46 protein-coding genes, 1 other RNA gene, 3 pseudogenes and 1 riboswitch (1 of these 51 running past the window's edge) are annotated in these 57,671 nt (G+C 30.5%); of the genes and pseudogenes, 26 read left to right on the top strand and 24 right to left on the bottom strand.

What is annotated here, in order from left to right; translation table 11 throughout:
• From ychF to Q0714_RS03930, 3 genes are all read left to right on the top strand, one after another.
• A protein-coding gene (gene ychF / locus Q0714_RS03940; protein ID WP_298263007.1) for a redox-regulated ATPase YchF crosses the window boundary here: on the top strand, positions 1–937 show its 3' portion. 158 nt of this gene lie to the left of the window's left edge; the window shows 937 of its 1,095 coding nt (coding positions 159–1,095); its start codon lies beyond the left edge, outside the window; it ends in the stop codon at positions 935–937.
• Between the two features lie 120 nt (positions 938–1,057).
• Positions 1,058–2,914 carry a DNA topoisomerase IV subunit B gene (locus Q0714_RS03935; RefSeq protein WP_298263006.1) on the top strand — a complete coding sequence of 619 codons (1,857 nt, stop codon included), beginning with the start codon at positions 1,058–1,060 and terminating at the stop codon, positions 2,912–2,914.
• 1 nt (position 2,915) lies between these two features.
• A complete protein-coding gene (locus Q0714_RS03930) occupies positions 2,916–5,513 on the top strand; it encodes a DNA gyrase/topoisomerase IV subunit A (protein WP_298263005.1) in 2,598 nt (865 codons plus the stop codon).
• A gap of 12 nt (positions 5,514–5,525) precedes the next feature.
• On the opposite strand, the gene Q0714_RS03925 is transcribed toward Q0714_RS03930, so the two are convergent.
• Both Q0714_RS03925 and Q0714_RS03920 read right to left on the bottom strand, forming a co-directional pair.
• Positions 5,526–6,086, bottom strand: a complete 561-nt coding sequence (locus tag Q0714_RS03925; protein ID WP_298263004.1) for a hypothetical protein — start codon at positions 6,084–6,086, stop codon at positions 5,526–5,528.
• 19 nt (positions 6,087–6,105) lie between these two features.
• Positions 6,106–7,221, bottom strand: a complete 1,116-nt coding sequence (locus Q0714_RS03920) for an ABC transporter substrate-binding protein (protein WP_298263003.1) — start codon at positions 7,219–7,221, stop codon at positions 6,106–6,108.
• A gap of 398 nt (positions 7,222–7,619) precedes the next feature.
• Positions 7,620–7,835: riboswitch (cobalamin riboswitch) on the top strand.
• A 26-nt stretch (positions 7,836–7,861) separates the two neighbouring features.
• Between Q0714_RS03920 and Q0714_RS03915 the strand changes: the two genes are divergently transcribed.
• Together Q0714_RS03915 and Q0714_RS03910 are read left to right on the top strand one after the other, a co-directional pair.
• On the top strand, positions 7,862–9,724 hold the full coding sequence (locus Q0714_RS03915; RefSeq protein ID WP_298263002.1) for a TonB-dependent receptor: 1,863 nt from the start codon (positions 7,862–7,864) through the stop codon (positions 9,722–9,724).
• Between the two features lie 4 nt (positions 9,725–9,728).
• Positions 9,729–10,805, top strand: a complete 1,077-nt coding sequence (locus Q0714_RS03910) for a YncE family protein (protein ID WP_298263001.1) — start codon at positions 9,729–9,731, stop codon at positions 10,803–10,805.
• Between the two features lie 50 nt (positions 10,806–10,855).
• On the opposite strand, the gene Q0714_RS03905 is transcribed toward Q0714_RS03910, so the two are convergent.
• Positions 10,856–11,374, bottom strand: a complete 519-nt coding sequence (locus Q0714_RS03905; protein WP_367181316.1) for a hypothetical protein — start codon at positions 11,372–11,374, stop codon at positions 10,856–10,858.
• A gap of 269 nt (positions 11,375–11,643) precedes the next feature.
• Here Q0714_RS03905 and Q0714_RS03900 point away from each other — a divergent pair, with 269 nt between their 5' ends.
• The 19 genes from Q0714_RS03900 (at position 11,644) to Q0714_RS03810 (ending at position 40,622) form a co-directional block, all read left to right on the top strand.
• Complete coding sequence (locus Q0714_RS03900; protein WP_298262999.1) at positions 11,644–13,005, top strand: OmpP1/FadL family transporter; 1,362 nt, start codon at positions 11,644–11,646, stop codon at positions 13,003–13,005.
• A gap of 105 nt (positions 13,006–13,110) precedes the next feature.
• Positions 13,111–14,334, top strand: a complete 1,224-nt coding sequence (locus Q0714_RS03895; RefSeq protein WP_298262998.1) for a hypothetical protein — start codon at positions 13,111–13,113, stop codon at positions 14,332–14,334.
• Between the two features lie 67 nt (positions 14,335–14,401).
• A complete protein-coding gene (locus Q0714_RS03890) occupies positions 14,402–16,729 on the top strand; it encodes an ATP-dependent helicase (protein ID WP_298262997.1) in 2,328 nt (775 codons plus the stop codon).
• Between the two features lie 63 nt (positions 16,730–16,792).
• On the top strand, positions 16,793–17,407 hold the full coding sequence (locus Q0714_RS03885) for a DUF4290 domain-containing protein (protein ID WP_298262996.1): 615 nt from the start codon (positions 16,793–16,795) through the stop codon (positions 17,405–17,407).
• A gap of 18 nt (positions 17,408–17,425) precedes the next feature.
• Positions 17,426–18,733, top strand: a complete 1,308-nt coding sequence (gene murA, locus Q0714_RS03880) for a UDP-N-acetylglucosamine 1-carboxyvinyltransferase (protein ID WP_298262995.1) — start codon at positions 17,426–17,428, stop codon at positions 18,731–18,733.
• Positions 18,734–18,913: 180 nt separating this feature from the next.
• A complete protein-coding gene (locus Q0714_RS03875; protein WP_298262994.1) occupies positions 18,914–19,441 on the top strand; it encodes a nucleotide exchange factor GrpE in 528 nt (175 codons plus the stop codon).
• A gap of 11 nt (positions 19,442–19,452) precedes the next feature.
• Complete coding sequence (gene dnaJ, locus Q0714_RS03870; RefSeq protein WP_298262993.1) at positions 19,453–20,583, top strand: molecular chaperone DnaJ; 1,131 nt, start codon at positions 19,453–19,455, stop codon at positions 20,581–20,583.
• A 158-nt stretch (positions 20,584–20,741) separates the two neighbouring features.
• Positions 20,742–21,042, top strand: an RNA gene (gene rnpB / locus Q0714_RS03865) — RNase P RNA component class A.
• Positions 21,043–21,219: 177 nt separating this feature from the next.
• The gene (locus tag Q0714_RS03860) at positions 21,220–23,484 is read left to right on the top strand and encodes an aconitate hydratase (protein ID WP_298262992.1); all 2,265 of its coding nucleotides are present in this window, start codon (positions 21,220–21,222) and stop codon (positions 23,482–23,484) included.
• 178 nt (positions 23,485–23,662) lie between these two features.
• A complete protein-coding gene (locus tag Q0714_RS03855) occupies positions 23,663–25,072 on the top strand; it encodes a glycogen synthase (protein ID WP_298262991.1) in 1,410 nt (469 codons plus the stop codon).
• Positions 25,073–25,075: 3 nt separating this feature from the next.
• Positions 25,076–26,341: a glucose-1-phosphate adenylyltransferase gene (locus tag Q0714_RS03850; RefSeq protein ID WP_298262990.1), complete on the top strand. Its 1,266-nt coding sequence runs from the start codon at positions 25,076–25,078 to the stop codon at positions 26,339–26,341.
• A gap of 3 nt (positions 26,342–26,344) precedes the next feature.
• Positions 26,345–28,252 carry a 1,4-alpha-glucan branching protein GlgB gene (gene glgB, locus Q0714_RS03845; RefSeq protein WP_298262989.1) on the top strand — a complete coding sequence of 636 codons (1,908 nt, stop codon included), beginning with the start codon at positions 26,345–26,347 and terminating at the stop codon, positions 28,250–28,252.
• A 137-nt stretch (positions 28,253–28,389) separates the two neighbouring features.
• On the top strand, positions 28,390–30,792 hold the full coding sequence (locus Q0714_RS03840) for a glycoside hydrolase family 31 protein (RefSeq protein WP_298262988.1): 2,403 nt from the start codon (positions 28,390–28,392) through the stop codon (positions 30,790–30,792).
• A 56-nt stretch (positions 30,793–30,848) separates the two neighbouring features.
• The gene (fabG, locus tag Q0714_RS03835; protein ID WP_298262987.1) at positions 30,849–31,595 is read left to right on the top strand and encodes a 3-oxoacyl-[acyl-carrier-protein] reductase; all 747 of its coding nucleotides are present in this window, start codon (positions 30,849–30,851) and stop codon (positions 31,593–31,595) included.
• Positions 31,596–31,606: 11 nt separating this feature from the next.
• Positions 31,607–33,634: a VWA domain-containing protein gene (locus Q0714_RS03830; protein WP_298262986.1), complete on the top strand. Its 2,028-nt coding sequence runs from the start codon at positions 31,607–31,609 to the stop codon at positions 33,632–33,634.
• Between the two features lie 133 nt (positions 33,635–33,767).
• Positions 33,768–34,151, top strand: a complete 384-nt coding sequence (locus tag Q0714_RS03825) for a hypothetical protein (RefSeq protein WP_298262985.1) — start codon at positions 33,768–33,770, stop codon at positions 34,149–34,151.
• Between the two features lie 72 nt (positions 34,152–34,223).
• The gene (locus tag Q0714_RS03820) at positions 34,224–38,552 is read left to right on the top strand and encodes a CusA/CzcA family heavy metal efflux RND transporter (protein ID WP_298262984.1); all 4,329 of its coding nucleotides are present in this window, start codon (positions 34,224–34,226) and stop codon (positions 38,550–38,552) included.
• A 4-nt stretch (positions 38,553–38,556) separates the two neighbouring features.
• Complete coding sequence (locus tag Q0714_RS03815) at positions 38,557–39,723, top strand: efflux RND transporter periplasmic adaptor subunit (protein WP_298262983.1); 1,167 nt, start codon at positions 38,557–38,559, stop codon at positions 39,721–39,723.
• Between the two features lie 71 nt (positions 39,724–39,794).
• Positions 39,795–40,622 (top strand): prohibitin family protein, encoded by an 828-nt coding sequence (locus tag Q0714_RS03810; RefSeq protein WP_298262982.1) that lies wholly within the window; start codon positions 39,795–39,797, stop codon positions 40,620–40,622.
• A gap of 44 nt (positions 40,623–40,666) precedes the next feature.
• Here the strand turns inward: Q0714_RS03810 and Q0714_RS03805 are convergent, their stop codons facing one another.
• From Q0714_RS03805 to Q0714_RS03775, 7 genes are all read right to left on the bottom strand, one after another.
• Positions 40,667–41,488, bottom strand: coding sequence for a carboxypeptidase-like regulatory domain-containing protein (locus Q0714_RS03805; RefSeq protein ID WP_298262981.1), 822 nt, complete (start codon positions 41,486–41,488; stop codon positions 40,667–40,669).
• 99 nt (positions 41,489–41,587) lie between these two features.
• Positions 41,588–42,118, bottom strand: a complete 531-nt coding sequence (locus Q0714_RS03800) for a hypothetical protein (RefSeq protein ID WP_298262980.1) — start codon at positions 42,116–42,118, stop codon at positions 41,588–41,590.
• Positions 42,119–42,240: 122 nt separating this feature from the next.
• Complete coding sequence (locus Q0714_RS03795) at positions 42,241–43,257, bottom strand: hypothetical protein (protein WP_298262979.1); 1,017 nt, start codon at positions 43,255–43,257, stop codon at positions 42,241–42,243.
• 328 nt (positions 43,258–43,585) lie between these two features.
• Entirely contained in the window at positions 43,586–44,461 is an 876-nt protein-coding gene (locus tag Q0714_RS03790) for a TraB/GumN family protein (RefSeq protein ID WP_298262978.1), read from the bottom strand.
• 168 nt (positions 44,462–44,629) lie between these two features.
• Entirely contained in the window at positions 44,630–45,820 is a 1,191-nt protein-coding gene (locus Q0714_RS03785) for an aspartyl protease family protein (protein WP_298262977.1), read from the bottom strand.
• Between the two features lie 107 nt (positions 45,821–45,927).
• A complete protein-coding gene (locus Q0714_RS03780; protein WP_298262976.1) occupies positions 45,928–46,644 on the bottom strand; it encodes a CPBP family intramembrane glutamic endopeptidase in 717 nt (238 codons plus the stop codon).
• 399 nt (positions 46,645–47,043) lie between these two features.
• Entirely contained in the window at positions 47,044–47,973 is a 930-nt protein-coding gene (locus Q0714_RS03775) for a ClpXP adapter SpxH family protein (RefSeq protein WP_298262975.1), read from the bottom strand.
• 161 nt (positions 47,974–48,134) lie between these two features.
• Here Q0714_RS03775 and Q0714_RS03770 point away from each other — a divergent pair, with 161 nt between their 5' ends.
• Both Q0714_RS03770 and Q0714_RS03765 read left to right on the top strand, forming a co-directional pair.
• Entirely contained in the window at positions 48,135–48,446 is a 312-nt protein-coding gene (locus tag Q0714_RS03770) for a helix-turn-helix domain-containing protein (RefSeq protein ID WP_298262974.1), read from the top strand.
• 192 nt (positions 48,447–48,638) lie between these two features.
• A pseudogene (locus Q0714_RS03765) lies at positions 48,639–48,851 on the top strand (IS110 family transposase); the annotation flags it as partial.
• A 13-nt stretch (positions 48,852–48,864) separates the two neighbouring features.
• On the opposite strand, the gene Q0714_RS03760 reads toward Q0714_RS03765, so the two are convergent.
• The 14 genes and pseudogenes from Q0714_RS03760 to Q0714_RS03695 form a co-directional block, all read right to left on the bottom strand.
• Positions 48,865–49,317: an RDD family protein gene (locus Q0714_RS03760; protein WP_298262973.1), complete on the bottom strand. Its 453-nt coding sequence runs from the start codon at positions 49,315–49,317 to the stop codon at positions 48,865–48,867.
• 140 nt (positions 49,318–49,457) lie between these two features.
• Positions 49,458–49,685, bottom strand: a pseudogene (locus Q0714_RS03755) (integrase core domain-containing protein); the annotation flags it as partial.
• Complete coding sequence (locus Q0714_RS03750) at positions 49,660–49,866, bottom strand: hypothetical protein (protein ID WP_298263384.1); 207 nt, start codon at positions 49,864–49,866, stop codon at positions 49,660–49,662. The pseudogene Q0714_RS03755 and the gene Q0714_RS03750, both read right to left, overlap by 26 nt.
• 188 nt (positions 49,867–50,054) lie before the next feature.
• Entirely contained in the window at positions 50,055–50,942 is an 888-nt protein-coding gene (ygiD, locus tag Q0714_RS03745) for a 4,5-DOPA dioxygenase extradiol (protein WP_298263371.1), read from the bottom strand.
• Between the two features lie 30 nt (positions 50,943–50,972).
• Positions 50,973–51,404: a DoxX family protein gene (locus tag Q0714_RS03740; protein WP_298262972.1), complete on the bottom strand. Its 432-nt coding sequence runs from the start codon at positions 51,402–51,404 to the stop codon at positions 50,973–50,975.
• Positions 51,405–51,408: 4 nt separating this feature from the next.
• A complete protein-coding gene (locus tag Q0714_RS03735) occupies positions 51,409–51,933 on the bottom strand; it encodes a YceI family protein (protein ID WP_298262971.1) in 525 nt (174 codons plus the stop codon).
• A gap of 43 nt (positions 51,934–51,976) precedes the next feature.
• Positions 51,977–52,546 carry a YceI family protein gene (locus Q0714_RS03730; protein WP_298262970.1) on the bottom strand — a complete coding sequence of 190 codons (570 nt, stop codon included), beginning with the start codon at positions 52,544–52,546 and terminating at the stop codon, positions 51,977–51,979.
• Positions 52,547–52,642: 96 nt separating this feature from the next.
• Positions 52,643–53,476: an AraC family transcriptional regulator gene (locus Q0714_RS03725; protein ID WP_298262969.1), complete on the bottom strand. Its 834-nt coding sequence runs from the start codon at positions 53,474–53,476 to the stop codon at positions 52,643–52,645.
• A gap of 236 nt (positions 53,477–53,712) precedes the next feature.
• The gene (locus tag Q0714_RS03720; protein ID WP_298263369.1) at positions 53,713–54,672 is read right to left on the bottom strand and encodes an alpha/beta hydrolase; all 960 of its coding nucleotides are present in this window, start codon (positions 54,670–54,672) and stop codon (positions 53,713–53,715) included.
• Positions 54,673–54,796: 124 nt separating this feature from the next.
• Entirely contained in the window at positions 54,797–55,300 is a 504-nt protein-coding gene (locus Q0714_RS03715) for a cupin domain-containing protein (RefSeq protein ID WP_298262968.1), read from the bottom strand.
• A gap of 17 nt (positions 55,301–55,317) precedes the next feature.
• Positions 55,318–55,767, bottom strand: coding sequence for a cyclophilin-like fold protein (locus Q0714_RS03710; protein WP_298262967.1), 450 nt, complete (start codon positions 55,765–55,767; stop codon positions 55,318–55,320).
• Positions 55,764–56,333, bottom strand: coding sequence for a sugar O-acetyltransferase (locus Q0714_RS03705; protein ID WP_298262966.1), 570 nt, complete (start codon positions 56,331–56,333; stop codon positions 55,764–55,766). The genes Q0714_RS03710 and Q0714_RS03705 overlap by 4 nt, the downstream gene beginning before the upstream one ends.
• Before the next feature lie 79 nt (positions 56,334–56,412).
• Complete coding sequence (locus Q0714_RS03700) at positions 56,413–57,279, bottom strand: AraC family transcriptional regulator (RefSeq protein ID WP_298262965.1); 867 nt, start codon at positions 57,277–57,279, stop codon at positions 56,413–56,415.
• Between the two features lie 206 nt (positions 57,280–57,485).
• Positions 57,486–57,671: pseudogene (locus tag Q0714_RS03695) on the bottom strand (hypothetical protein); the annotation flags it as partial.

Below are 57,671 nucleotides of genomic sequence, written 5' to 3'. Positions count from 1 at the left end.
AGAATTAGTAAATCCAGAACGTGTTTTACCAGCAACTGTTGATATTGTTGATATTGCAGGTTTAGTAAGAGGAGCAAGTAAAGGAGAAGGACTTGGAAATCAGTTTTTAGCAAATATTAGAGAAACCGATGCTATTATTCATGTGTTGCGTTGTTTTGATAATGATAATATAGTACATGTAGATACCACAGTAAATCCTGTAAGAGATAAAGAAACAATTGATATTGAGCTACAATTAAAAGATTTTGAAACTTTAGAGAAAAGATTAGAACGCGTAAAAAAAACAGCACGTACTGGTAATAAAGAAGCTCAAAAAGAATTAGAAGTTTTAGAAAAAGTAAAAGCTGGTTTAGAAGCTGCAGTATCTGTTAGAGCTATTGATTTAACGGAAAAAGAACGTGAAGAATACATCAAACCACTTCAATTTATAACTGACAAACCAGTGTTATATGTTTGTAATGTTGATGAAAGTTCTGCTGTTACAGGCAATGCTTATGTTGAGGCTGTTAAAGAAGCAGTTAAAAATGAAAATGCTGAAGTAATTGTTTTAGCGGTTGGTACAGAAGCCGATATTACAGAGCTGGAAACTTTTGAAGAAAGACAATTGTTTTTAGAAGATTTGGGCTTGGAAGAACCAGGGTCTTCTGTATTAATTAGAGCTGCCTATAAATTACTTAACCTTCAAACCTACTTTACGGCTGGTGTAAAAGAAGTAAGAGCTTGGACAATCCATATTGGAGATACTGCACCACAAGCTGCAGGAGTAATTCATACCGATTTTGAAAAAGGATTTATTAGAGCAGAGGTAATTGCATACGAAGATTTTGTAAATTATGGTAGCGAGGCTAAAGTAAAAGAAGCAGGAAAAATGAGAGTAGAAGGAAAAGAATACATTGTAAAAGATGGCGATGTAATGCATTTCAGATTTAACGTTTAGCTATAAAAAAAATAAAAATATTTTTTAAAAACTCTGTTAATAATTATTTTAACAGAGTTTTTTTTATTTCTACTTTCAAAATAGTACTTTAGCAAATCTTCAAGAATATCACTTTAATAAATGACAGAACAAACATCGTATACAGAGGATAATATTCGTTCACTAGATTGGAAAGAACATATTAGAATGCGCCCCGGTATGTACATTGGTAAACTAGGTGATGGTTCTTCACCTGACGATGGTATTTATATTTTAATCAAAGAAGTTCTAGACAACTCTATTGATGAATATGTAATGGGAGCAGGAAAAACTATAGAAGTTTCTGTAAAAGAGGAAACGGTTACTATTAGAGATTATGGTCGTGGAATTCCTTTAGGAAAAGTAGTGGATGTTGTTTCTAAAATGAATACTGGTGGAAAATACGATTCAAGAGCATTTAAGAAGTCGGTTGGGCTTAATGGAGTTGGTACTAAAGCGGTAAATGCGTTGTCTTCTTATTTTAAAGTGCAATCTTATAGAGATGGACAAACCGTTTTTGCTGAATTTGAACAAGGAAATATTACACTCGAAGAGAAGCCTCAAAATACTACCAGTAGAAAAGGTACCAAAGTAACTTTTGTACCTGACAAATCCATTTTTACTAAGTTCAAATTTAGAAATGAATACATTGTAAAAATGATTAAAAACTATGTATATCTAAATACAGGGTTGACAATTATTTTTAATGGAGAAAAGTATTTTTCTGAAAAAGGATTAAAGGATTTATTAGAAGAAAATATTGCGGATGAATTTATGTTATTTCCTATCATTCATTTAAAAGATGAAGATATAGAAGTCGCTTTAACCTATAGCAAAGCACAATATAGCGAAGAATACCATTCATTTGTTAATGGTCAACATACAACACAGGGAGGAACGCATCAAAATGCATTTAGAGAGGCTATAGTTAAAACCGTTAGGGAGTTTTTTGGTAAAAATTATGATGCGTCCGATATTCGGAAATCTATTGTTTCAGCAATTAGCGTAAAAGTAATGGAACCTGTTTTTGAAAGTCAAACAAAAACTAAATTAGGTTCTACAGAAATGGGAGGAGGGCTTCCTACAGTTAGAACATTTATTACAGACTTTGTTAAAACAAACCTAGATAATTATCTACATAAAAACCCTGATACTGCTGAAAAAATTCAGAAAAAGATTTTACAAGCTGAAAAAGAAAGAAAAGACCTCTCCGGTATTCGGAAATTAGCTCGTGAACGTGCCAAAAAAGCGAGTTTACATAATAAAAAATTACGCGATTGTAGAATTCATTTAAATGACTTAAAAAAAGACAATCGCTTAGAAAGTACTTTATTTATTACAGAGGGAGATTCGGCGAGTGGCTCCATAACAAAATCAAGAAATGTCAACACACAAGCTGTATTTAGCTTACGTGGAAAACCCTTAAATTCATACAATATGAGTAAAAAAATAGTGTATGAAAATGAAGAATTTAATTTATTACAAGCAGCTTTAGATATTGAGGATGGTTTAGAAAATTTAAGGTACAATAATATTGTAATTGCTACCGATGCAGATGTTGATGGAATGCATATAAGACTGTTATTAATTACGTTTTTTTTACAATTTTTTCCTGAGTTAATTAAAGAAGGTCATTTATATATTTTAGATACACCTTTATTTAGAGTTCGTGATAAAAAACAAACGTTTTATTGCTACTCAGAAGAAGAACGAAAGAATGCAATTAATAGTTTAAAGGGAAAACCAGAAATAACAAGGTTTAAAGGTTTGGGGGAAATTTCTCCTGATGAATTTGTACATTTTATTGGGGATGATATTCGTTTAGACCCCGTAATGTTAGATAAAGAAACATCAATAGATAAGCTATTGGAATTTTATATGGGAAAAAATACTCCTGATAGACAAAAATTCATTATAAATAATTTAAAAGTTGAACTTGATATTGTAGAAGAATTGTAATATGCTAGAAGAAAATAATGAGTCAATAAACGAAGAATTCGGTAATCAAGAAACCATTACCAAAGTTACAGGAATGTACAAGGACTGGTTTTTAGATTATGCTTCATATGTAATTTTAGAAAGAGCAGTTCCAGCAATTAAAGACGGTTTTAAACCTGTGCAGCGTAGAATTATGCACTCAATGAAAGACCTAGATGATGGACGTTACAATAAAGTAGCAAACATTGTAGGGCACACGATGCAATATCATCCCCATGGAGATGCATCCATAGCAGATGCTATGGTGCAGATTGGTCAAAAAGAGTTGCTCATTGATATGCAAGGAAACTGGGGAAATATTCTTACAGGTGACCGAGCAGCCGCTTCACGTTATATCGAGGCTCGTTTATCAAAATTTGCTTTAGATGTTGTTTTTAACCCTAAAACTACAGAATGGCAAGCCTCTTATGATGGTAGAAAAAAAGAACCTATAGATTTACCAGTTAAATTTCCAATGCTTTTAGCACAAGGAGCTGAAGGGATAGCAGTAGGACTTTCAACAAAAATTTTGCCTCATAATTTTAATGAATTAATTGATGCTTCAATCAAGCATCTTAAAGGTAAAAGTTTTAAGCTTGTTCCTGATTTTTTAACAGGAGGTATAGCAGATGTTTCTAATTATAATGATGGCAAAAGAGGAGGGAAAGTTAGAGTAAGAGCAAAAATTTCTCAATTAGATAAAAAAACACTTATTATTAATGAAATTCCTTTTGGAACAACAACTTCTTCATTAATTGATTCTATTTTAAAAGCCAATGATAAAGGGACAATTAAAATAAAACAAATTGAAGATAATACAGCTGCTAATGTTGAAATATTAGTGCATTTGCCTAACGGAATTTCACCAGATAAAACGATTGATGCACTTTACGCATTTACTAACTGTGAAAATTCAATTTCACCATTATGTTGTGTAATTGATGAAAATAAACCTGTTTTTATAGGAGTTTCTGAAGTCTTAAGAAGATCCACAGATCATACAGTTGAATTGTTAAAATTAGAACTTGAAATTCAGTTAAATGAATTAGAAGAGCAATGGCATTTTGCATCATTAGAACGCATATTTATAGAAAATAGAATCTATAGAGATATTGAAGAGGAAGAAACTTGGGAAGGCGTTATTAAGGCAATAGACAAAGGCTTAAAGCCTTATATAAAACATTTAAAAAGGGCTGTAACTGAAGAAGATATTATTCGTTTAACAGAAATTAGAATTAAAAAAATATCAAAATTTGATATAGACAAAGCCAAGCAATTTATTGAAAGTTTAGAAGATAAAATTGCTACAGTAAAACATCATTTAGCCCACCTTACCGATTTTGCAATAGATTATTTTAAAAATTTAAAAATCAAATACGGAAAAGGAAAAGAGCGTAAAACAGAACTTAGATTATTTGATGATATAGTTGCTACCAAAGTGGTAATGCGCAATACAAAACTATATGTTAATAGAGAAGAAGGTTTTGTTGGAACTTCATTAAAACGTGATGAGTATGTTGATGATTGTGCAGATATAGACGATGTTATTATTTTTAGAAAAGATGGTGTTATGATGGTCACAAAAGTAGATGCTAAAACTTTTGTTGGTAAAGATATTATTCATGTAGCTGTATTTAAAAAGAATGATAAACGAACGGTTTATAACATGATTTATCGCGATGGTAGAAGTGGACCAAGCTATATGAAACGTTTTAATGTTACAGGAGTAACTCGTGATAAAGAATATAATTTAACAGCAGGAAGTAAAGCTTCAATTGTTCAATACTTTACTGCAAATCCTAATGGTGAAGCCGAAATAATAACTATAAATTTAAGAGCTGTCGGCAGTATTAAAAAATTAAAATGGGATATAGATTTTTCTGAATTAGCCATAAAAGGAAGAAGTGTAAAAGGAAATACTGTAACCAAATATGCAATTAAAAAAATAGAACTTAAATCTGAAGGAGTTTCAACTTTAAAGCCTAGAAAAATTTGGTTTGACGATGTTGTTCAACGCTTAAATGTTGATGAAAGAGGCGAACTTTTAGGCGAGTTTAAGGCCGAAGATAGACTGTTAATTATCAATCAAAAAGGTGTTGTTAAAACCATCAAGCCTGAATTAACTACTCACTTTGATAATGATATGATTGTACTAGAAAAATGGATACCTCAAAAACCAATTTCTGCAATTTACTTTGATGGTGAAAAAGAACGCTACTTTGTAAAACGTTTTATGATTGACAACCCTAATAAAGAGGAAATTTTTATATCAGAGCATCCTAAATCTCAATTAGAAATTGTAGCTACGGATTACAGACCTATGGTTGAGATAGCATTTTCTAAGCGAAGTTTAGAAAATATGGAGGTTAATTTAGAAGAGTTTATAGCTGTAAAAGGAATTAAAGCTCTTGGAAATCAATTAACTATAGAAAAAATTAAACAAGTAAATTTACTAGAACCATTACCTTATGAAGCACCAGAGGTTGATGATGTTGAAGTAACAGATGAAGAAATAGTAAACTCAAATGAAAATCAGTCAGATTCTAAAAAAGAAGATGAAGGACAAACCAAGTTATTCTAAAACCATGTTCTATTAGTAGCTTTTGCTTTTAAAAGGTATTTCTTTAAATCCAGTTTCTTGATTGATTAAAATTGTTGCGACAAAAAAATAATTACACAACACATTGGCAAATTTGGGTAATATATGAGGAACTTCCTTTGCTTCCTCATTGTTAATTTTAACCATTAAACGTATGGCTTTTTTGGATAATGAGGAACATTGATTTAAAATTCCAACGGGTGAACAACCTCCTGGTAAAACAAAACTTGAAATAGATTCTTTAGTAACCGTTTTAATTCTAGTATAAATTTTAAGTAATTGTTGATGGTCACTTTCTTCAATAGCTAGTTTTCCTCTTATAGATCCGTTAAGATGGTAGCATAGAGGTAATATCCAATTTAATTCAGTTTCTAAAGTTTTTAATTCATAACTTTTGTCGTATCGAAGTCTTAAATTACCTAATTCGTCTATTGCCCAACCCACCATACGAGTTAATTCATCGGTTAAAATTTCATAGTCACATTTATAAGAATCTTCATAAATAAAAGGATAACAAAGTTCATCTAAAGTTGATTTAGGATGTAATTTTTTCATAGTGTTGGAATGTTGTTATTTAATTTAATTTTTCAAAAAAAGTAAGCTCATAATCAGTTAATAACTCAGGGTGTGTAATTTTAATAATATCTTTTAAAACAAGATCAGGCCTAGTTGGTGAAAGTTCAAAATACATGATACCTCCTGTTTCACCAATGTTATTTGAGTAAGAATAAATTTGCTGATTTTGATATGCTTTAAAGCTAGAATAGATGCTATTTCCTTCTTCAAGTTCTTTTATGTTTTTATAAAATCCAGGAGAAAGCCAAATATCAGCATCTTTTCCTTTTTCAAAAACACTTTCAATATTTAACGCTAAACTTCCTTTTCCTTTAGAGTTTTGCCATAAATAGTTGGTGTTTGCATCTTTTAAAAAGGAGGCTTCAAAACTTTCTCCTGCAGGTAAATACCAAACATCTTTATACAAACCACCGGAAAGTACTATGGGTTTATTTTTAGATTTTAAAGCTATGCTTTTTGCTGTTAAATAATTTTTTTCAATTTGATTAAAAATACTGTCGGCTTGTTTACTTTTATCGAATAAAAGTCCAAAAAATTTAATCCATTCAGCTCTGCCTAAAGGGGTTTCTTCAAGCCAATCTCCATTAAAAATAACAGGAATTCCCATTCTTTCAATATTGGCATACATTTTATTATTACTATTTAATGTAAAACCTACAACAACTTCAGGTTTGATATCTATAAGTAATTCAGTATTGATGTTTTCAGAATTACCTAATTCAACAATTTGCCCATTATTAATTAATCTCCTTGTTTTTTCTGAAGAAACAAAATCTGTATTAGGGAAACCAATCAACTTATTTTCAGCATTTAATAATTCAAGCATTGGAATATGGGTTGTACTTGTTACCACAATTTTTTTTAGGGGTATTTGCAACTCATTATCATTTTTAGGTTGTTTGGTTAAAATAAATTCAAAAGTGTCATTTGAGTTTTGATATGGAGTTTTTATAATAAGTTTTGAATAGGATTCAAAATGTTGAATGTCAAATCCTTTTGCATATTTAATGGTAGATGTTTGTAGTTTTTTTTGAGACTTTTCATTTTTGGAATTACAAGCAGCTAGAAGAAGGCTTATGATTGCCATGGAAGCTATTTTTAAGATAAATTTCATAAGTTAGTTTTAAAGTACTTTAAAAGTATTGTTTTGTTTTTTAAATTTAAATAGTTGTTTAATTTTAAGACTATTGACGAAGGATATTTGCTATTTTTCTGATGAACTTAATAAAATAAAGGGTTTGTTTCTAAAATTTATTTTATGAGTTATTTCTTTTCTATTTTTTTGATGACTGGATAATGTTAAATAATTTTCTAAGTATCATTACGATCAAATTGATGTCTCTCAACTTTTTTAAAACCTTCATCCCAAATTTTGGAATTTCGAAAATTTAAACGTGTAATTACTTTTCCTTGAGTGCCCACCACCAGTGATATAATAAATCACTGCGTAAAAAATTTTGACAAATGTAATATTTTAAGAATTTAAATGATACTAATTAATCTTATTTAATTACATTTGCACCAGATTATGGTTCTTAATTATACAACGGTATAATTAAAGTTAAAATGGGAATTCGGTTAAAATCCGAAGCTGTACCCGCAACTGTAAGCTTAGTCAAATTAAATTTGATGATTGTTATTAAACTTTTACCACTGTTCTAAATTTTGAATGGGAAGGTGAATAACAATACGCAAGCCAGGAGACCTGCCAAATCTAAATTAATTAATGCTTTCGGGACAAAAGTAAATTAACAATGAAACTATATAACAAAGTATTATTTTTTGGATTTTTTTTAAGTAGTTTATGTGTATATTCACAAAAAGATACTATTGTAACTCTGAAGGTGGTGAATTTACAAAGTGTAAAACTTTACAAACACTCAAAGGGACTTAAAGTTCTTGATTTAACAGATTCTATAATTGCAAAAAATGCAACTTCATTTACATCTTTATTGCGATTTAACACACCAATTTATATTAAAGAATATGGAGCTGGCGGAACAAGTTCTGCAAGTTTTAGAGGAACTAGTGCATCCAATACAGCTGTGATTTGGAATGGAATTAATATCAATTCAATTAATAATGGACAAACAGAATTTAACTCGTTGAATATTAGTTTATTTGATAATATAAATGTAAGAAGTGGTGGTGGTAGTATTGAGTTTGGGTCTGGTGCTGTTGGTGGAACAATTCATTTAAATAATGAACTTGGTTTTGGAGCTTATAGTAAACATCAAGTAATTTCAACGGTAGGTAGTTATCAAACATTTCATAATTTATATAAATACTCTTTTGGTAGTGAAACAACTGCTATTAAATTAGGTGCAGCGTATAATACCTCAAAAAATAATTACAAATGGTTAGATTATAATTTAGAAAATGAAAATGGTGCTTATCAACAAAGAGATTTTAATTTTAGCATAGCTCAAAAAATTAATGATTTTACAAAAATTAGTTTTTTTAGTTCCAAGTATAACGGGGTTCGACATTTTTCAGGGCAATTACCAAACCCATCTGCTGCTAAAGAAAAATATAAAGACTTTAGTTTTAGAAATTTAGTAAATTTTAATTATCATAAAAAAACAGCTACACACAACTTAAAGTTAGCTTACTTAACTCAAGAATATCGTTATTTTGCTGACAAAAATAAAGAGGATTATAATTTTGGAAAATCTAAAAGATACTTAATTAATTATGATTTTAGTTATAAAATTTCATCAAATTCAAGCATTGAATCATTTTCCGAATTTGAATCTGTTGATGGTAAAACAGATCAAATAGCTACTAAAAACCGAGCTCAATTTTCTCAATCACTTATTTACAATCAACGGTATAAAAATTTAGCTTCCTTAAATGCTAAAGTTAGAAAAGACTTCAATTCAGAATACAATGTTCCTTTTGTTTTTGCTTTAGGTATTGAAATAAAACCTTTAAGAAATACATTTGTAAGAACAAATGGTTCAAAAAATTACAGAGTACCAAGTTATAACGATTTGTATTGGCCAGCACTGGGAAACAAAAACTTAATTCCCGAATCTTCTTTACAAGGTGAAATAGGTGTAGGGTATAAAAATAATCAGTTTAAAATTGATTTAGGTGCATTTTATATTGATGCTAAAGATAAAATTGTATGGACTCCTGGTGGTGACCCTGATAGGCCAGGGGTATGGACTCCAATAAATATTGATAAAGTTGTAAATAAAGGATTAGAAATCAGTACAACTTATTCCATAAATTTTGTGAAACACTATATTGATTTGAATACAAATTATAGCTATACAATTGCTAAGGATAAAAAAACGAATGATTTTATACCTTATGTGCCTAAACATTTGTTGAACAGTAGTATTAGTTATTCATTTAAAAGAATAAATTTTTACTACCAGCATTTATTCAATGGTAAAGTATATACTACTAAGGACATTATAGATTCTTACGCTATGCCTTCATTTAATATTGGAAATTTTGGAGGTAGTTATAACTTAATTAAAAACCTAAAAAAAGAATTACAATTTGGGTTTAAAATAAACAATGTATTTAATAAAACTTACCAAGTTTTGCCAGGTAGACCTATGCCAAACAGAAATATAAACTTTAATATAAACTATAAATTTTAAAAGAATGAAAATCAGTAATTTTTTGCTTAGTATATTTTTATTAAGCGTCATCTTTGTATCGTGTACTAATGATGATGACGATGTTCAAGAACCTAAAGGAGCTTATGAAAATGGGATACTTATATCAGGTGAAGGTGGACCTTCAGGATCCATTTACTATGTGTCTAATGATTTTTCTACAACCGAAAGTCTAATCTATAAAAAAGTAAATAATAATGATTTAGGAGTTTATTTACAATCTATGGCTTTTGATAATGAAAATGCTTACATAGTTGTAGATAACCAAAATACAATAACTGTAGTTAACAGATATACTTTTGAAAAAGTTGGAGAAATTACAACGGATTTAAAAAAACCTAGATATATGGCTATAGCTGGTGATAAAGGTTATGTAACAAATTGGGCTGAAGGTGCTTATGGAGCAGATGTTGATGATGATTATATTGCTGTTGTAGATTTAAATACTTTTGAAGTAACAAAAACTATCTCGGTTGGAAATGGTCCAGAACGTATAGTTGCAAATAATGGTAAGCTTTATGTTTCTCATAAAGGAGCTTATACAACTAATAATATAATTACTGTTATTGATATTGCATCTGAAACAACTACTGAAATTACAGTAAAAGATAACCCTGATGAATTATTTTTTGACAATGCAGGTAATTTAGTAGTCCTTTGTGAAGGTCTTACGTTATCTTACAATCCAGACTGGACTGCAAATGAAAAAACGCCAGTTTCTATAACTAAAATTAGTACCGTTTCTAATAATATTATTTCTGAATTAATATTTGAAAATGGACAATTTCCAAGTTTATTAACATTTGATGGAAGTTATTTCTATTATAATTTAGGAAGCAAGATATATAAAGTTGCATCTGACGCATCTACATTACCTACAACAGAATTTTTAGATGCAGCAGCTACAAATTTATATGGGATTGAGGTGAATGATAGTTATTTGTTTTTATTAGATGCAAGTTTTACTGCTCAAAGTAAGCTAGACGTTTACAGTTCAAATACAAAGGAAAAAATAAATTCTTTTGCGGCACCAATAGGAGCTTCTAAAGTTTATTTTAATTAATATTATTAATTAGTATATCAACTAAAAAAAGGAGGTAAACCCTCCTTTTTTTAGTTGATATACTTCCTAACTTCATCTTTAATAAATGCCAAAGCAGTTGTAGATGGAGGAGGAGTTTCTAACATCCTTTTTAAAATGGCTTCTCTTAATTCTTGAGCATTGCTAACAGTATTTAACTCAGCTGTTTTTTTAAAGATATGTACGGTTGCATTTTTTGAAGTAATAATAACACTCCAACACTTCTCTGAAATATAAATTTGTTGTGCTAAATTATGTTCAAATTCAAGTTCAATGGTATTTATTAAACTTTGTAAATAGGCTTCTTTATCATTATTTACAGAATTAATTCTTAAAATTAATTTTGAAGGATTAATTCGTTCCAAGTACAACGTCATTCTTTCATAGGCTTGAAGTTTTATAGGTAACGCTTGTTTTTGATTTGCTTTTAAAATGGAGAGCTGTATTTTATTTTCTTCTGTTTTTGTGTAAGTTTTAAAAAAATAATAGGCTACAAAACCAGTTACAATTGTTGGTATTGTATAGCTTAATAATTCTATAAATTTAGTCATTTCCATAAATTGTATATATAAATATCAAAAGTATTATTTGTATTTAAATAATCACAATTTTTAGATTATTTATATTCTTAAAAAGCATATTTTGTTATTTTTTTGCTTTGTAACAGTTGTTACAAAGCAAATGGTATTTAATGATAATTGTCAGTATCTAAAAAAGGCAAACCCTGTAGCTTTGATGTATTAAAATAAGCAAAGGACAATAATTGACTTTACAAATATTGTTTCAAAAAATGAAAACGTCATTAATAAACATCACAATTATGAAAAAATTATTAAAATTAGCAGTAGTACTTTTTACCACAGCTTCTTTTGCACAAGCAGGTCACATTATGCAAGGTGTTGGAGCTGTAAATATGTCTATGGGTGGAGCTTCTACAGCGCAGCCATTAGACATTAGTGGGGCATTACAATGGAATCCCGCTACAATTTCAGTATTCGATAATAAAATCTTAAATTTTGATATTGGAGCTTTCTTTTCATCTCCTGAATTAAGTTCTAGTCTTCCTGCAAATATGATGTGGCAAGGATCACCAGCAGTTTCAGGTGTAACAAAAGACGATAGAGGAGTATCACCTATGCCAGCATTAGCAATGGTTTGGGGTAAAGAAGATAGTAAACATACTTTTGGAGTTTCAGCATTTGGTATTAGTGGTTTTGGTGTTACTTTTCCGCAAGAAACTAGTTTGCCAGCTGACATAAATGGAAATCCAAATCCGAGTTGGAATCCTAATGATTCAAACCCAATAAACTTTCCTCAAAATATGAACGGTTTTGGACATGTAGAATCTGATTATATGTTATTACAAGTGGGCTTAGCTTGGGCTTACGAAATTTCTGATAATTTTTCAATTGGTATTCAGCCAACTATTAATTATGCAGCATTGGAATTAGCTCCGAACCCAATTTCTTCTCCTAGTCCAACAAAAGGTTATCCAGTAAGTGATAAAGCGAGTGCAATAGGTTATGGTGCACAATTTGGAATGTTTTATAATTCAGCTAGTGGATTTAAATTAGGAGCTTCGTATAAAACAGCTCAAACTTTTGATGATTTTGAGTTTAAAAACACCTATTTAGATGGTTCTTCAGCACCAGATGCGATTTTCCAAATGGATTATCCTGCAATACTTTCTTTTGGTGCAGGTTATTCTAATGAAACCATTGATTTTGCTATAGATTATAGAATGGTAGATTATGAAAATACGGAAGGTTTTGAAGCTAAAGGCTGGACTCAAACAGGTTCTGTACAAGGTTTTGGTTGGAAAAATATTGATATTGTCTCTGTTGGTTTTCAATACAAAGGGATTGAAAAACTACCTTTAAGAATTGGTTATACTTATAGTAGTAATCCAATTGATGAAGAATTAGCATTTTATTCTATTCCAGCAACAGCAGTTATAGCTAATGCATTTCAATTAGGTTTTGGTTATCACTTTAATGATAATTTTACCTTGAATGGAGTTTACCACCATGGTGCTAGTGATGGTAAAACCGAAGGACAGTTGATGAATCCAATGATGGCTTCTGCTTCTAATCCTTATGGAGCAATACCAGGAACTAAAGTTGGTTATGAAATGACAACTGATATGATTATGCTAGGATTAACCTATACATTTAGCAAATAAATATCAAATAAACTTTAAAGCGGCTTTTAAAAAGCCGCTTTTTTTTGCTTTAAATTTAAAGGATAATTAAAAATCTTGTTTATTTGTAAAAAAAAGATTTTATAAATGATTCTTAAACTAAATTCTAAATTTATTTTTTTATATGCATTTGCATTATTCATAATTGCTGCAGTATATGGGTTTTTAATTCGATGGAATTTTACATTTCCAGTAGGTTCATTTCCATACAAAAACATATTGCAAAGTCATTCACATGTTGCTTTTTTAGGTTGGGGTTATTTAGCGGTAATTGGTGTAATTTTAAAATTATTTACTTCTGTTAAGCTTCAAAAGCATCAATTGTATAAAATTTGTTTTCTAATAATTTTCACTACTGCTACAGGAATGTTAATTAGTTTTCCTATAGGAGGTTATAAGGTTTTTTCTATAGTATTACTTTCAGTTTTTGGAATAGCAACTTATGTGGTGTCATTTAAAATATTAAAAGATATTAAAGAACAATCAGTAGCAACTAAATTAGTAAAATTTGGAATTTATTATTACTTGCTTTCTAGTTTGGCTACATGGTTTATTGCTGTAGTAATGGTTGCTCAAGGTAAAACCGATTTGTATTACAATACCATTTATTTTTATTTACATTTTTTATACAACGGCTTTTTTGTTTTTGCCTTGTTTGGAATATTATTTAAATTGATTGAAAATGAGGGTATTCAAATATCAAAAAAAACACAAAATGCTTTTTTTGTTTACTTAAATAGTGCTTGCATACCAGCTTATGCTTTATCTATTTTATGGAGTGATGTGCATGTGATTTTTTATGTTATTGGTTTTGCAGCTTCAATACTACAATTAATTTCTTTACTTTATTTGTTAAACATACTTAAACTAATATTTAAAAATAATAGATGGAATTTTATTTTAAGAATACTATTAAAATTTAGCGTAATTGCTTATGCATTAAAAATAATTATTCAAGTTTTTTCCTCATTTCCATATTTTGTTGAAAAGTCATTAGCTTTAAAGCCTTACTTTATCATAGGATACCTTCATTTATTTACTTTAGCATTTATGAGTGCTTTATTGTTTTTTATATTAAATCAATTAAAAATTTTCAATTTTTATAAATTCTCAAAAGTTGGTATTTACGTTTTTTTATGCACTGTGTTTTGTACGGAACTCTTGTTTTTTATACAGGGTTTTTTACTTCTTTTAAAATTAAATCCTTTACCTCATTATAATTTATGGGTGTTATTTTTTAGTGGTTTATTGGTAATGAGTTTAGTTGTTATTTTTATTCAACAATTTAAAAGAAGTAAACTAGAAAATTAATATTGTCAATAACTTTTATTGTCTAACTTAATTTGGAATAGTACTTTTGAATTTTTAAAGAATTCCTGTGTCTACTTACTTAAAAAACTTAAATGAATCTCAAAAAGCGGCTGTTTTACACAAAAACGGACCAATGATAATTATAGCTGGAGCTGGCTCCGGAAAAACCCGTGTGCTTACGTATAGAATAGCACATTTGATGAATCAAAAAATAGATCCATTTAATATTTTAGCATTAACTTTTACAAATAAAGCAGCTCGTGAAATGAAAAATCGAATTGCAGAAGTGGTTGGTTCATCTGAAGCTAAAAATTTATGGATGGGTACGTTTCACTCGGTATTTGCTAGAATATTACGATCTGAAGGTCATCATTTAGGATATCCTTCAAATTTTACCATATACGACACACAAGATGCTGTTAGATTGCTTTCTTCTATTATTAAAGAAATGCAATTGGATAAAGATAAGTACAAACCAAAACAAGTGTTAAGTAGAATTTCATCTTTTAAAAATAGCTTGATTACGGTAAAAGCTTATTTTAATGATCCTGAATTGATTGAAGCTGATAAAATGGCTCACCGACCAAAAATGGGTGAAATTTATCATCAATATGTTGAACGGTGTTTTAAAGCTGGAGCGATGGATTTTGATGACTTATTATTAAGAACTAATGAATTACTTACCCGTTTTCCTGCAGTTTTAGCAAAATATCAAGACCGTTTTAAGTATATTTTAGTAGATGAGTACCAAGATACCAATCATTCTCAATATTTAATTGTAAGAGCACTTGCCGACAGATTCCAAAATATTTGTGTTGTGGGAGATGATTCGCAGAGTATTTATGCATTTAGAGGAGCCAATATTCAAAATATTTTAAATTTTCAAAGAGATTATGAAAATGTAGATATTTTTAAATTAGAACAAAACTATCGATCTACCAATAATATTGTTCAAGCAGCAAATAGTGTTATTGAAAAAAATAAAACCAAGTTAGATAAAGAAGTTTGGACAGAAAATAGTGCAGGTCCAAAAGTAAAGGTGATGAGAACCTATACAGAAGCGGAAGAAGGCAGATTTGTAGCAAGTTCTATTTTTGAAAACAAAATGAATTTACAACTTAAAAATTCAGACTTTGCTATTTTATATAGAACCAATGCTCAATCTAGAGCAATTGAAGATGCACTTCGAAAAAAAGATATCAAATATAAAATATACGGTGGGTTATCCTTTTACCAACGTAAAGAAATTAAAGATACCCTTGCATATTTGCGTTTGCTAATAAATCCAAATGATGAAGAAGCTTTAAAGCGTGTTATTAATTACCCAGCAAGAGGTATTGGAACTACTACCATAGATAAACTCTCCGTAGCTGCAAACCATTATAAAAAGTCGATTTTTGAATTGTTAACCAATTTAAATAATTACGATATTAATATCAACGGAGGAACCAAAACTAAGCTGAATAATTTTGTAACTATGATTCAGCATTTTCAAATTGAAGCTCAATCTAAAAATGCATTTGAAGTTGCAGATTTAGTGGTAAAACAAACTCGACTCATTCGTGATTTAGAAAGTGATGGAACTCCAGAAGGAGTGAGTAAAGTGGAGAATGTTCAGGAATTGTTAAATGGAATTAAAGACTTTATTGAAGAACAGAAACAAAAAGAAGAAGATGATTCTTTGACGTTTTTCTTAGAAGATGTTGCTCTAGCAACCGACTTTGATAGTGAAAAGAAAGACGATACACCAAGAATTTCATTAATGACGATTCATTTAGCAAAAGGGCTAGAGTTTCCTTATGTTTATATTGTTGGTTTAGAAGAAAATTTATTTCCTTCAGCAATGAGTATGAATACGAGAAGTGAACTAGAAGAAGAACGCCGCTTGTTTTATGTAGCCCTTACAAGAGCCGAACAACAAGCTTATTTAAGCTATGCACAAACACGTTATCGTTGGGGAAAATTGGTGGATTGTGAGCCAAGTAGGTTTTTGGAAGAAATAGATGATAAATATTTAGAGTATTTAACTGAAAAAAGGCAAGAACCTGTTCAAAATAAATACATAAATGAAGATATTTTTGGAAGTGTTCCTCAAAATAAAATTCGTTTTAAAAAACCAATCCAACGAACACCAATAAAAAAAGCTGCTACAGCAAAAGTCGAATTTAGGCCTCCTAAAAAATTAAAAAAAATTACCAAAACAAAAGTTTCAAATTCAAATTTATTTGACAACAATATAACTGTAGGTAATATCGTTGAACATACAAAGTTTGGCAAAGGCGAGGTTTTAAGTATAGAAGGTACTGGAGCCAATCAAAAAGCAGAAATAAGATTTGCATCTGTAGGTGTTAAAAAGTTGCTATTGCAATTCGCAAAACTCACAATTATAAGCTAAAATAACATTGTAAAACCAATATTTATATTGTAATTTGCATAAATAAAATAGAAGAATAGATACATGGAATTTGATTTAGAATACAATGGGGAAAGACCACATTTAATTATCCCAGAATATGGTCGTCATATCCAAAAATTAGTGGATCACTGCGTAGCATTAGAAGAAGTTGAAGAACGCAACAAAATGGCAAAAGCTATTGTTGATGTGATGGGGAATTTACAACCTCATTTAAGAGATGTACCAGACTTTAAGCACAAACTTTGGGATCAATTATTCATCATGTCAGATTTTAAGCTAGAAGTAGAATCTCCATATGAAAAACCTTCAAAAGAAGAGTTGCAAGCAAAGCCTGAACCTTTGGCTTATCCAAAAGCAGCTTCCAAATATCGGTTTTATGGAAAAAATATTCAAACTATGATTGATACGGCTTTAACTTGGGAAGAAGGTGAAGCTCGTGAAGCCCTATATTTTGCCATTGCTAATCATATGAAAAAGTGTTATTTAAATTGGAATAAAGATACTGTAGAGGATAAAGTTATTTTCAAGCATCTAAAGGAGTTATCCAATAATAAAATTGATTTGTTTGATAGTAATGAAGCATTATCAGAAGTGAAAGATTTAATGCGAAAAAGAAAATCAGCTGCTGGAAAATCAAGACAGAAGAAAAAAAATTAATCTAAAAATATTATCAAAATGTCAACATTTGTTATTGAAGGAGGTCATAAATTAAGTGGAGAAATCACTCCACAAGGAGCAAAAAATGAAGCGCTTCAAGTAATTTGTGCTGTTTTATTAACTGCTGAAAAAGTTATAATTAGCAATGTTCCAGATATAAGAGATGTAAATAAATTAATTTTTATTTTAAGTGAACTTGGAGTAAAAGTTGAAAAAATTAATCAAGATACTTATTCATTTCAAGCGGATGAATTAGATTTAGATTATTTAGAATCTGAAAAATTTAAAAAAGACGGAAGTTCATTACGTGGATCTATTATGATAGTTGGGCCATTATTAGCTCGTTTTGGTAAAGGATATATTCCACGCCCAGGAGGAGATAAAATTGGACGCAGAAGATTAGATACCCATTTTGAAGGATTCATTAAACTTGGAGCCACTTTTAGATATAATAAAGACGAAAAATTTTATGGTGTTGAAGCTACTCAACTCATAGGAACAAATATGTTGTTAGATGAAGCTTCAGTTACTGGTACTGCAAATATTGTAATGGCAGCTGTAATGGCAAAAGGAATAACAACCATTTATAATGCTGCTTGTGAGCCTTATTTGCAGCAACTATGTAAAATGCTCAATAGTATGGGAGCCAAAATAAGAGGAGTTGGCTCAAACTTATTGATTATTGAAGGTGTAGAAAAATTAGATGGATGTACGCATGTTATTTTACCTGATATGATAGAAATTGGTAGTTGGATTGGGATGGCAGCAATGACCAAATCTTCATTAACCATTAAAAATGTAAGTTGGGATGATTTAGGAGTAATTCCGCGTGTATTTAAAAAAATGGGGATTAACTTAGAATTAAGAGGAGATGATATTTTTATTCCGGAACAAGAAAGTTATGAAATTCAAAACTTTATTGATGGGTCAATTTTAACAATTTCTGATGCTCCTTGGCCTGGTTTTACTCCAGATTTGTTAAGTATTATTTTAGTAGTGGCCACACAAGCTAAAGGAAGCGTATTAATTCATCAAAAAATGTTTGAAAGTCGTTTGTTTTTTGTAGATAAACTAATTGATATGGGAGCAAAAGTTATACTTTGCGATCCACATAGAGCTACAGTTATAGGAATGAATCATGAATCTAGCTTAAAAGCAACTACAATGACCTCACCTGATATCAGAGCAGGAATTTCCTTGTTAATTGCAGCTCTTTCTGCTAAAGGAACGAGTACAATTCATAATATTGAACAAATAGATCGTGGTTACCAAAATATTGATAAACGTTTACAAGCCATTGGAGCAAAAATTACTAGAGTAGATTAAATATTCAATAGTAATAACGTTACTCAATTCAAAATATATTGAAGTATTTACACCTTCAAAAAATCAATAAATTTTAATAACATTTAAGTTTAAAATAATTTTAAATGTCATATTGGCATAAATTAAAAAATGGCAATACTTTTGCTGCTTATAAAGTTGAAATTTTTTTAAAAGAAAATTATGAATAAAAAGAAAGACACCTCCGAAGAAAAGGATGTAAAGAATAAAAATCTTAAACAAGAAGAAACACAGGAAATTAGTGTTGAAGAGCAATTAAAAAATGAAGTTTCCCAAGAAAAAGAAAAATTTTTACGTTTGTTCGCAGAATTTGAAAATTACAAAAAACGCACTTCTAGAGAACGTATAGAATTATTTAAAACTGCCAACGAGGAACTTATGACAGTTTTATTGCCAATTTTAGATGATTTTGATAGAGGTTTAGCCGAAATTAAGAAAGCAAAAGATAAAGAGTTATTAAAAGGGATGGAACTGATTAATAACAAACTTAAAAATTCTTTAACTCAGAAGGGATTAAATGCTATTAAAGTGGAACAAGGAGAAGCTTTTGATGTTGAATTGCATGAGGCAATAACTCAAATACCAGCTCCTTCCGATGATTTAAAAGGAAAAATTATTGATGTAATTGAACAAGGCTATAAATTAGGTGATAAAGTTATAAGATACCCTAAAGTGGTTGTTGGACAATAATAAGACAAAGAATGAAGCAAGATTATTACGAAATATTAGGAATTTCTAAAAATGCTACACCTGCTGAGATTAAAAAGGCTTATCGCAAGATGGCTATTAAATATCATCCAGATAAAAATCCTGGAGATAAAGCAGCTGAAGAAAATTTTAAAAAAGCAGCTGAAGCTTATGAAGTTTTAAGTGATGAAAATAAAAAAGCGAGATATGATCAATATGGTCATGCAGCTTTTGAAGGAGGTCACGGAGCTGGTGGATTCGGTGGAGGTGGTATGAATATGGAAGATATATTTAGCCAATTCGGAGATATTTTTGGAGGAGCATTTGGTGGTGGAGGCTTTGGAGGCTTTGGAGGAGGTTCTAGAGGAAGAGCACGAGTAAAGGGTAGTAATTTGCGAATTAGGGTAAAACTAAATTTAGAAGAAATAGCCAAAGGAGTTGAGAAAAAAGTAAAGGTTAGGAGAAAGGTTAAGGCCGCTGGTGCTACTTTTAAAACATGTACTACCTGTAATGGAACTGGTCAGGTTATGCGTGTTACCAATACAATTTTGGGACGTATGCAGTCAGCTTCAACTTGTCCATCTTGTCACGGAGCAGGAGAAATGCTAGATAAACAGCCTAAAGGGGCAGATTCTAGTGGGTTAGAATTTAAAGAAGAAACAGTTTCTATAAAAATTCCAGCTGGTGTAACCGAAGGAGTTCAATTAAAAGTTAATGGAAAGGGGAATGCTGCGCCAGGAAATAACTCTGTTGATGGAGATTTAATTGTTGTTATTGAAGAAACTGCTCATGAAACTTTAAAACGTGAAGGAACTAACCTTCATTATGATTTATATATTAATTTTTCTGAAGCAGTTTTAGGTGTTAGTAAAAATATAGATACCGTTTCAGGGAAGGTGAAAATTAAAATTGAACCAGGAACTCAATCTGGAAAAATTTTAAGGTTAAGAGGTAAAGGATTACCAAGTATAGATCATTATGGAAATGGAGATTTATTAGTCCATGTAAATGTTTGGACTCCGCAGAGTCTTTCAAAAGATCAAAAAAAGTTTTTTGAAAGCTCAATAGATGACGATCATTTTAAACCAAACCCTTCAAAATTTGATAAATCATTTTTTGAAAAAGTGAAGGATATGTTTTCATAAAAAAATGAAAAAAAAATATTTTTTTTATAAAAAATAATATATCTTTGAAACGTTGTTAGTGAAATATCTAACAACACTTTTTCTTTTTCATAGCAATTTTCCCACTCAAATTTTGAGTGGGTTTTTTTATCGCAATATTTAACGTAATTTTGCAAAATTAAGTAGGTCGTCTTATCGCTTCGTGTATTCGAAGAGGAAAGTCCGGACAACACAGAGTAGCATAGCGGATAACATCCGTCCAGCGTAAGTTGAGGACAAGTGCAACAGAAAGCAAGTACAGTTTGGCTGTAGTGAAACCAGGTAAACTCTATGCGGTGAAATGCCATGTATATTGAAATTTTAGAGTTACTCGCTCTATTTCAAGGGGTAGGCAGATAGAACTATAGAGTAATTTATAGTCTAGATAAATGATAAGAACTTTTTAAAGTACAAAATCCGGCTTATAGACCTACTTAATTTTTATCATATTCTTAATATTTATAACGTTTTCGTAAGTCTTTTTTATAGTTTTCAAAAAAAAAGATATTTTAAGTATTTATATCTTTAAAAATTGGTTTGATGTACTGAATTTTTTAATTCAAAGCTGCATTTTTTGTAACTTCGCGAGCATAAATAACTAAATAAAATTAAATAGATATGGCTTTTGATATTGAAATGATTAAAGGTGTTTACAATAGAATGACTGAGAGAGTTGATGCTGCTAGAAATATAGTAGGAAAACCGTTAACGTTGGCTGAAAAAATATTATACAATCATTTATGGGATGGAAAGGCAACATCTTCTTTTGTTAGAGGAAAAGATTATGTAGATTTTGCTCCAGACAGAATTGCTTGCCAAGATGCTACTGCTCAAATGGCATTACTCCAATTTATGCAAGCTGGAAAAAGTAAAGTAGCCGTTCCAACTACAGTACATTGTGATCATTTAATTCAAGCTAAAATTGGAGCCGATAAAGATTTGCAAAATGCTTTAAACAATAGTAGTGAAGTTTTTAATTTTTTAGCATCAGTATCAAATAAATATGGAATTGGTTTTTGGAAACCTGGAGCAGGTATTATTCATCAAGTCGTTTTGGAAAACTATGCATTTCCAGGTGGAATGATGATTGGAACAGATTCTCATACAGTAAATGCTGGTGGATTAGGAATGGTTGCTATTGGTGTTGGTGGCGCTGATGCTGTAGATGTGATGGCTGGGATGCCTTGGGAGTTGAAATTCCCCAAATTAATTGGAGTTAAATTAACTGGAAAGCTTTCAGGATGGACTGCTCCGAAAGATGTTATTTTAAAAGTGGCAGGTATTTTAACGGTAAAAGGAGGTACAGGATGTATTGTAGAGTATTTTGGAGAAGGAGCAAAATCAATGTCAGCTACTGGTAAAGGTACCATCTGTAATATGGGTGCTGAAATTGGTGCTACAACTTCCACATTTGGTTATGATGACTCAATGGAAAGATACTTAAGAGCAACTGGACGTGATGAGGTTGCTGATGAAGCAAATAAAATAGCATCGTATTTAACTGGTGATGATGAAGTTTATGCTAATCCAGAACAATATTTTGATGAGGTTATTGAAATTAACTTATCCGAATTAAAACCACATTTAAATGGTCCTTTTACACCAGATTTGGCTACTCCTGTTGGTGAAATGACTGAAAAAGCAATAAAAAATGATTGGCCTTTAAAAGTGGATTGGGGATTGATAGGTTCTTGTACTAATTCTTCTTACGAAGATTTATCTAGAGCAGCTTCTGTAGCCAAGCAAGCCGTTGATAAAGGAATTGTAGCAAAGGCTGAATTTGGAATTAACCCAGGTTCTGAGCAAGTTAGATTTACAGCAGAAAGAGATGGCTTATTAGATATTTTTGAAGATTTAAATGCAAAAATATTTACCAATGCTTGCGGACCTTGTATTGGGCAATGGTCTAGAGAAGGTGCAGAGAAGCAAGAGAAAAACACCATTATTCACTCTTTTAATAGAAACTTCTCTAAAAGAGCAGATGGAAATCCAAATACACATGCTTTTGTAGCTTCGCCAGAAATGGTTGCAGCCATAGCAATTTCTGGAAAATTAGATTTCAACCCTGTTACGGATACTTTAATCAATAAAAATGGAGAAGAAGTTAAATTTGAGGAGCCAACAGGTTTTGAATTACCACCAAAAGGTTTTGATGTTGAAGATGCAGGTTTTGTAGCACCAATGGCTGATGGTTCTGGAATTGAAGTTAAAGTAAGTCCTACGTCTGAAAGACTTCAATTACTAACTCCTTTTAAACCTATTGGAAATGAGGTTAAAGATGCAAAATTATTAATTAAAGCTCATGGTAAATGTACAACTGATCATATTTCTATGGCAGGACCTTGGTTAAGATTTAGAGGTCATTTAGACAATATTTCTAATAACTGTCTAATTGGAGCTGTAAATGCCTTTAACATGAAAACCAACAAAGTTAAAAACCAGTTGACAGATGAGTTTGGAGCTGTTCCAGACACGGCTAGAGCCTACAAAGCAGCTGGAGTTTATTCTGTAGTTGTGGGTGATCATAATTATGGAGAGGGATCTTCAAGAGAGCATGCCGCAATGGAACCGCGTCATTTAGGAGTTGCCGCAGTCATTGTAAAATCTTTTGCTCGTATACATGAAACAAACCTTAAAAAGCAAGGAATGTTAGGTTTAACTTTTGCAAATGAAACGGATTATGATTTAATTCAAGAAGACGATACTTTCAATTTTTTAGATTTAAATGAATTTGCTCCTGGAAAACAATTGACTTTAGAATTAGTACATTCTGATGGTTCAAAAGATGTTATTTATTTAAATCATACCTATAATCAAGGTCAAATAGATTGGTTTAAAGAAGGATCAGCTTTAAATTTAATAAAAAAAGAAAATGCAAATTAATAATGATTTTAGGTTCTAAATAAATTTAAAAAGAGAAGGTTTAACCTTCTCTTTTTTTTTACAGAATTTAAGAAGTATTATTTTAAAGTTAAATTTGAATTGTAGCGCTAACGTTTTCGTAAAAAAAGAAATATTTTTGAGTTAAATTTTGTAACTTTTTAGACTAAAATTTTAGCTAGTGAAAATACTTCATATCAGTGCCGAATCTTATCCTGTGGCCAAAGTAGGAGGCTTAGCAGATGTAGTTGGAGCCTTACCAAAATATCAAAATTCATCAAAAATTGTAGCTCAGGTTGTAATGCCTTTCTACAATAATAATTTTACTAAAAACAATGAGTTTTCATCTGTTTTTGATGCTGAAATGCTTTTTGATGATGTCATTTATACCTATAAAATTTTAAAACTTAAAAATAATAAATTGGGATTCGAATTATTTTTTGTTGATATTCCAAAGTTATTATTTACAGACTATGTGTATTCGAATGATGACACCAATCGATTTTTAGCATTTCAAATAGCTACTTTAAATTGGGTGTTAACTTTAAAACAAAAACCTACAATTGTACATTGTCACGATCACCATACAGGATTAGTTCCTTTTATGATGTCGCAATCTTATGTATATCATAAGCTTTCTATGATTCCTACGGTTTTCACCATTCATAATGCGCAATACCAAGGATGGTTTTCTCATGATAAAGTTGGGTTAGTACCTGCTTTTAATTTTAATAATGTTGGTTTGTTAGATTGGGGAGGTTCTATAAATCCACTTGCTGCAGCCATAAAATGTGCTTGGAGAGTTACTACTGTTTCGCCAAGTTATATGGAAGAATTAAAAATTTCAGCAAATGGTTTGGAAAGTTTATTAAGTCATGAAAGTGCTAAATGTATTGGTATTTTAAATGGAATTGATTGGGAGGTTTGGAATCCTGAAACCGATGCCTATTTAATTAAAAATTATAAAAAAACTACAGTACAATCTGGTAGAAAAGAGAATAAAAAGTGGTTATGTAATCAATTTAACTTAGATATTGAAAAACCTTTATTTGCATTTATAGGTAGATTAGTGGGAGAAAAAGGAGCAGATTTATTTCCTGACGTTTTTAAAAAATCACTTCAAAAAACAACTAAAACAATATTATTATTAGGGTCGGGGATGCAATCTGTAGAATATCAATTAAATGAATTAAAAAAAGATTATATTGGTAGTTACAATGCATTTATTGGTTACGATGAAAAATTATCACATATAATTTATGCCGGAGCAGATTTTTTATTAATGCCTTCAAGAGTTGAACCTTGTGGATTAAATCAATTATATGCTTTAAGGTATGGAACCATTCCAATTGTTAGAAGTATAGGTGGTTTAAAAGATACAGTTATCGATATTTCTAAAGAAAATGGGTTTGGTATTTGTCATAATGAAGTTACTGTAGAAGAAATAACAAATGCAGTTGATAGAGGAGTAGAACTATACAAAGACCAAACAAAATTTAAACAACTAAGAAAACAAATGATGGAAATAGACCATTCTTGGAATGCGTCAGCAACATCATATATAAAATTATATAGAACATTAAATTTATAAATTATGTCATTAAGTAGCAAAGTATTAGCAATTATATTAGGTGGAGGGCAAGGTTCAAGATTACACCCTTTAACTCAAGCACGTTCAAAACCTGCCGTACCTATAGCTGGGAAGTACAGATTGGTAGATATTCCAATTTCAAATTGTATAAATTCTGAAATAAAAAGAATGTTTGTACTTACCCAATTTAATTCAGCATCGTTAAATCGACATATAAAAAACACGTATCATTTTAGTTTTTTTAGTTCTGCTTTTGTAGATGTATTAGCAGCCGAACAAACTCCACATAATAAAGGATGGTTTCAAGGAACCGCTGATGCTGTACGTCAAAGTATGCATCATTTTAAAAAATTAGAATACGATTATATGTTAATCTTATCAGGAGATCAATTGTATCAAATGGATTTCAATGATATGATAAAAAAACATGTTAAAAATAAAGCTCAAATTTCGATTGCTACCATACCTGTAAATGCTAAAGATGCTACTTCTTTTGGGATTTTAAAAACAAATGAAAAAGATGAAATTACCTCCTTTATAGAAAAACCAGATGCTTCTTTATTACCAGATTGGACTTCACCTGTGAGTGAAGAAATGAAAAACGAAGGTAGAAATTACTTAGCTTCAATGGGAATTTATGTATTTAATAGAAAGCTAATTGAAACATTAATGGATGATGAAACTACCATAGATTTTGGAAAAGAAATTATTCCTCAAAATATCGACAAACATAAAGTAATAAGTCATCAGTACGAAGGATATTGGACAGATATTGGGAATATTGATTCATTTTTTGAAGCAAATTTAGGTTTGACAGATGATTTTCCAAAGTTTAACTTATATAGCAGAGAAAAACGAATTTATACAAGAGCACGTATGTTGCCTACAACTAAAGTTTCAGGTACTAATTTAGATAAAACAGTAATTGCTGAAGGTTGTATTATAAATGCTGGTAAAATTGAACATTCAGTAATAGGAATTAGGTCTAGAATTGATAAAGAATCTACAGTAATTAATACCTATATGATGGGTAGTGATTTTTATCAACCGCTAGAAGATATTATTGATAGCTCAAAGCCATCTATGGGAATTGGAGCACGTTGTTTTATAAAAAATGCGATTTTAGATAAAAACTGTTGTATTGGTGATGATGTTCGTATTAAAGGAGGCAGACATTTAGATGATGTTGAAACAGATAGCTATGCTGTAAGAGATGGTATTGTAGTTGTAAAAAAAGGAGCCATTATACCTAACGGATTTACCATATAATATATGACAAACGTAACAGTATGCAGTCTATTTACAGATTTTGATATTAGTTTATTTAAAGCAGGAAAGCATTATAGATTGTATGAAAAATTTGGATCCCATTTAACAACGGTTAATGGAATTGAAGGAGTTTATTTTGCTGTTTGGGCACCAAGCGCTAAACAAGTTTCTGTAATTGGAGATTTTAATCATTGGCAAGATGGTGAGCATCCATTAAATGTTCGGTGGGATTCTTCGGGCATTTGGGAAGGATTTATTCCTTTTGTTGAAAAAGGAATGGCTTATAAATATAAAATTCACTCCAACAATAATGGATATATTTCAGAAAAAGCTGATCCTTATGCACGCAGGTTCGAGCATCCACCAAAAACGGCATCTATAGTTTGGGAAGATAATTATCAATGGAAAGATAAAAGCTGGATGAAAACCAGAAAAAAACACAATGCACTAAATGCGCCTTACTCTGTTTATGAAGTTCATTTAGGATCTTGGAAAAGACATTTAGAAGAAGATCGTTTTTTATCTTATTTTGAGTTGGCAGATGAGTTGGTAAACTACGTGAAAGAGATGAATTTTACCCACGTTGAGTTGATGCCAATTATGGAATATCCTTATGAGCCCTCTTGGGGATATCAATTAACAGGTTATTTTGCTCCAACATCTCGTTTTGGTTATCCTGATGAATTTAAATATTTGGTTGATAAACTACATGAAAACGGCATTGGAATTATCTTAGATTGGGTGCCTTCACATTTTCCTGAAGATGCTCACGGATTAGGCTTTTTTGACGGCTCTCATTTATATGAACATCCCGATAAAAGAAAAGGATATCATCAAGATTGGAAAAGTTTAATTTTTAATTATGAACGAAACGAAGTTCGTTCGTTTTTAATAAGCAATGCAATTTTTTGGTTAGATCAATATCATGCAGATGGATTGCGTGTTGATGCAGTTGCATCAATGCTATTTTTAGATTATTCTAGAGAAGAGGGTGAGTGGGAACCTAACGAGTATGGAACCAATGAAAATTTAGCTGCAATTTCATTTTTAAAAGAATTAAACGAAGAGGTTTATAAATCTTTCCCAGATGTTCAAACCATTGCTGAAGAATCAACAGCATTTCCAATGGTTTCTAAGCCTACTTTTATGGGAGGTTTAGGATTTGGAATGAAATGGATGATGGGCTGGATGCATGATACCCTTCAATATTTTTCTAAAGATCCAATTTATAGAAAATACCATCAAAATGAGATTACTTTTAGTTTGGCTTATGCTTTTACAGAAAATTTTATGTTACCATTATCTCATGATGAAGTAGTGTATGGCAAAAAATCAATTTTAAGTAGGTTACCTGGCGATGAGTGGCAACGTTTTGCAAATTTAAGGTTACTTTATGGATATATGTTTACACATCCAGGAACAAAATTGTTGTTTATGGGTGGTGAATTTGGGCAATATGAAGAATGGAATTTTCAACAAAGTTTAGATTGGAACTTATTAGGATTTGAGCCTCATAAAAAATTACAGAACTATTTTAAAGAATTAAATAAGTTTTACAAAACAACACCTGAATTATTTGAAAAATCTTTTGATAATGATGGGTTTGAATGGATTAGTTTTGATGATACTGAGAATGCCGTAATTTCTTATATAAGAAAAGGTCAAAATATTGAAAATGAGATTATTGTTGTTTGTAATTTTACCCCCATATTACATCAAAAATATAAAATTGGAGTACCAAAAAAAGGAAAATTAAAAGAAATATTTAATAGTGATGCTAAAAAATTTGGAGGTAGTGGTGTTATTAATTCTAAGCAAATTACTATAAAAAAAGAAGTTTGGAATGGAAAAAAATATGCTGCTGAAATAACGCTTCCTCCTTTAGGAATTGCCATTTTCAAAATTAAATAATAACAATTTTAATTTATAAAATATAACACCTATAATTTTAACAATTCATTAAAATTATAGGTGTATTTTTAATAAAAAGAGTTCAAATAAAGTGCTAAATTTTAGTAGGTTTGCACTTTGATTTAATTATATAATCTATGATTTTAAATACAGAATTAGAATACAAAGGAAATTTATTTCCATCAAAAATAATAGCCTATAAAAAAGATGTTGATACACTTTATTTCACTAGTGAAAATAATGTTGTTTTACAATTAACAATTGAAAGAGATAGTGTACTGCGATTTAGATATACTACAACCAGTATTTTTGAAAATGATTTTTCATACGCCATCACTAAATATGCAAGTAAAGGATTTAATCATCTAGAAATTGAGGAAGATGATAAAAATTATATTATTACAACTTCCAAATTAATTTGTCATATTTCTAAGTTAGATATGAGAACTTCCATTTTTGATGTTAAAGATAAAAGTCTTATTTGTGAAGATGAGTTAGGTTTTCATTGGGAAGAGAGTTATGAATATGGAGGAGATATCGTAAAAATGTCAAAAGTAGCTCAAGATGGAGAAAGTTATTTTGGATTAGGTGATAAACCTGTGCAAAATAATTTAAAAGGTAAGCGTTTTGAAAATTGGGTAACAGATTCTTACGCATTTGGTAGAACAACAGATCCTATTTATAAAACCATACCTTTTTATACAGGTTTGCATCATAAGAAAGCTTATGGGATATTTTTTGACAATACGTTTCGTTCCTTTTTTGATTTTTGTCAAGAGCGAAGAAATATTACAAGTTTTTGGGCTCAAGGAGGTGAAATGAATTACTACTTTATTTATGGGCCAGATATGGCTGATGTAGTATCTAATTATACCGATTTAACAGGAAAGCCACATGAACTTCCCCCATTATGGGCGCTAGGATATCATCAATGTAAGTGGAGTTATTATCCTGAAGCTAAAGTAAAAGAAATTACAAGCACATTTAGAAAGCTTAAAATTCCTTGTGATGCTATTTATTTAGATATTGATTATATGGATGGTTTTAGATGCTTTACGTGGAATAAAGACTACTTTCCTGATCCAAAACGAATGGTAAAAGAGTTAGCTGATGATGGATTTAAAACCATTGCAATTATAGATCCTGGAATTAAAATAGATAATGAATATAGTGTTTTTAAAGAAGGTTTAGCAAACGATTACTTTTGTAAAAGGGCAGATGGCCCCTATATGAAAGGAAAAGTATGGCCAGGCGAGTGTTATTTTCCAGATTTTACAAACCCTGAAGTAAGAGAATGGTGGTCAAACTTATTTAAAGAATTAATTGAGGACATTGGTGTAAAAGGTGTTTGGAATGATATGAATGAACCAGCAGTGATGGATGTGCCTGGAAAAACATTTCCAGACGATGTACGTCATAATTATGATGGAAACCATTGTAGTCATAGAAAAGCTCACAATGTATATGGAATGCAAATGGCAAGAGCTACGTACCATGGCCTAAAAAAATTCTCTTATCCAAAAAGACCTTTTGCAATTACCAGAGCTGCATATTCAGGAACTCAGCGGTATTGTTCAACTTGGACAGGTGATAATGTGGCTTCTTGGGATCATTTGTCTATAGCCAATGCTCAAGCACAACGTATGTGTATGTCTGGTTTTTCATTTGTAGGTTCAGATATTGGTGGCTTTGCAGAACAACCAAATGGAGAATTATACACTCGATGGATTCAATTAGGTATTTTTCACCCATTTTGTAGAACTCATTCTTCTGGTGATCACGGTGATCAAGAGCCTTATGCTTTTGATAATAATGTAACAAATATTGTTAGAAAATTTATTGAGCTACGTTACCAATTACTGCCGTATTTATATACAGCTTTTTGGAGGTATGCAAATGAAGGAATTCCTATTTTAAAATCATTGGTCTTATTCGATCAAGAAGATCCACATACACATTATAGAAATGATGAATTTATTTTTGGAGAAAAAATACTAGTTTGTCCAATTTTAGAACCAAATGCAAGAGGAAGAAGAATGTATTTTCCAAAAGGTGATTGGTATAATCATTGGAATAATGAACAGGTAAAAGGAGGAAAAGAAAATTGGGTGGATGCTGATATTGATAGCATGCCTATTTTTATAAAAGCAGGTGCGGTTATACCAAAATATCCAGTTCAACAATATGTGGGTGAAATTGAAATTAAAGAGCTAAAGTTAGATGTTTACTTTAAATTAGGGAAAGAAAAATCTCAAGTTTATGAAGATGCTCACGATGGATATGATTATAAAAAAGGAAGATTTAGCTTAAGAAACTTTACGCTAGTTGGTAAAAAAGATTCTTTAACAATTCAACAATTTAAGTCTGGAAAATTTACAACCTCGTACGAGACTTTTGAACTAAATTTACATGGACTACCTTTTAATATTTCAAAAGTTGTTGTGGATAATGAAGAAATTGATTTTTCCAAAATAATAACCAATACTAATAGTTTAATTATTTCAAAAGAGTTTACAGACTTATATATTTTAGGAGAATAGTAAGTAGTTTTATACAAATGTGTATATTTGATTTTTAAAATGAATAAAATAAAAAAATGAAACTTTTAGAAAATAAAACCGCGTTAATTACTGGTGCAACTAGAGGAATAGGTAAAGGTATTGCAGAAATATTTGCCAAACAAGGAGCTAATGTTGCATTTACATTTAACTCATCAGTAGAAGCTGCACAACAATTAGAAAAAGAATTAGAAAGTTATGGTGTAAAAGCAAAAGGATACCAGTCTAATGCTGCAAATTTCGATGCAGCACAAGAACTAGCTGCAGAAGTGTTAAAGGAATTTGGAACTATTGATGTTTTAATTAATAATGCAGGAATTACAAAAGATAATTTATTAATGCGTATTTCTGAAGAGGACTTTGATAAAGTAATTGAAGTAAATCTAAAATCTGTATTTAATTTAACTAAAGCTGTTATTAGACCAATGATGAAACAACGAGCGGGGTCAATAATTAATATGAGTTCAGTAGTTGGATTAAAAGGGAACGCTGGTCAAACTAACTATGCTGCCTCAAAAGCGGGTATTTTAGGGTTTTCTAAATCTGTAGCTTTAGAATTGGGTTCAAGAAATATAAGATGCAACGTAATTGCACCTGGATTTATTGAAACTGAAATGACGGCTAGTTTACCTGAAGACACTGTAAAAGAATGGAGAAATTCAATCCCACTAAAAAGAGGTGGAACTCCAGAAGATATTGCAAATGCCTGTGTGTTTTTAGCATCAGATATGAGTTCTTACATTACAGGTCAAACATTAAGTGTTGATGGTGGAATGTTAACCTAATAAATTAAATTTTGGAAACAGCAACCTTGTTATACTTGCTTTTAGCAATACTCATTGCTTTTTTGTTAGCTGTTTTTCAATATTTGTATAAAAATTCAGAAAAGAGCCAATTAAAATATTGGCTTTTTTGTTTGAGGTTTTTAAGTGTTTTTTTAATTCTTCTTCTTTTTATCAATCCATCAACTAAAAAACAAATCATTAACATTGTTAAGCCAAATTTAATTGTTGCTGTAGATAATTCATCTTCAATTAAATATGCATTACAAAATAATTATGTAAAAAAAACAGTAGAAAAGTTTAAAGAACACCCTGTGTTAAATAAAAAATTTAATTTAAATTATTATTCGTTGGGTACTAGTTTAAAACCTTTGGATTCACTTAATTTTAATGAAAAACAAACAAATCTTTCTCAACCATTAAATGAATTTTCTGAACTCTATAAAAATGAATTTTCACCTGTTGTTTTAATTACAGATGGAAATCAAACGATTGGAAATAATTTAGAATACATACACTATAAAAAGCCTGTATTTCCATTAATTGTTGGCGATACCACTGAGGTTGAAGATATTTTTATTGATAAAATAAATATTAATAAAAGTACTTATATTCACAATAAATTACCCGTTGAAATTTTTGTAAATTACAAGGGCAGTAATACAATAGCTAAAAATTTAAACATCTATTATAAAAGAAAAAAAGTATTTAGTAAAAAGTTAGAATTTTCAGAAAATCAAACAGTACAAATAGCTTCGTTCTATTTAACAGCTGAAGAAAAAGGAAATCAATATTATACTGCTAAAATTGAAGAATTAAAAGATGAATTAAACACAATTAATAACTCTAAAAGTTTTAGTATAAATGTAATTGAAGAAACTTCAAAAATAGCAATTGTAAGTTCAATTTTACATCCTGATTTAGGGATGTTTAAAAAAGCTATAGAAAGTAATAAGCAACGAGAGGTTTCTATTTTTAATAGTAAAAATTTCAAAGAAAATACTTCTAATTATCAACTGATTATACTGTATCAGCCTACAGCAGATTTTAAATCTATTTTTGATGATATTAATAAAAATAAATTAAGTTATTTCATCATATCTGGAATAAGTACAGATTGGAATTTTTTAAATACAGTACAAACAAACGTTTCTAAAAATGTGGTGTTGCAAACAGAAGATTACAGTCCAATATTTAATCATAGCTATGAAAGTTTTTTATTCCAAGATATTGGTTTTTCAAATTTACCACCTTTAGAAGATTTGTTTGGAAATGTTTCATTCAAAGTACCATATCACACCTTATTTTATAAGCAAATAGGAGCTATTGAAACAAAAGAACCTTTGCTAGCAACATTTGAAAATAGCCAACAAAAGATTGGACTTTTATTAGGAGAAAATTCTTGGAAATGGAGAATGAGCAGCTATTCAAACCATCAAACTTTTGAATTGTTTGATGGGTTTATTGCTCATTTAATCCAATATTTATCTTCAAATAATTCAGCTAACAGATTACAAGTTGACATCAATCCAATTTATTATACAAGTGAAACTATACAAGTTACTGCCAACTATTTGGATCAAAATTTAAATGCAGACACTAGAGCCAAACTTTGGATGACAATTATGAATAAAGCGTCTAAAGTTATAAATAAAATACCTTTTTCTAAAGCAAAATCTAATTTTTATCTAGAAATTTCTAATATACCTGCAGGTGAATATTCATACAATATTTCAATTGAAAATCAAGATGTAACAGCATCAGGAAATTTTAGTATTGTACCTTTTGAAGTAGAGCAACAATTTTCAAACTCAAATGATGTTTCGTTAAATTTTTTAGCAACTAAAACTAAGGGCTCAATTTATTTTGAAAATCAAGAAGATTTTTTAATTGAAACGTTGCTAAATGACAAGCGATTTAAAAACGTTCAAAAATCATCAGTAGTTAAAAGTTCTTTAATAAATTGGAAGTGGATTTTAGGAATTATCATACTTTTATTAAGTTTAGAATGGTTTACTAGAAAATATTATGGAAAAATATAATTAAGTTAAAAATATATAAATCAGTTGTTTATGTGTTGCTTATAAATTTTATTTATATAGTTATTATTAAATAATTTGGTATTTAAAGTTTATTTAACATTTCCTTTTTTTAAAAATTTGTATAATTGCATCGATGAATAAAATTGCAGCAGTTATATTATCTTTAACTATTTTATTTCAAAGTTTTAGCTTTGATTTAGATGATTTAAGTAAGGTTTCAACCCTTATTAATCATATTTATTGTCATATAGATAATGGAGACAGTTTTACCGATTTTATTGAAATGCATTATGGAAGTAAGTTAACTCAACATGAAAATGAACACAGAGGTCATCAAGAATTACCTTTCAAACATCAACATGTAGACACTCATTTTAATATAGTTTATATCATTTGTAATAATAATTTATCTATTCAAAATAAGGAGTTTATATTCAGCTCTAAAAATTTTGCATATAAAGAGCCTATAACAAACTTAATAGCAACTTCTATTTTTCAACCACCTAAAGTAGCCTAATTAATTTCGTTTTTTAATAACTGATAATTTATACCATAATTATCAGCAATATAAATTACTAACTAATTAATTATGTTACAAAAAATTATAAAACTAAGTATTAGCAATAAACTTATTATTTTATTGATAACTGCCGCAATTTTTGGATTTGGGTTGTTTTCTTTAACTCAAATTCCAATAGGAGCAGTACCTGATATAACAAACAATCAAGTACAGGTTATCACCACTTCAAGAAATTTATCAACTCAAGATGTTGAGCAATTCATAACTTATCCTGTTGAATTAGAAATGGCTAATTTACCAGGCGTAATTGAAATAAGATCAGTTTCAAAATTTGGATTATCAGTAGTAACCATCGTTTTTGATGATGCTATGGGAACTTATTTACCTAGACAATTAATAGCCGAAAAAATAAAGTCTGCTTCTGAAAAAATTCCTAAAGGATTTGGAAGTCCAGAAATGGGACCAATTACCACTGGATTAGGTGAAATTTATCAATACACACTTGATACCAAACCAGGATATAAAGATAAATATTCTGCAATGGAATTGCGTACTATTCAAGATTGGGTGGTAAAACGTCAATTATCAGGAATTCCAGGTGTAGTAGAAGTAAATACTTGGGGTGGATTTTTAAAGCAGTATGAGGTTGCTTTAAATCCTGAAAAATTAAAATCAATGAATATAACCCATTCTCAAGTACTAGATGCAATAGAAAAAAACAATAGCGTTGCTGGAGGAGGATATATTGAAAAAACCAATGAAAGTTATTTTGTTCGTGGAGAAGGAATGATTAAATCTCTCGATGATATAAAAAATATTGTGGTTAAAAATGTTGATGGAGTTCCAATTTTAATTAAAAATATTGCCGATGTAAACTTTGGGTTTGCCAACAGGTTTGGTGCTATTACAGGTAATGGTGAAGGGGAGAAAGTTTTAGGTCAGGTAATGATGTTAAAAGATGGAGATTCTAATAAAGTAATACAAGCAGTAAAAGAACGTGTTGCTGAGATTCAAAAAACATTACCAGAAGGGGTTTTTATTAATGGTTTTCTAGAGCGTAGTGAACTGATTGGGAAAACTACTTTTACAATAGCTGAGAATTTAATTATAGGAATTATCATAGTCATTTTTGTAGTTATTTTATTACTAGGAAGTTTACGTTCTGGTTTAGTAGTTGCTTCGGTAATACCTTTATCATTACTTTTTACATTATCAATGATGTACATTTTTGGTGTAGATGCTAATTTAATGAGTTTAGGAGCTATAGATTTTGGGATTATTATTGATGGGGCTGTTATTATAGTTGAATTCATTGCTTTTAAAATTACAAGTAGTAGAAAAGAACTGATGCTACTCAATAAAAATGAACGTCAAGAAAGTATTGACAATATTACTTATGAAAGCAGTTCTAAAATGATGACCTCAGCAGTTTTTGGTCAATTAATAATTTTAATTGTATTTATTCCAATCTTATCTTTAAGTGGGGTGGAAGGTAAAATGTTTAAACCAATGGCAATGGCTTTTAGTTTTGCATTAATTGGAGCAATGTTTTTATGTTTTACTTATGTACCTGTTATTTCATCCATCTTTTTAAAGCCTGAAAAAGTTACTAAAAACAATATTTCAAAAAGATTAATGACATTTTTTTATAAAATGTATGAGCCAGTTATAAAATGGTCGTTGTTAAATAAAAAAATTGTAATTACGTTATCTTCAATTTTATTGATTGTAACTGGAGTATTATTCAATAGAATGGGAGGAGAATTTATTCCAACTTTAGATGAAGGAGATTTTGTAATACAACCAGTATTAAAAACAGGTACAACACTAACCAAAACGGTTGAAATAACCACTCAAATTGAACAAATTTTATTAGAGAATTTCCCAGAAGTAGCTCAAGTAGTTTCACGTATTGGTGCAGCCGAAGTTCCAACAGACCCAATGTCTATGGAAGAAAGTGATGTAATAATTAAATTAAAACCAAAAAGAGAATGGGTTTCTGCAGATTCAAAAGATGAATTAGCAGATATGTTTAAAGAAAAATTAGCCATAATACCAGGAATCGATTTTGAATTTACTCAACCTATAGAAATGCGTTTTAACGAGTTAATTACTGGGGTTAGAGCTGATGTAGCTGTAAAAATATTTGGAGATGATTTAACTATTTTGGCTTCAAAAGCTGATGAGATAAAAAATAAAATAGCCAATGTAGAAGGTGCTTCAGATATTATTGTTGAAAAAATTGATGGACTTCCACAAATGACCGTGACTTATAATAGAAAAAAAGTAGCTCGTTATGGACTAAATATTCAAGTTTTAAATGAAATTGTTTCTATGGCATTTGCAGGAAACTCACTGGGAAGTGTTTTTGAAGGTGAACGCAAATTTGATTTAGTGGTTCGTTTACATCCCGATTATAGAAAAAATATTGAAAATCTTAAAAATTTATATGTAGATACACCTACAGGTATCAAGGTTCCACTGCATGAGGTGGCTACTATAGAATATACCAAAGGACCAGCAAAAATTTCTAGAGACGACACTAAAAGACGTATAGTTATAGGAATTAATGTTAGAAATAGAGATATGGAGTCTGTAGTGCAAGATGTAAGAAATATTATTGAAAGTCAAGTAGAATTGCCTGTTGGATATACGGTTTCATATGGTGGGCAATTTGAAAATTTAAACAGTGCAAAAGCTCGTCTAAAATTGGCAGTCCCAATAGCATTATTTTTAATTTTTATTTTTTTGCACTTTGCTTTTAATTCTATTAAAGAAGCCTTAATGATTTTTTCTGCAATTCCATTATCTGCAGTTGGAGGCGTTCTTTTCCTATGGTTAAGAGGGCTGCCTTTTAGTATATCAGCAGGTGTAGGATTTATTGCGTTATTTGGTATTGCAGTTTTAAATGGTATTGTACTTGTAGAACACTTAAAATCTTTAAAAGAACAAGGGTTTGATGATGTACATGAAAGAATTTTAAAAGGAACAAAGGAACGTTTAAGACCTGTGATTTTAACAGCAGCAGCAGCAGCATTAGGATTTTTACCAATGGCGATTTCAACCAATGCTGGAGCTGAAGTTCAAAGACCGTTAGCTACAGTTGTTATTGGTGGTTTAGTTACAGCAACAATTTTAACTATGCTGGTATTACCAGTATTGTATTCAATTTTTGACACTAAAAGTTTTAAAATGAAAAAAAGAAAAAAAGTACCTAAAACATTGTTATTGCTTTTATTACTGGTTCCTGTAGTTAGTTTTTCTCAAAAAAAATCAATTTCATTAGAGGAAGCAATACAAATAGCTATTAAAAATAATAAAGAATTAGCCATAAAATCTTTAGAAGTCACTAAAAATAATAAATTAGTTTCTTCTGCTTTTGAAATGGATAAAACTAAATTTTATTACACAAAAGATAAAACTAATTTGGGTATAGATGGAACTCCTTTTGAAACGTATGGAATTGACCAAACTATGGAATTTCCAACGGTATATTTTGCAAGAAAAAAAGCAAATAAAATTACTTCAAACTTGGCAAGTTTATCTTATGAAATGGCTAAAATTAACTTAATTAAAGATGTTTCAAAATCCTATTATAAAATTTTGTATTTAAATGAGAAATTAAGTTATGTTACTCAAATGGATAGTTTATATTTTAATTTTTCAAACGCAGCAAAACGTAAATTTGAATTAGGTGAATCTAATTATTTAGAAATGATTACAGCAAAATCTAAATATAAACAGTATGCAACAGAAGTTGACCAAGTTAAAAATGAAGTTACCATAGCATATACCTTATTAAAAGGATTGTTACAAAGTGAGGATGAAATCAAGATTTCGGTAGAACCTTTAGCAAAAATTGAAATTTCTGACCTTAACTTAGAGCATCACTTACTTCAACAGTATTATACTGAAAACAGTAAGTTTTATAGCGCTAAAAAAGAAATAGAAACTCAACAATTATTGCCTGATTTACAGTTTAATTATTTTAATAGTAAAGATGTAAAAGCTAGTACTTCTGTTAATAGTTTTCAAGCAGGAATTTCAATTCCTCTATTTTTCTTTGGAAAATCAAGTAAAATAGCAGCTTCAAAAATTGAAGAAGATATTGCTTCCGAAAAGGCTTTTGATTCCAAATTTAAATTAAATTCTAAATACATTATTTTGTTAGAAGAGCTTCAAAAAAGAGAATCTCAGTTAACTTATTTTAATGAGAGTGGGAATGTAGTAGCTAATGAAATATTAAAAACAGCTACCTCAAGTTATAAAAATGGTGAAATTGATTTTTTCCAATACATTCAAAGTATAGAAACTTCAAATCAAATAACCATCAATTATTTAACCAATTTAAATGAGTACAATCAAATTGCTTTGGAAATAAATTATTTAAACTTATAAAAAAATGAAAACATTAAAACAATATATATTATTAATTATTGTAACAGTGATTGCAATGAGTTCTTGTAATTCATCACAAAAAGATGAAAAAGTTACAGTGAATGAACAAATTAAAGAACCTGAATTTATAACTATTTCAGAAGCACAATTTGAATCTTCAAATATGGAGATGGGTAATCTTTCAAAACAAAATTTTTCGGAAGGTATAATTACCAATGGTTTTATTGATGTACCACCTGCTAGTAAAGCTAAAGTGAGTGCAATAATGGAAGGCTTTATTAAAAAATCTCCACTTTTAATAGGTGATAAAGTAAAAAAAGGACAATTATTATTGACTTTAGAGAATCCGGATTTTATTGAAATTCAACAAAATTATTTAGAAGTATTTGAAAAGCTGAAGTATTTAAAAAATGAATATGAGCGTCAAAAAACTTTATATGAAGAAAAAATATCTTCACAAAAAAATTACTTAAAAGCCGAGAGCGATTATAAAAGTTCAGTAGCCCATTTAAATTCTTTAGAACAAAAATTGAGAATGATGAATATTAATATTACCAATGTTAAGGCTGGAAATTTCACCTCAGAAATTTCAATTTTTGCACCTATATCAGGAAGCATTACAAAGGTGAATGCTAGTGTTGGTAAATTTATGAATGCTTCAGATGTAATTTTAGAAGTGGTAAATATAGAACATAAACATGTAGAACTAATTGTTTTTGAAAAAGACGTGTTAAAAGTTAAAGAAGGACAGCAAATTAAGTTTAAAACTCCTGAAAATTCTGAAAAAATATATAATGCTGAAGTTCATTTAATAGGCACTGCTATTGATGAAATGAAACGAACTACTAAAGTTCATGGGCATTTGGAAGATGAATCTGAACCATTTTTAGTTGGGATGTTTGTTGAAGCAGAAATAGTTACAGATTCTAAAGAAAAATTAGCATTGCCAACTAGTTCATTATTGGAAGAAGATGGTAATCATTATGTTTTAGCTCTAAATTCTCAAGATAATGGAAACTATAATTTTGAAAAGGTGAAAGTGAAAATTGGTGCTAAAAATGAAGATTGGTTTGAGATTATTGATGATGAAAAATTGATGGTTAATAAACAAATTTTGATTAAAGGAGCTTTTATTCCCTTAGAAGAAGGTGGCGGAGGGCACAGTCATTAAATAATGTTGCAAAACTAAGTTTTATGGATTCTGTTTTGTATTTTTGACAAAATAAATTAAAACAATTAAAAATGAGCAACGGACAATTACAATTACCAAAAACATTAATGCCTTTAATACTTATAGGTATTGTGGCAATCATATTTTTATCAAAATCTACAGTTACCATTGAGGCGGGAGAAGCAGGTGTTTTATGGAAACGATTTGGAGGAGGTGTAGTAACTGATGAACCACCTTTAGGAGAAGGATTTCACATTGTAGCACCTTGGAATAACGTTATCGTTTATGAAGTACGTCAGCAAGAGCTTTATGAGAAAATGAAAGTATTATCATCTAATGGTTTAGATATTTTGCTAGAAACATCAACTTGGTATTTGCCTAAAGCTAATGAGTTAGGAAAATTGCATCAAGAAATTGGAGAAAGTTATTTAGAGCGTATTATTAAGCCAGCTTTACGTTCTGCAGCTAGAAGTGTAGTTGGACGTTATACTCCAGAACAACTTTATTCAAGTAAAAGAGATGTCATTCAAAATGAAATATTTGAAGAAACTAAGAAAATTTTAGAAGATCAGTACATTCAATTAAATGAAGTTTTAGTACGTGATGTAACATTACCACCAACAATTAAAGACGCTATTGAGCGTAAATTAAAACAAGAACAAGAATCTTTAGAATATGAATTTAGATTAGTTACTGCAGAAAAAGAAGCTGAAAAACAACGTATTGAGGCGCAAGGTAAGGCAGATGCTAACCGTATTTTAAGTGCATCTTTAACTGATAAAATTTTACAAGATAAAGGTATTGAAGCTACACTTCAATTATCAAATTCTTCTAATAGTAAAGTTATTGTTATTGGAAGTGGAAAAGATGGTTTACCAATTATTTTAGGAAATCAATAAAAAAAACTAAATAAAAAAGGCAACCAATTGGTTGCCTTTTTTATTTAGTTTTTTTCTCTAATAGTGCTTCCTTTTTTAATTGCTTTGTAATTTTCGTAACATAGCAAGACGGCTTCAATTAATTGTAAATCACTAGCTGTTCTAATAAAGTTGTCAGAATAATTACATTCATTTAATAAATCGTTTAATTCTTGAGCATCCATATTTAAATACTCCATCATTAACTCTCTATTAAATTTATCCTCTAGCATAGTACGCAACTTATCATCATCTCTTAATTTTCTTAATTTTTTCAGTTGTTTTGGCTGTTTTCCAAACATATTATATACAAAATCAATAGGTCTAAATACAGCATCTAAAGGTGAATTAAATTCTCTTCGTTGTTTTACACCAACTTCATATGTTTGGGGTAAACCGTTGATGTGAATTCGAGCATACTTATCTTTAGGAACATTTTTAGCATCAATTTCAAGAACTCCAATAAGTTTATGTGATTTTACAACAACTTCATTAATTTCTTCAGTTTTTTCGTATAATTCAATTACCAATTCATTTCCTTTTAATAAATCGTTAGTAATTTTCAATTTAATTGATTGAAACCCTAGATATGAAATATAAATGGTATCTTGAACATTAGTAGCAATTTCAAATTTACCTTGATCATTTGTTGCAGTACCTACAACTGAATTTAAATTAAAAACATGTGCTCCTGATAAAGGAGATTTATCTGAATTATTAATCACTTGTCCTCTTAAAAAAACAAGTAAGCCTTCATTATTTTTAATTGTATCATTAGATTTTGTTTCCTGAGTAAATCCTAACACAGAAAACAAAAATATAGTGAGGTATAATATTCTTTTTATCATATGCAATTATACTAATTTATATTGATACTTAAAGTTAATAAAATACAAAAGAATATGTTTATTTGGCTAATTTTATTTATAATAATTAAATTTTAAAGTTTATGTTTTAGTATAGCCTAAAAATGCATTTACATTTTGATGCATTGGGTTTCCTGAAGCTCTTCTAAATGCTACAACTTGTCCAATATGGTATCCAGTATCTGTTATTGGACCTACTAAAACATTCCAAAAAGGAAACTTTGTAAGGTTGTTATTAGTTTCTAAAATTAATTCCACATTAGTTAATTCTACATTATTTTTGGTTTTAAATATATTGCTTGAAGTTTCAATATTGTACAAAGTTTTTTCTCTTACTTGATCAAAAGTTAGTTTTTTAAAGTTAAATGGAGGGTTTATTATTTCTTGTTTTGCTACTTTAAGAATGCCTTCAGTTAAATCACATATATGAATTAAAACCTCAAATGTGCTTCTTGCTCCTTCCGATGTCTTATAATCCAAATCAATATCTTTTATTCCATCTGTAGCCCAATAATATCTATAGCCTAATCCATCTAGTAGTTTTGAAATTACATTTCCTGCACTATAGTTTTTTGGAGAATTTGGAATTTTAAAATAGGGTAGTTTATTCATAATTAATAAAAGTTTTGTGATGAATTTTATTGTAAAAATTTTTCATATTTTTCATATACAAAAAACTTGTTTAGTTCTTCTTTATTCATATTTAAGGATTGTTTTAAGAAATTGTTTAAATTTTAGTTTAGCTTTTGTGGGTTAATTTCAAATTTAAGTCTTGGTTCGGGATTAATTATATATTGAGAATTAATAATTAATGAATTTGTGATGTTATGATTTATATTACTAAGATATTTAGGAATTGTTAAGCCACTTTCATTAAACGATATTTTTTTATTATTGAATATTGATATTTCAGTGATTAATACTACTTGATTAAATTTTTTTAAGGTATTTTTTTTTAGTATGGTTTGTATTTGAGGAAAGGTAAGTTTATTAATTGAATTATTTGAATTCCATTTTTTAAAGCTCAGCGTATTTTTACTAAGTTCAAATACTTTATGTTGTTTATGAAAATGTTTATATTGAAGTTTTTCAGCTGGAATTTTAGATTCTTTCAATCCAATGAATAATTCTATTTTTTCGGGTATAAAAATTGTATCTAATTTTGCTTGACTCATTAAATTATAAAAAATTACAACCTGTTGTTCTTTATCTAAACCATTTTGCATTGTTTCACTCACAATTATATCTGGAATACTAGTATCAACCTTATATTTCGTTGCATCTTCATTTACTAGTTGAATATTATAAGTTTCTAATCCCAATTTTTGTATTATACTACTTAATATTTTAAAACTTAAAGGGTTTATTTCTAATAAAGTGTATTTTATGTTATGACTAGAGTATCTAAGAATTATTGGAAGCATTAAACTAGCAAATGGACCTGTGCCAGCATATAGAATATGTAAACTCTTGTTTTTTTTTATTTTTTCTTGAATTGCTTCATCTATTCCTTTAATAAATTTTTTAGTTCTTACCATATCATCAATACATGAAGCTGCCCAAAATGTACCAAGTGCCTTACCGTTTTCAAGCTCTATATCTTGTCGCCCAATTTCATTGTCAATTTCAATATTACTAAGATCGTTTAATAACTTCTTGTATTTTTTTGATGCTTCAGTGAGTTTCTCAAAATTAATGGTAGCTTCAAAATACTCAGCTGTAATATTTATTAACTCTTTTTTTAGATTCATATATTATTTATTTCTTATAAATTTAATTTTTTTAAAAAGGAGCACTTTCTTTTACCTGTTTTAGTATTGCTACAATCGTAATTTTTTATTCTACTTTTTTTGAGAGACTCTACATTTGTTTTTATAGTAGGCAGATTCAGCTAAAATTTTCAATTTACTCATAACGTCTTTTATTTATAACGAAGCAAGATGTTTTTAAATGCTTAGTATAGTAGCGTTTTTTAAGCAACTAATTTATCAAATACAAAAATAAAATAGAAAATCTGTGAGAATTTTCAGAAGTAAGCGAGAATAAGTAATTATTTATAGCTATTTTTCGTGTTAGTTTTTATTTTAGTTCTATTGGAGTAATGTTATATCCAAGCTTCTTTAATTGGTTTATCAGTCCGCATTCATACATTAAATGGCTCAACCCAACAGCTATAAAACAATTCTTCTTTTCAAGTAATTCTTTAATTGGTTTAATCCACTTATTGTTCCTGTCAGTTAGCATAAGCGTATTACTACAAGGTACATTCAGTTGATAGCTAACTTCCATATTAGAATACCAATCAATTTCTTCGCAGTAATCAGAATCTTCGTTACTAATCTTTCGAATAATATTAGTAAGCCTTTTTTTATGTTTTTTTCGAGGCATTCCTTCAACATCTTTATTTATTAGGTCTATTTGTTCTTCAGTTGTTTCAAGTCCATAAAGTTCTATATTTTGTTCAATTGCTCTAGAGCCTATATAGTCATCTAAAGAAAGTGATGTATCGTTAGCACTTTTATTTAAACATATTTGTTGTTTGAAATATCTGTTTAGAAAAACATACATTTCAGTTGGAGTCATTTTGTTATAATCAGTAGGACTTTTATCAAAAAGGGTTTTAACGAATATCAAGTCAATTTTATTCAAATATTTATTCCACTTGGTTTTGTTTGTTCTTTGGTTAATAATATCCTCAGCCATTCTTCCTGGAATATTTAAATTTTCTTTTATCAATAAATCACAGGACTCCAATGCTTGATTAGCCCTTGTCAAAGAGTCAAAAAATGATTTTCCAAAAGCGTGATGGGTTCCGAAAAGATATGATATGTTTTTTGAATTTTGATTAGTTATTTTGAAAAGAACTGTTTTATGTTTTAGTGAATCATTACTGTTTTGGCCTATCAAATATGTTGTAGTAAATATTAAGAATAATATTGTAGTAATTTTTTTCATTGTAATTTCTTTAATGTCTATTTCTGAAATATGTCAACGGTTAAAGCTATGACTTTCAGATTGTGGAAAAAATCAGAGACTTTTCTACTGTATAAATCAAGCGGGTTAAATATAAAACAAACATTTTACAAAGTGAAATGTCATGCATAATTAGTAGGGATTAGTTTTTTATAATAAGGCCTTTTTAATTTGATATTTTATTCTTTTTCCTTGTAAATTAACCAGTTCTAGGATGATATCATCGTTTAATTTGATGTCTATATAATCACAGAAATCATTTCCGTTTTCAAAATCTAGATTATCAATTTTGATTACTTTCATATTTGGTCTAATCCCTTTAGAGTAAGCATCTGAATTTTTTATAACGGATTGAATATAAATACCTTTTTCTACTGTGTAGCTTATTGTAAACCCAGTTTTATTATTCTTATCTATTATTTTATCCGATTTTACAAGGTAAAGTTTTTTGTTATTCCAATCTATAGAAACCTTAAATCTTGATAGAAAATCATTACCAAGTGAAACTGTTTTTCCAGTTTGAATCATAACATTTTTGATATTTAAGTTATTTATTCTTAAAGAATCTGAATATGTTATCTCTCTATTAAGCTTAACAGGTTTACCTATAATTCCACTTTGACTAGTCCCTTTTTCCATAAATGTTTCACTAATTATATTCTTCTCTTTAAGTACATTAAATATTTCATCGCTCAAAGCAAAAGCTCCGTTAGAACCATAATCAACTAAAATATTTTTAATATTAGTCTGTCCAAGATTAACATCTATAAAAATATTGTACTGGTAATCAGTTTTAAAAGGTAAAACAATACTCTCTTTAAGAGTATCTGTTTCCATTTTTCTAGATAAGGACAAAGAATATTTTTCTTGGTCAATTGTCCAATTACATTGTCTAATTAAATTTGAGCCAATAATGCCATCTATTCCCAAACATTTCATTATTGGATTTGCATTAAAGTCTCCAATAAATGCAGTTTGGTTCTGAAACAACACATTGCCAATGTTTATTGAATCAACTTGTACCCATTTGACTTTTTTTCTATTGTAATCACTATCTACAATATTACTTTTACTAACTACCTTGAAATTATTCTTCTTCTGAATTTCTTCTGATATACTGAAGGGAGCACCTGTATCAAATAAAAAATTGTATTTTTTTCCTTTTATAGTGATGGGTACAATGATTAGTTTTTTTCGAATTTCAATATCTACAACTTCTGTAGTATTTTTATTATTGATAACACTTCCGTATTTTATTGATTCAGTCCATTTAACAGAGCATCCTTGAGTTAATAGAACCGTAAGGCAAATAAATATTAATATGTTATAGTTATTTTTCATTATGCAATTGTTAAATATAGTTTACCTTATGTTGAGAATTTTGTTTCTAAATTAGTCTAAAAATGCTTGTTTTTTAGCTTAGTTCTTTGTTAGGCGCTGTGTTTTTTCTATAATTTTTCTTTAATCGCTTTTCTCCAAAAGTAAATTCCAAAGAAACAAGTAACGATGGCAAACATAATCCCATTTTCACCAAGCCAATATTCAGTTCCTTCAGTTTTCATTGTTAGAGGTGGTAATATTTTTTGAATATACACATTGCTTACTGCGTGAAAAACTACTGCTGGCCATATACTTTTAGATTTAAAAGTATAGTAGGTTATAATAAATGACATAGAAATAATTACTATAAAAAATGTAGTAAATTCCAATAGCACATTATTGCTGTAATAAACAAGCAATGGCCAATGCCAAGAAGCCCAAATAAATCCGCTAAAAATTGATGTACTTGTAAATGAAAGTACCTTTCTCAATTCATAGATAAAAAAACCTCTCCACCCAATTTCTTCTCCTAAAGTTGTTGCAGAGGCTCTTAATATTTCCACAGTACCTAATAAGATAATGGCTATTATTGTTATTTCCATTGGATTTAATGTGCCTATTCCAAACAAACCAAGTTCTTTTCCCCAGTCTGTTATTACGTCTCCATTTGCTAAATTTCCAAATCCGAATATCCAAATTAATACATAAGTGATTACACTATATAAGGCAGGAATAAAATAAGATAATCGGATATATTTCCAATTTCCCCAATTCCAATTTAGAGATGAAATTTTTCGCCCTTTTATCTTTAAGGTAATAAATGCTGCAATTGCAGGACACCACATTATAGCTCCAACATAAATCCGTGAAGGATATAAATTTACTATAGCATAATGGAAAGGGGAAGTGAGAACAATAACGATTATAAGAAATAGAAAAATTGTATTCCAAGTCTTTCTACGCTCCGACAAATTTTCTAGCATAAGGCTTTAATTATTGGTTTGTTTATGAAAGACGATGAAGTTTAAGGTTTTGTTGCATTGCGCCTAACAACTATTAAAAATAAGATATACAGAGAGAAAGCACTAGGAATCCCTTCAAAAGCTGTTTTTTGTTCCTTAAAAGTTCTCAATATATGGGAGTTACAACAGCTTTAATGCTCGTTGTAACGTCTGGTTTATACATAATATTTTAAATTATGTAGCCTTTATTCATGACGGATCAAACTTGTGGCCAAATCCTTGTTAGCGGCTGGTATTCTTTATTGTCCAAATAGCACCGTTTTTAGTCATCAGCTTTTCTAAATGTTCCTTTGTTACAAGATCATTTAATTGTTTTTCGCTTTCTGATTTTGGTGTTCCTGAAAGTTCAGAAAATTCTTTTGCCGTCAAAGAATGATACTTTGAGAATAGCGTTTCCCAATTTTTGCTGTATTCACTTTTGGTTGCTTCCGGGTAAAGTTTCAAAACAGATGTTTCATAAAAAGGATAAGGCTTTGAACCATATACAATTTCTTTATTGCCAAAATTATCTAAAAAGAAAATAGTCGGAAAACCTCTTACTCCATACGATTTTGCCAACTTCAAATCTTCTTCAAAAAGTGTTTTTGCTTTGCCGTCAAAATCAGTTTTTAATTGCTTTACATTTAAACCGACTTTTTTAGCAGCTGTTTCTAAATATTCCCACTTTGTAATGTTCTTTTTTTTAAGAAAAACCATTTCACGGATTTCTCTTAAAAACGAAATGGCTTTTTCTTCGCTCTGTATTTGTGCGGCTTTGAAAGCTATTGAAGGCGGATAAGATGACGATAAAGGGTCTTCTAACCAAACGTCCCCATCAATAGGCATATCGTAATAAACGCTTACTTCGTCCCAATGGTGTGCCACATCAGACGGTTTGCTTATGCCACCGCTGTTATAACTCCAATCGGGCAACAAGCCACCCATACGGTACTCTATTTCTATGCTGTTGCCGTATTCTAATTTCAGTTTTCTTAATTGCGGTTCAATACCCCAACATGAAGAACAAATCGGATCTGTGAAATAAACAACTTTAACAGATTTTTTTATGTTTTGAACAGCGATTTCTGTTTTTGTTGTGTTATCTAATATTTCGCAAATTCCATCAACAGGGTTACACATTAGGGGATTGTTTTTTGATGTTTCGTTAGCCATTATTTTTAGTATTATTTGTTTGTCCTTGACAACTGATTAATGTGGTTATTAAAAGAAGCGTTATCACTGTTTTGTGTTTCGTCATTGTTTAACATTATTGTTATATCTTTGTGGTGCAAAGTTAAATTGTTTAAAAAATTCTTGCAATAAGTCAGAATTATATGACTACTAAAAATTTGAGAGATGGTAAGGAAACCTGTCCTGCACAAGGGCTTTTAAAGTTACTTTCAGGTAAATGGAAACCTGAAATTTTCCGATTGGCCGTTGAAGCACCTTTGCGGTTTAGTAGCCTGTTACGTCAAATTCATGGCTCAAACAAACAAACATTGTCCGTTGCTTTACGTGAATTAGAAGATGTTGGCTTGTTGGAAAAAGTTGTCATAAAGCAAAAACCTTTACACATAGAATACAATCTTACCGAAAAGGGGAAGTCGTTAATTCCTGTCTTAAAACAGTTGGAAGGGTTATCGTAGGATGTTGTTATACTTGCGGCTAATGGTCTCATATAACTGTCAGTTACGAGTTAATATGCGTTAATTTTCGGTTAAGCACAGGTGTTAGCAATTCCGAGTAGATTCGGAAGAAATCGAATCCGTCGTAATTGAGGTTGTACATCTTAAGTTAGCAATTTATTAAATTTAATTATTAATCAGGAAAAATAAGAGAGAAGAAGAATTAGGATTAGTAAAATTGGGAATAAAAAAACTATTATTTTTATGCAGTTTTATTGTTAGTAAATACTACAAAGGTTGTAAAGAACTTTATAAAAGAATTGTAGCTAAAGGAAAGCGGTTTGTAATAAACTACTAAAACAAGCTTTTACAATTGTTAAATCTGGTTTACCTTATGATGAAAATTTTGTTTCTAAATTAGTCTAAAAATGCTTGTTTTTTAGCTCAGTTCTTTGTTGGCATTAGTTTTTATTACTAGTGTGTCTGATAGTCGATCATGAAGTCCTTTTTTTGAAAATAAATAATAAAAAATATCTATTGGGATTAATCTTGATATTGTTCTTTTAAAAATTCTTAAGAAAGTTATCTCACCTCCATTTACGTTAGCAACTTGAGTTCTCGTTAAAAATTTTCCTAACGTTCTATGAAAATAAAATTCCAATACAGAATAGTAGGTCAAATAAAGGATTAATCCTAAAGAAATACTGTATATATAATTGATCAAATATGAACTAAATCTGACAAAATAAAGGTCTAAAATATAAGCGACCAAAAAGTAAAGAGTTAACCAAACAACTGTATCAATAATAAAATTAATTAGACGAAGAATTGAATGTACTGAATAACTAGAAAAATCTTTATTATTCAATGCTTTATTTTTGTGTTTCTTCATTTTTACAGTAATTGTTTTTTTTGGACTTTATCCTAAAAGTCTACTTTGTTAAGTCAGAACGATTATATATTTATAATACTAGTTTCATCTTAATGTCTCGTCCTGAAATATGGCTACAGGTTAAAATTGATTTTACGCTGTTAATTTGTATACCTATACGTTGTTTTATAGTTTAAAGATACGTGTAATCTTATTTGGTTGTATAAATTAATTACACTTTTTGTAGCTTTTTTAGCGTGAGCCACAGTATCAAAGGTTTGATCAAGATAAAACTCGTCTTTCAAGATTCTGTTTACACGCTCTGCAATGGCATTTTCGTAACAATGATTTTCTTCTGTAATACTAATTTTGATGTTGTTTCTCTTTAAAAAACGTTTTCAATTTATCAAAAGGAATAACAGCAATTTTGTCGTACAAGTCCGTATGTACGCCATTTGGAGTAATCATAATCATCAGTGCTTTTGGCTCGGAAACATTTTTATAGGCATCTTCACTGAAATAACGTGAATGTGTATTTTTCATTGACCAAGATTGCCAGTGCGAAAACATTGGTTCTTTGCATATAAATTGTTACGAGAAACTGTTAGGCACTATCCCAATCTGATTGTGCATTGGCAAGATGAATTTAAATCTTAGACTTGTCAAGGTGAGCTGTATGATGTGAGAGCATCAAGCACGGTTAATTGAATAGGTTAGGGGGAAACTCCCCCTTTACCTACTTGACATTTTTCTGTTTTTTATACAGATTCGATTTTTACAGAAGTCATTGTTAGCGAGCCTCCGACTGCTTTGTCGTTGAATAGTGTTATTTTCTCATTTTCTTCTTTCAATGCCAAGGTATAAAGTAAAGGCAAATAATGTTCAGGAGTCGGAATGGCCAAATCAAAGGCTTTTCCTTGTGATTTAAAGTCGATTAAAGGTTGAAAATCCCCACTTAAGATATAGTTTTTCATTTTTTCGTTTGCTTCTGTAGCCCAATCGAAAGCAAATTCTTCGTTTAGCTTGTTCCAGGCAACCCTACGAAGGTTATGTACCATATTACCACTTCCAATAATTAAAACACCTTTATGGCGAAGGCTGTTTAGCTCTTGAGCCAATTCGTAATGATACCTTGCCGGTTTTGAATAATCAATGCTCATTTGTATGACCGGAATATCGGCATTTGGATATAAATGTTTGATTACGCTCCAAGCTCCGTGGTCAAATCCCCACTTATCGTCCAATCCTACCTCTGTCTTGGTAATAATACTTTTGGTTTCTTCCGCCAATTCTGGGCTTCCCGGTGCAGGGTACTGAACATCGAATAAGGCTTGCGGAAAGCCCCCAAAATCGTGAATTGTTGGTGGATTTTGCATTGCTGTAACAAAGGTACCTTTAGTTTCCCAATGTGCCGAAATACAAAGAATCACATTTGGTCTTATAATTTCTTGACCTAATTTTCTGAATGCCGAAACAAATTCGTTTTCTTCAATGGCATTCATAGGGCTGCCGTGACCTAAGAATAGCACAGGCATTTTGCCTGTGTTACTCATTGTTGAAGTCATTTTGTTTAAATCTTTTAAAGTCATACTGTAAGGTATTAAAGGCAATAAAGCCATTGATTTTAAAAATTGTTTTCTATTCATTTTATGTAACATTATATAACACAAAGTTGTTTAAGCTATCTTTTTACTCAACCAATTATCAATTGAGTATTTTCCTGCTCCAACAATTGTAAGCACTACATAAATTAAAAGATAAAGTAATGCCATTTCTTTAGCTGCAAAATCATCATTTGAGTGAACAATAAATGCAGCAATAAACATTGTTATACTTAAAGATATGGCTGAAAACCGTGTTGCTACTCCAAAAATCAAAAAGATTGAACAGATTACTTCGGCAAAAACTGCAAGAGCCAAAGATGCAGTTAATCCAATTCCTAAAGGGTCTAAAAATTGAATTGGGTCATTGCCAAAAAGCATTGTTAGTTTACCTAATCCGTGAGTCAACATCATTCCTCCAATTACAACTCGTAGTATCAATAATGCAATGGATATGTTATTCTGTGTTGTATTAGAACTAAAACTTTTTTTAATTAACTGTTTCATTTTTTTATTGTTTTACAAATTGAACTTCTGCATTAATTTTTATTTCATTTCCGACCATTACTCCACCTGCTTCCAAGGCGGCATTCCAATTGAGTCCATAGTCTTTTCGGTTCAGTTTACCATTTATGGAAAAACCTGCTTTCTCGTTTCCGTAAGGGTCTTTCATATAACCTCCAAACTCGGTATCTAATGTGATTTCTTTTGTAGTCCCTTTAATTGTAAGGTCGCCTACTAATTTGAATTCATCATCATCTACTTTTTTAATGGATTTGCTCACAAATGTAATTTCCGGATAACTTTCTATTTCAAAGAAGTCAGCGCTTTTTAGGTGTGTGTCTCGATCATCATTATTCGTTGATATAGAGCTTGCATCTATGCTTGCCGATATTTTTGATTTTGTAAAATCTTCGCCATCTATGGTTCCTTCAAAGGTTTTAAATTCTCCTTTTACATTAGAAATCATCAGGTGTTTTACTTTAAATGTAATTTCGCTGTGTGTTGGGTCTATTGCCCATTTTGTTGTTTTCATTTTCTTATATTTTTTTAACGTTATTGGATAATTTTTAAACGTATTACTGCTTGGCAAACTGTAAGTGCACTACTATGTTTACATCTTTGCCAATACCTGCTGCGGTAGGATCGTAATTAATATTGTAGTCAAATCTGTTAATGGTGGTTTTGGCTTTCAATCCCAATTTTTCGCCCTGGTCACTTTTGGCAGTTCCGCCATAGTACACATCAAAAATTACGGGTTTGGTTACATCTTTTATGGTTAGGTCGCCATATAATAGATATTGCTCAGGTTTTCCAGTAGCTAAGATTTTCGTGCTTTTAAAAGTCATTTCCGGATATTTTTCAACTTCAAAAAAATCAGCACTTCTCAAGTGGTTGTCCCTGTTTTCTACATTTGTATTGATACTTGTTACTTTAACAGTAAAATCAACATTTGCCTCTTCCAAAGCTTCCCCATTTGTAGTAAGGTTTCCGGTATATTCCATAAATTTCCCATTCACGATACTAATTCCGGAATGTGAAATATTGAAATTTAAGGACGAATGGTAAGGGTCTACCTTCCAGTTTGCTTGCGCGAATACGTTTACATTCAAAAATGTAATTGCTAATAAAATCAGTACTTTTTTCATAATCATATAAAATTTAATTGTTAATAATATTTGATTACAAAGATAGTAGCATTTACGATGAAGCGAATTACACTTTTCGGTAAGAGGAGTGTAGATTTAGGAAATCAACCTATTTTTCATCTCTTCACGGAACTTACCTGGCGATTGCCCTGCCTTTTTTTTAAAGACGTTAGAAAAATAAGAATTCTCATTGTAGCCCAGTTCATAAGCTATTTCAGATATGGTTTTTTCTGTAGAGATTAATAGGTTTTTAGCTTCAATTAATTTTCGGGTTTCGATTATTTCTGAAACACTCTGTGCTAAAATATTTTGGCAGATGATGTTCAAATTCCTTGACGACATAAAAAGTTTTTCTGCATAGAATTCCACGCCAAGTGGTCTTCGGTAATTTTCTTCAAGAATCGTCAGGAAGTTTCCGAAGGATATATGTTGCGTTTTTTGAATAGGCTCGTCTTGTGGTTCTAACTTTTTTCGTTCGGCTTCTATCATCGTGAACAGGACACCCAATAGTTGCCTTATTATGGAAAGGTCTGTTGTATCTTGTTGTGTTTCGGCATACATCATTTCACAAAGGGTAACCAGTCTCTGAAAACAATGTCCTTTTTCAAGTTCTAAATTTGCTTGAGTATGATAAAACGAATAGAGTTGAAATGTTGTTTCTGGAATAAATTCGCTTTTAAAACGAATTGCCCAAATATCACATTTGCCATTATGTAGCTTCGGAACTACTCTGTGTAATTTTCCTTTGGTTACGAAACTCACAAAAGGAGATTGGATTTTGGTAGTGTTAAAATCAATGAAATGCTCCAATTCACCTTCAATGCCAATTAATAACTCTTCAAACTCGTGGTTGTGGGGTTCGTCAGGTTGGGAAGAAATTTTTTTGGCTTCTTCTTCGTCAACTTTGAATATATGGAAGAGTTTGTTCATTTGGTATGCTATACGTTGTTTTTAAGGTTCTCACTAGAGAGTTGGCTATGGTCCCGATTACGTTAAAATTTGCTCACCCCGAAGTTTCAGGATTTCCAAAATAAGGATAAAATAGCAAATTGTAAGGAATTCTCTGCAGAAAATTCCTTACAATGAACATAAAAATAAGGTACACGCTGTCTTTTTTTTTCGATAGTCCGTCAGCGTTTGGGTTAGCGTAAGCTATATCCTTTTTCTTATTTCAAGTTTTCCTTAAAATATTTTTCTAATTTGTCAAATGGAATTATATCTATTTTATCGTACAAATCTGTGTGTACACCATTTGGAATAATCATCAATTCCTTGGGTTCGGAAGCATTTTTATAGGCATCTTCACTGAAATATTTAGAGTGGGCATTCTCACCTACGATTATTAACATTGGTCTTGGTGAAATTTCTTTAATGTAGGTCAAAATCAGCATATTCATAAACGAAATGGAATTCGTGGTTGTCCAACCGTTGTTTGAGTTTAAAGAGCGTTCGTGATACCCTCGTTCGGTTTTGTAATAATCATAATACTCTTGTACAAATTGAGGTTCATCTCCTGTTAGTTTTTCAGGAAGGTGTTCTGTAGGGTAAGCAGGAGTTCCGTTTTTGGCATCTTCCCAACGTTGCAAACTCATTTGTTCTAACATTTGGGTACGTTGTTCTGGTGTGGTAGAACCAAAATAGCCTTCTGCATTTACTCTGGACATATCGTACATACTGGTTGTGGCAACGGCTTTTACGCGTTTATCAACGGCTGTGGCATTCAAGGCAAAACCGCCAAAACCGCATATTCCGATAATACCTAATTTGTTTCTGTCGATATTATCCTGCAAACCAAGAAAGTCAATAGCTGCACTAAAATCTTCGGTGTTGATGTCTGGCGAAGCCACGTTGCGGGGTTCGCCACTGCTTTCGCCTGTGTAGGACGGGTCGAATGCCAACGTTACAAATCCGCGTTCTGCCATTTGGTTGGCATAAAGCCCGGAAGATTGCTCTTTTACTGCTCCGAAAGGTCCGCTGATTGCCAATGCAGGCAAATTGTTTCCGCCATTATTCGGAATATACAAATCGCCCGTAAGTTCAATACCGTAGCGATTTTTAAACGTTACTTTCTGGCGTGTTACTTTATTGCTTAATTCAAAAGTATAATGTTCTACTGTATTGCTCATGGTTTCTGTTTTTTGTGTTTGTTCTTCTTGTTTAACTTCTGATTTTTGTTGACAAGCTCCCAATAGTAACAGGGAAAAAGTCATTGTTGCTATTAATCTCGTTTTCATTTTTCTCTTTTTCATTTTATTCTTTTTTATACTGTTCATTCGTTACGGCTTCTTGCCAATCTACGATGCCTTTTTCGGTGTTGGGTACGATATACAGCTGTTGTAAACCCACATCAGGACTTGCTCCGTGCCAATGTCTTACATTTGGCGGACATTTTACCACATCTCCCTTTTTGATAACTTCAATGGGCTGTCCTTCAATTTGGTGGTAGCCAACACCATCTGTAATAATCAGAATTTGACCCGCTGGATGCGTATGCCAATTGCTTCTTGCTCTGGGTTCAAAATACACGTTCCCTACTGCCGTAGTAAATGTAGAATCTGGTGCTACTAATCCAATATTGTAAGCGTTTCCGGTAAAAAGATCTGCTGAACCTTTTTCGCCTTTTGGGAAAATAGCGTCCAACTTATTTTTGTCTGTTTTCATATTTTCTTGATTTTTTTCGGTATTTGAATTACAAGCGGTTATCAGAAACAAACTTCCTGTGAGTATTGCAATCGTTTTGATGTACTTGTTCATATCTTTTAATTTTTGTGTTATTGTTCCAATTCAATCGTTACGGTAATTTTTCCTTTCGCTTTGAAATATTCTATTCCGTTTGTGATTTTCCCCAAGGGAATCAAGCTGTTGGAATAACTGAAATCCTTATAAAACAGAGCGATATTTCCCCAAGGGGCATACAGCGTAATATCGCCTTCGGACGGTTTAAAGTCTTTGAGGGCGTCTTTGGTAGAAAGTTTTCGGGACGGATAAAATATCTTTTCCGTATTGGCATAATCGTCCATTGCTACGGTAAGCGGAAGCATTGTAACAAAATCCCTGCTTGTGGGATTGTCGTACAAAATAGCCGTAGCCGTATTTTCTCCTATGGTTATTTTTAGTTTCATAGTTTCCTGATTTGTTGTGTTCAATTCCTTGTCTTTATTACAAGCGTGCAGTTGCGTACAGCCCAATAAAAGAATAATTGTATAAAACAGCTTTTTCATACTTGTTCAATGTTTTTAATGATTTTCGCAGGGATACCGCCTACAATTGTATTGTCGGGAACGTTTTTTGAAACGACTGCACCCGAAGCAACAATAGCATTTTCGCCAATGGTTACACCTTGTAAAATCGTGGCATTTGCACCAATCCAAGCGTTCTTTTTTATGTGGATAGGTTTTGGAACAAGCGAATGTCTTTCTTCGGGCGAAATGGGGTGTCCTTCGGACAGCAAACTGACTTTTGGTGCTATCAGTACATTATCTTCAATGGTAATGCCACCTAAATCCAAAAACACACAATCAAAGTTGATGAATACGTTTTTGCCGATTTTGGTATGCTTTCCGTAATTGATGTAAAGCGGTGTGAATACGGCTGTACTTTTGTCAATTTCCAAATCTGTGATTTGGCTTAACAATTTTCTGATTTCATTTGGGTCAGTTGAATTGTTCATTTGCACGAGCAGTTTTTTCGTGTTGTATGAAGCATTTCTTAATTCTTTTCTTTGGCTGTCGCTGGAAGGAATAATTTCTCCGTTTCTCAATCGCTCAAAAATATCTAACTTTCCCATCTTTGTATTTTTTATAATACGAAGGTCGGGCGATTTTAATAGGTGCTGTTAAAGATATTCAAATCAATGATTATGAAATTCAAACTTTTTCCAACCGAACGGAAGATGGACTTACTCCTGCTTGTTTTTTAAAGAAATTATTAAAGTAAGTTGGGTACTCAAATCCCAAAGCGTATGCGATTTCCGAAACATTCCAATTAGTGTGTTGCAAAATGGCTTTAGCTTCATTTGTAATACGTTCCGAAATGTGGGTTGTGGTGGTTTTTCCCGTAACTTCCTTTACGGCACGGTTTAGGTAATTAACGTGTACCGAAAGGTCTTTTGCATAATCTTTAGCGGTTCTTAATAGAAGCGGTCTGTCGGGACTTTCCACGGGAAATTGCCTTTCCAAGAGCTCCATAAAAACATTGGTCAATCGTTCTGCTCCGTTTTTGTCCTGATTGTAATTTTCAGACGGTTTTAATTTTAGGGATTCGTGCAATATCAAGTCAATATAATTGCGAATAAGGTCATCTTTATGCTCATAGTCAGATTGTTGTTCTTCAATCATTTTTTGGAAAATACTGTTTAAAAACTGTCTCTGATGTTCCGAAATATCCAAAATCGGTGTGCCGCCCATTTTAAACAAAGGCGATTTTTGCAAGGTTTCCGAATGTTTTCCCGAAGTGTAAAAGTCTTCCGAAAATAGAATGGTGTAGCCCACATACTGGGTAGAAAGTGTTTCCCAAGAGTAGGGAATGTTTGGGTTTCCGAAGAACAAAATAGTTCCTTCGGCATCAAAACTCCTATCGGCATAATGGATACGGCTTTTGCCCGTGGTCAGGCAGATTTTATAAAAATCCTTTCGGCTGTACGCTTTGGTGGCATTGCCGTCTTTCTCAATCTGAAAGACATTGAAGCCTTTTAGTTTTAACTCGCTGTTGTATGTTGATAAGATTCTTGACATAGTGCAAAGTTAAGAAATTCAAACAAATCTTTGTTCTGTTTAAGTGATTATTCTCTTTCGTGCGTTGGCAAGAAACAGCTCTTTTGGTTTTTTACTCACACATATTCATTTTTATATAGGTGTTCGTGATTCGCTTCGCTTAATTGTGCGGTGGGCTTGTATTATACTGATATAGGTTGACCATTTTTTTGTTAATTATTTTTTTCTTAAATAGTCAGATACTGTAAATTTTGTTTATTTCTTCGATAACATTTATAGTTTGTATTTTGATTTAAATGCACTTGATTTGGAGTCAATAAATCTAAACTTAAATGCGGTCTAAGATTGTTATAAATATTCACAGCACGTTTTACAATCTTTTTAGCTAAGTTAGTATTTTTTATTTGTTGTTT

The organism is uncultured Lutibacter sp. (genome assembly GCF_947493565.1).
GTDB classification, from domain to species: Bacteria; Bacteroidota; Bacteroidia; order Flavobacteriales; family Flavobacteriaceae; genus Lutibacter; species Lutibacter aestuarii.
This window is presented reverse-complemented; position numbering and strand designations above follow the sequence as displayed.

Bases quoted from the DNA above. Each gene is read 5' to 3' on its own strand.
- Q0714_RS03935 (WP_298263006.1), top strand. From the start codon at position 1,058: ATGACAGAACAAACATCGTATACAGAGGATAATATTCGTTCACTAGAT.
- Q0714_RS03930 (WP_298263005.1), top strand. From the start codon at position 2,916: ATGCTAGAAGAAAATAATGAGTCAATAAACGAAGAATTCGGTAATCAA.
- Q0714_RS03925 (WP_298263004.1), bottom strand. From the start codon at position 6,086: ATGAAAAAATTACATCCTAAATCAACTTTAGATGAACTTTGTTATCCT.
- Q0714_RS03920 (WP_298263003.1), bottom strand. From the start codon at position 7,221: ATGAAATTTATCTTAAAAATAGCTTCCATGGCAATCATAAGCCTTCTT.
- Q0714_RS03915 (WP_298263002.1), top strand. From the start codon at position 7,862: ATGAAACTATATAACAAAGTATTATTTTTTGGATTTTTTTTAAGTAGT.
- Q0714_RS03910 (WP_298263001.1), top strand. From the start codon at position 9,729: ATGAAAATCAGTAATTTTTTGCTTAGTATATTTTTATTAAGCGTCATC.
- Q0714_RS03905 (WP_367181316.1), bottom strand. From the start codon at position 11,374: ATGACTAAATTTATAGAATTATTAAGCTATACAATACCAACAATTGTA.
- Q0714_RS03900 (WP_298262999.1), top strand. From the start codon at position 11,644: ATGAAAAAATTATTAAAATTAGCAGTAGTACTTTTTACCACAGCTTCT.
- Q0714_RS03895 (WP_298262998.1), top strand. From the start codon at position 13,111: ATGATTCTTAAACTAAATTCTAAATTTATTTTTTTATATGCATTTGCA.
- Q0714_RS03885 (WP_298262996.1), top strand. From the start codon at position 16,793: ATGGAATTTGATTTAGAATACAATGGGGAAAGACCACATTTAATTATC.
- murA (WP_298262995.1), top strand. From the start codon at position 17,426: ATGTCAACATTTGTTATTGAAGGAGGTCATAAATTAAGTGGAGAAATC.
- Q0714_RS03875 (WP_298262994.1), top strand. From the start codon at position 18,914: ATGAATAAAAAGAAAGACACCTCCGAAGAAAAGGATGTAAAGAATAAA.
- dnaJ (WP_298262993.1), top strand. From the start codon at position 19,453: ATGAAGCAAGATTATTACGAAATATTAGGAATTTCTAAAAATGCTACA.
- Q0714_RS03860 (WP_298262992.1), top strand. From the start codon at position 21,220: ATGGCTTTTGATATTGAAATGATTAAAGGTGTTTACAATAGAATGACT.
- Q0714_RS03850 (WP_298262990.1), top strand. From the start codon at position 25,076: ATGTCATTAAGTAGCAAAGTATTAGCAATTATATTAGGTGGAGGGCAA.
- glgB (WP_298262989.1), top strand. From the start codon at position 26,345: ATGACAAACGTAACAGTATGCAGTCTATTTACAGATTTTGATATTAGT.
- Q0714_RS03840 (WP_298262988.1), top strand. From the start codon at position 28,390: ATGATTTTAAATACAGAATTAGAATACAAAGGAAATTTATTTCCATCA.
- fabG (WP_298262987.1), top strand. From the start codon at position 30,849: ATGAAACTTTTAGAAAATAAAACCGCGTTAATTACTGGTGCAACTAGA.
- Q0714_RS03825 (WP_298262985.1), top strand. From the start codon at position 33,768: ATGAATAAAATTGCAGCAGTTATATTATCTTTAACTATTTTATTTCAA.
- Q0714_RS03820 (WP_298262984.1), top strand. From the start codon at position 34,224: ATGTTACAAAAAATTATAAAACTAAGTATTAGCAATAAACTTATTATT.
- Q0714_RS03815 (WP_298262983.1), top strand. From the start codon at position 38,557: ATGAAAACATTAAAACAATATATATTATTAATTATTGTAACAGTGATT.
- Q0714_RS03810 (WP_298262982.1), top strand. From the start codon at position 39,795: ATGAGCAACGGACAATTACAATTACCAAAAACATTAATGCCTTTAATA.
- Q0714_RS03805 (WP_298262981.1), bottom strand. From the start codon at position 41,488: ATGATAAAAAGAATATTATACCTCACTATATTTTTGTTTTCTGTGTTA.
- Q0714_RS03800 (WP_298262980.1), bottom strand. From the start codon at position 42,118: ATGAATAAACTACCCTATTTTAAAATTCCAAATTCTCCAAAAAACTAT.
- Q0714_RS03795 (WP_298262979.1), bottom strand. From the start codon at position 43,257: ATGAATCTAAAAAAAGAGTTAATAAATATTACAGCTGAGTATTTTGAA.
- Q0714_RS03790 (WP_298262978.1), bottom strand. From the start codon at position 44,461: ATGAAAAAAATTACTACAATATTATTCTTAATATTTACTACAACATAT.
- Q0714_RS03785 (WP_298262977.1), bottom strand. From the start codon at position 45,820: ATGAAAAATAACTATAACATATTAATATTTATTTGCCTTACGGTTCTA.
- Q0714_RS03780 (WP_298262976.1), bottom strand. From the start codon at position 46,644: ATGTGGTGTCCTGCAATTGCAGCATTTATTACCTTAAAGATAAAAGGG.
- Q0714_RS03775 (WP_298262975.1), bottom strand. From the start codon at position 47,973: ATGGCTAACGAAACATCAAAAAACAATCCCCTAATGTGTAACCCTGTT.
- Q0714_RS03770 (WP_298262974.1), top strand. From the start codon at position 48,135: ATGACTACTAAAAATTTGAGAGATGGTAAGGAAACCTGTCCTGCACAA.
- Q0714_RS03760 (WP_298262973.1), bottom strand. From the start codon at position 49,317: ATGAAGAAACACAAAAATAAAGCATTGAATAATAAAGATTTTTCTAGT.
- Q0714_RS03750 (WP_298263384.1), bottom strand. From the start codon at position 49,866: ATGTTTTCGCACTGGCAATCTTGGTCAATGAAAAATACACATTCACGT.
- ygiD (WP_298263371.1), bottom strand. From the start codon at position 50,942: ATGAATAGAAAACAATTTTTAAAATCAATGGCTTTATTGCCTTTAATA.
- Q0714_RS03740 (WP_298262972.1), bottom strand. From the start codon at position 51,404: ATGAAACAGTTAATTAAAAAAAGTTTTAGTTCTAATACAACACAGAAT.
- Q0714_RS03735 (WP_298262971.1), bottom strand. From the start codon at position 51,933: ATGAAAACAACAAAATGGGCAATAGACCCAACACACAGCGAAATTACA.
- Q0714_RS03730 (WP_298262970.1), bottom strand. From the start codon at position 52,546: ATGAAAAAAGTACTGATTTTATTAGCAATTACATTTTTGAATGTAAAC.
- Q0714_RS03725 (WP_298262969.1), bottom strand. From the start codon at position 53,476: ATGAACAAACTCTTCCATATATTCAAAGTTGACGAAGAAGAAGCCAAA.
- Q0714_RS03720 (WP_298263369.1), bottom strand. From the start codon at position 54,672: ATGAGCAATACAGTAGAACATTATACTTTTGAATTAAGCAATAAAGTA.
- Q0714_RS03715 (WP_298262968.1), bottom strand. From the start codon at position 55,300: ATGAACAAGTACATCAAAACGATTGCAATACTCACAGGAAGTTTGTTT.
- Q0714_RS03710 (WP_298262967.1), bottom strand. From the start codon at position 55,767: ATGAAAAAGCTGTTTTATACAATTATTCTTTTATTGGGCTGTACGCAA.
- Q0714_RS03705 (WP_298262966.1), bottom strand. From the start codon at position 56,333: ATGGGAAAGTTAGATATTTTTGAGCGATTGAGAAACGGAGAAATTATT.
- Q0714_RS03700 (WP_298262965.1), bottom strand. From the start codon at position 57,279: ATGTCAAGAATCTTATCAACATACAACAGCGAGTTAAAACTAAAAGGC.